At 67.6% G+C, this 57,671-nt stretch carries 43 protein-coding genes (2 of these 43 only partly in view); 11 read left to right on the forward strand and 32 right to left on the reverse strand.

Annotated elements, in window-relative coordinates; translation table 11 throughout:
* The 22 genes from M3M27_RS14990 to hflK form a co-directional block, all read right to left on the reverse strand.
* Positions 1-932: the 5' portion of a tryptophan halogenase family protein gene (locus M3M27_RS14990; RefSeq protein ID WP_434026144.1), read on the reverse strand. It extends 613 nt beyond the left edge of the window; only the first 932 of its 1,545 coding nucleotides appear in the window; it begins with the start codon at positions 930-932; its stop codon lies beyond the left edge, outside the window.
* 35 nt (positions 933-967) lie between these two features.
* Positions 968-1,990 (reverse strand): cupin-like domain-containing protein, encoded by a 1,023-nt coding sequence (locus M3M27_RS14995; RefSeq protein WP_434028026.1) that lies wholly within the window; start codon positions 1,988-1,990, stop codon positions 968-970.
* Positions 1,991-1,995: 5 nt separating this feature from the next.
* Positions 1,996-2,739 (reverse strand): SapC family protein, encoded by a 744-nt coding sequence (locus tag M3M27_RS15000; protein ID WP_434026145.1) that lies wholly within the window; start codon positions 2,737-2,739, stop codon positions 1,996-1,998.
* 109 nt (positions 2,740-2,848) lie between these two features.
* Entirely contained in the window at positions 2,849-5,992 is a 3,144-nt protein-coding gene (locus M3M27_RS15005) for a TonB-dependent receptor (protein ID WP_140723132.1), read from the reverse strand.
* 701 nt (positions 5,993-6,693) lie between these two features.
* A complete protein-coding gene (locus tag M3M27_RS15010) occupies positions 6,694-8,688 on the reverse strand; it encodes a protein-L-isoaspartate(D-aspartate) O-methyltransferase (protein ID WP_434026146.1) in 1,995 nt (664 codons plus the stop codon).
* Between the two features lie 606 nt (positions 8,689-9,294).
* Positions 9,295-9,504: a hypothetical protein gene (locus tag M3M27_RS15015; RefSeq protein ID WP_434026147.1), complete on the reverse strand. Its 210-nt coding sequence runs from the start codon at positions 9,502-9,504 to the stop codon at positions 9,295-9,297.
* A 141-nt stretch (positions 9,505-9,645) separates the two neighbouring features.
* Positions 9,646-10,353 (reverse strand): DUF429 domain-containing protein, encoded by a 708-nt coding sequence (locus tag M3M27_RS15020; protein WP_434026148.1) that lies wholly within the window; start codon positions 10,351-10,353, stop codon positions 9,646-9,648.
* Between the two features lie 83 nt (positions 10,354-10,436).
* Entirely contained in the window at positions 10,437-11,453 is a 1,017-nt protein-coding gene (locus tag M3M27_RS15025) for a glycoside hydrolase family 43 protein (protein ID WP_434026150.1), read from the reverse strand.
* Between the two features lie 396 nt (positions 11,454-11,849).
* Positions 11,850-12,146, reverse strand: a complete 297-nt coding sequence (locus M3M27_RS15030) for a type II toxin-antitoxin system RelE/ParE family toxin (RefSeq protein WP_434026152.1) — start codon at positions 12,144-12,146, stop codon at positions 11,850-11,852.
* Between the two features lies 1 nt (position 12,147).
* Complete coding sequence (locus M3M27_RS15035) at positions 12,148-12,432, reverse strand: CopG family transcriptional regulator (RefSeq protein ID WP_434026153.1); 285 nt, start codon at positions 12,430-12,432, stop codon at positions 12,148-12,150.
* 223 nt (positions 12,433-12,655) lie between these two features.
* Positions 12,656-13,354 carry an XAC0095 family protein gene (locus M3M27_RS15040; protein ID WP_434026154.1) on the reverse strand — a complete coding sequence of 233 codons (699 nt, stop codon included), beginning with the start codon at positions 13,352-13,354 and terminating at the stop codon, positions 12,656-12,658.
* 393 nt (positions 13,355-13,747) lie between these two features.
* Entirely contained in the window at positions 13,748-15,826 is a 2,079-nt protein-coding gene (locus tag M3M27_RS15045; protein WP_434026155.1) for a 3'-5' exonuclease, read from the reverse strand.
* Between the two features lie 17 nt (positions 15,827-15,843).
* Positions 15,844-16,443 (reverse strand): DUF4276 family protein, encoded by a 600-nt coding sequence (locus tag M3M27_RS15050; RefSeq protein WP_434026156.1) that lies wholly within the window; start codon positions 16,441-16,443, stop codon positions 15,844-15,846.
* Positions 16,440-17,645: an AAA family ATPase gene (locus M3M27_RS15055; RefSeq protein ID WP_434026157.1), complete on the reverse strand. Its 1,206-nt coding sequence runs from the start codon at positions 17,643-17,645 to the stop codon at positions 16,440-16,442. Before M3M27_RS15055 ends, M3M27_RS15050 begins: the two co-directional genes overlap by 4 nt.
* A gap of 42 nt (positions 17,646-17,687) precedes the next feature.
* On the reverse strand, positions 17,688-20,672 hold the full coding sequence (locus M3M27_RS15060) for a DNA methyltransferase (RefSeq protein ID WP_434026158.1): 2,985 nt from the start codon (positions 20,670-20,672) through the stop codon (positions 17,688-17,690).
* Position 20,673: 1 nt separating this feature from the next.
* On the reverse strand, positions 20,674-23,754 hold the full coding sequence (locus M3M27_RS15065; protein WP_434026159.1) for a BPTD_3080 family restriction endonuclease: 3,081 nt from the start codon (positions 23,752-23,754) through the stop codon (positions 20,674-20,676).
* Between the two features lie 85 nt (positions 23,755-23,839).
* Positions 23,840-24,148 (reverse strand): type II toxin-antitoxin system RelE/ParE family toxin, encoded by a 309-nt coding sequence (locus tag M3M27_RS15070; protein WP_434026160.1) that lies wholly within the window; start codon positions 24,146-24,148, stop codon positions 23,840-23,842.
* 5 nt (positions 24,149-24,153) lie between these two features.
* On the reverse strand, positions 24,154-24,417 hold the full coding sequence (locus M3M27_RS15075) for a YlcI/YnfO family protein (protein WP_434026161.1): 264 nt from the start codon (positions 24,415-24,417) through the stop codon (positions 24,154-24,156).
* 196 nt (positions 24,418-24,613) lie between these two features.
* Positions 24,614-25,906 (reverse strand): adenylosuccinate synthase, encoded by a 1,293-nt coding sequence (locus M3M27_RS15080; RefSeq protein ID WP_434026162.1) that lies wholly within the window; start codon positions 25,904-25,906, stop codon positions 24,614-24,616.
* Positions 25,907-26,124: 218 nt separating this feature from the next.
* Positions 26,125-26,310, reverse strand: coding sequence for a DUF2065 domain-containing protein (locus M3M27_RS15085; protein WP_140723187.1), 186 nt, complete (start codon positions 26,308-26,310; stop codon positions 26,125-26,127).
* A 334-nt stretch (positions 26,311-26,644) separates the two neighbouring features.
* Positions 26,645-27,508: a protease modulator HflC gene (hflC, locus tag M3M27_RS15090; RefSeq protein ID WP_140723190.1), complete on the reverse strand. Its 864-nt coding sequence runs from the start codon at positions 27,506-27,508 to the stop codon at positions 26,645-26,647.
* A 3-nt stretch (positions 27,509-27,511) separates the two neighbouring features.
* Positions 27,512-28,654, reverse strand: a complete 1,143-nt coding sequence (gene hflK, locus M3M27_RS15095) for an FtsH protease activity modulator HflK (protein ID WP_140723193.1) — start codon at positions 28,652-28,654, stop codon at positions 27,512-27,514.
* 142 nt (positions 28,655-28,796) lie between these two features.
* Between hflK and M3M27_RS15100 the strand changes: the two genes are divergently transcribed.
* Together M3M27_RS15100 and pilH are read left to right on the forward strand one after the other, a co-directional pair.
* The gene (locus M3M27_RS15100; protein ID WP_434026163.1) at positions 28,797-29,795 is read left to right on the forward strand and encodes a YhdH/YhfP family quinone oxidoreductase; all 999 of its coding nucleotides are present in this window, start codon (positions 28,797-28,799) and stop codon (positions 29,793-29,795) included.
* Positions 29,796-30,123: 328 nt separating this feature from the next.
* On the forward strand, positions 30,124-30,495 hold the full coding sequence (pilH, locus tag M3M27_RS15105) for a twitching motility response regulator PilH (RefSeq protein WP_140723200.1): 372 nt from the start codon (positions 30,124-30,126) through the stop codon (positions 30,493-30,495).
* 293 nt (positions 30,496-30,788) lie between these two features.
* Here the strand turns inward: pilH and M3M27_RS15110 are convergent, their stop codons facing one another.
* Together M3M27_RS15110 and M3M27_RS15115 are read right to left on the reverse strand one after the other, a co-directional pair.
* The gene (locus M3M27_RS15110) at positions 30,789-31,667 is read right to left on the reverse strand and encodes a DnaJ C-terminal domain-containing protein (protein WP_434026164.1); all 879 of its coding nucleotides are present in this window, start codon (positions 31,665-31,667) and stop codon (positions 30,789-30,791) included.
* 116 nt (positions 31,668-31,783) lie between these two features.
* Positions 31,784-32,251, reverse strand: coding sequence for an Hsp20/alpha crystallin family protein (locus M3M27_RS15115; RefSeq protein ID WP_434026165.1), 468 nt, complete (start codon positions 32,249-32,251; stop codon positions 31,784-31,786).
* 153 nt (positions 32,252-32,404) lie between these two features.
* Between M3M27_RS15115 and M3M27_RS15120 the strand changes: the two genes are divergently transcribed.
* Positions 32,405-32,911 carry a peroxiredoxin gene (locus M3M27_RS15120; protein ID WP_140723209.1) on the forward strand — a complete coding sequence of 169 codons (507 nt, stop codon included), beginning with the start codon at positions 32,405-32,407 and terminating at the stop codon, positions 32,909-32,911.
* 14 nt (positions 32,912-32,925) lie between these two features.
* Positions 32,926-33,507 (forward strand): ferritin-like domain-containing protein, encoded by a 582-nt coding sequence (locus tag M3M27_RS15125; RefSeq protein ID WP_140723212.1) that lies wholly within the window; start codon positions 32,926-32,928, stop codon positions 33,505-33,507.
* A 420-nt stretch (positions 33,508-33,927) separates the two neighbouring features.
* Here M3M27_RS15125 and pbpC read toward each other — a convergent pair whose 3' ends face one another.
* The 7 genes from pbpC to prpB all read right to left on the reverse strand — a co-directional run bounded on the left by pbpC (position 33,928) and on the right by prpB (position 50,655).
* Positions 33,928-36,315: a penicillin-binding protein 1C gene (gene pbpC, locus M3M27_RS15130; protein WP_434026166.1), complete on the reverse strand. Its 2,388-nt coding sequence runs from the start codon at positions 36,313-36,315 to the stop codon at positions 33,928-33,930.
* A 399-nt stretch (positions 36,316-36,714) separates the two neighbouring features.
* Entirely contained in the window at positions 36,715-41,640 is a 4,926-nt protein-coding gene (locus tag M3M27_RS15135) for an alpha-2-macroglobulin family protein (RefSeq protein WP_434026167.1), read from the reverse strand.
* Positions 41,641-41,767: 127 nt separating this feature from the next.
* Positions 41,768-44,014, reverse strand: a complete 2,247-nt coding sequence (locus M3M27_RS15140; RefSeq protein ID WP_140723221.1) for a TonB-dependent receptor — start codon at positions 44,012-44,014, stop codon at positions 41,768-41,770.
* 142 nt (positions 44,015-44,156) lie between these two features.
* Positions 44,157-45,353 (reverse strand): 2-methylaconitate cis-trans isomerase PrpF, encoded by a 1,197-nt coding sequence (gene prpF / locus M3M27_RS15145; RefSeq protein WP_434026168.1) that lies wholly within the window; start codon positions 45,351-45,353, stop codon positions 44,157-44,159.
* A 140-nt stretch (positions 45,354-45,493) separates the two neighbouring features.
* Positions 45,494-48,109, reverse strand: a complete 2,616-nt coding sequence (gene acnD / locus M3M27_RS15150; protein ID WP_434026169.1) for a Fe/S-dependent 2-methylisocitrate dehydratase AcnD — start codon at positions 48,107-48,109, stop codon at positions 45,494-45,496.
* Between the two features lie 237 nt (positions 48,110-48,346).
* On the reverse strand, positions 48,347-49,501 hold the full coding sequence (gene prpC / locus M3M27_RS15155; RefSeq protein WP_434026170.1) for a bifunctional 2-methylcitrate synthase/citrate synthase: 1,155 nt from the start codon (positions 49,499-49,501) through the stop codon (positions 48,347-48,349).
* A gap of 272 nt (positions 49,502-49,773) precedes the next feature.
* Positions 49,774-50,655, reverse strand: a complete 882-nt coding sequence (gene prpB, locus M3M27_RS15160; RefSeq protein WP_140723235.1) for a methylisocitrate lyase — start codon at positions 50,653-50,655, stop codon at positions 49,774-49,776.
* A gap of 117 nt (positions 50,656-50,772) precedes the next feature.
* Between prpB and M3M27_RS15165 the strand changes: the two genes are divergently transcribed.
* Positions 50,773-52,008, forward strand: a complete 1,236-nt coding sequence (locus tag M3M27_RS15165; RefSeq protein WP_434026171.1) for a citrate/2-methylcitrate synthase — start codon at positions 50,773-50,775, stop codon at positions 52,006-52,008.
* A 149-nt stretch (positions 52,009-52,157) separates the two neighbouring features.
* Here the strand turns inward: M3M27_RS15165 and M3M27_RS15170 are convergent, their stop codons facing one another.
* The gene (locus M3M27_RS15170) at positions 52,158-53,636 is read right to left on the reverse strand and encodes an FAD-dependent oxidoreductase (RefSeq protein ID WP_434026172.1); all 1,479 of its coding nucleotides are present in this window, start codon (positions 53,634-53,636) and stop codon (positions 52,158-52,160) included.
* Between the two features lie 75 nt (positions 53,637-53,711).
* Here M3M27_RS15170 and M3M27_RS15175 point away from each other — a divergent pair, with 75 nt between their 5' ends.
* The 6 genes from M3M27_RS15175 to M3M27_RS15200 all read left to right on the forward strand — a co-directional run.
* Entirely contained in the window at positions 53,712-54,176 is a 465-nt protein-coding gene (locus tag M3M27_RS15175) for a MarR family winged helix-turn-helix transcriptional regulator (protein WP_256661915.1), read from the forward strand.
* A 346-nt stretch (positions 54,177-54,522) separates the two neighbouring features.
* Complete coding sequence (locus M3M27_RS15180; RefSeq protein WP_434026174.1) at positions 54,523-55,689, forward strand: tyrosine-type recombinase/integrase; 1,167 nt, start codon at positions 54,523-54,525, stop codon at positions 55,687-55,689.
* A 64-nt stretch (positions 55,690-55,753) separates the two neighbouring features.
* Complete coding sequence (locus M3M27_RS15185; RefSeq protein ID WP_434026175.1) at positions 55,754-55,969, forward strand: hypothetical protein; 216 nt, start codon at positions 55,754-55,756, stop codon at positions 55,967-55,969.
* A 203-nt stretch (positions 55,970-56,172) separates the two neighbouring features.
* Positions 56,173-56,373, forward strand: coding sequence for a helix-turn-helix domain-containing protein (locus M3M27_RS15190; protein ID WP_434026176.1), 201 nt, complete (start codon positions 56,173-56,175; stop codon positions 56,371-56,373).
* Positions 56,373-56,933, forward strand: a complete 561-nt coding sequence (locus M3M27_RS15195) for a hypothetical protein (protein WP_434026177.1) — start codon at positions 56,373-56,375, stop codon at positions 56,931-56,933. Before M3M27_RS15190 ends, M3M27_RS15195 begins: the two co-directional genes overlap by 1 nt.
* Positions 56,930-57,671: the 5' portion of an AAA family ATPase gene (locus M3M27_RS15200; RefSeq protein ID WP_434026178.1), read on the forward strand. Its footprint extends 1,475 nt past the window's final position; 742 of the gene's 2,217 nt are visible here — the first part of the coding sequence; the start codon lies at positions 56,930-56,932; its stop codon lies beyond the right edge, outside the window. Before M3M27_RS15195 ends, M3M27_RS15200 begins: the two co-directional genes overlap by 4 nt.

The raw sequence follows: 57,671 nt of genomic DNA on the forward strand, positions 1-57,671 counted from the left end.
GGCACCAGCCACGGCTCCTTGATCGGAGGCGCGCCCACGTCGCGCAGCAGCTTGGCGCGCGCCTCGTCCTCGCTCATGTGGCGGCTGGAGAACACCAGCCCGGACCCGACCCGGTGCTGCAGCGGGATGTTCCAGCGCCAGCCGGCCTCGTGCGCGATGGCGCGCGTGTACGGCACCGGCGGACCGAGCGACTCGGTCTGCACCGCGACCGCGCGGTCGCTGGGCAGCCATTGGTTCCAGTCCTCGTAGCCGGTCTTGAGCGCCTGCTCGATCAGCAGGCCGCGGAAGCCCGTGCAATCGATGAACAGGTCGCCCTCCAGCACCTGCCCGCTCTCCAGCTCCAGCGCGGCGACGTCGCCGTCCGGATGCTGGCGCACGCTGCGGATCTTGCCCTCGATGCGCTTCAGGCCGTGCGACTCGGCGCGCTTGCGCAGGAAGCGCGCGTACAGCCCCGCGTCCAGGTGGTAGGCGTAGTTGACCGGCGGCTGCGCCGGCATGCCGAAGCGGTCCTCGCGCGAGGCCAGCGTCTCCAGGCAGTAGTCGCCCAGGTCCGAGCGCAGGCCGCGGCGCAGGCTGTCCAGCCAGAAATGGTGGAAGCCGCACACCAGCGTGCCCTGCCCGGTGGTGCCGAACGGGTGGAAGAAACGCTCCCCCGGCCGGCGCCAGTTCTCGAACGAGATCGACAGCTTGAAGGTGCCCGCCACCTCGCGCAGGAACTCCTGCTCGTCGATGCCGATGAACTTGTGGAAATTGCGGATCGGCGGCACCGTCGACTCGCCGACGCCGACCGTGCCGATCTGCTCGGACTCGACCAGCACGATGTCCAGCAGGTCGCGGAACTGGTGCGACAGCGCGGCCCCGGCCAGCCAGCCGGCGGTGCCGCCGCCGGCGATGACGACCTTGCGGATGCGGTTCGGTTGCGGTGTTTCCAAGGCGATCCCCTCCCTCTTCGATGTCGTGGCCGCGGTCAGCGGTTGAGCCTGGCGATCAGCATCGCGCGCAATTGCCGCGACAGCGTCTCGTCGATCGGGCCGAGCACGTGGCGCGCGGCCTCCGGCAGGTGTTCGCCGGCGCGCTGCGCATCGCCGAACACGTAGTAGTCGAACACCTCGCGCCAGGCGCGCTTCTCCTGCTCGGGCCGGTCGCGCAGCGCCCACAACGCGTGGTACAGCGCGCCCATCGGCGGCGGCAGGTACGCCGGCGCGCGCTGCCACCAGTAGTTGACCAGCACGTTGAACGCGTCCAGGCCCTGCACGTGGTGCCACCACAGCGGCGGGATGTAGATCGCGTCGCCCGGTTCCAGCACGGCGCTGCGCGCGTGCGCGAGCGCCTCGCCGAAGCGCGGGAAGCGCGCCAGGTCCGGCCGGTCGAGGTCGACCACGCTCACCGCCTGCCCGCCCGGCGTCGGTTCCAGCGGCCCCGGGTACAGGTTGGCGATCTGCCCGGGCGGGAACAGGGTGAAGCGGCGCCGCCCGACCGCGACGCAGGCGATGTTGTAGAGCGCGTCGTAGTGCGCCGAGGCGGTGGTGCGGTTGCCGATCCAGATGCTCGGCGGCGCGTCCACGCCCTGCGAGGCGAAATCCAGGTCGTTCTCCGCGCGCAGGCCCGGCAGGCGCGTGTCCACCAGCAGCGAGGCGACGTAGTAGGTCGGCGGCCGTTCGTCGCCGGCGTGCGCGGCGATCGCGTCCAGCACCTCGCCCAGCGGGCTGCGCCGCACCTCGACGTTGAGCGCGGTGAAATCCTCGTTGTAGAACGGCCGCCCGGCCACTTCCGGGCCGCCGTGGGAATACGTCACCGGCTGCCCGTTGTAGAAGCGCAGCAGGTAGTCCATCGCCGCGCGCGCCGACTGCCGGCCCTCACGCACCAGCGCCCAGTCGCGCGCCAGCCCGCGCAGCACCACCGGCTGCGCGCCGTCGAACAGCGCCTCCAGCGGCAGCGCGCCGGCGCGGACGTCGTCGCGTTCGGGGAGGCCGGCCGGGACGCCGTGCATGGCGCTCACGCCGCCGCGGCGCCGTCGCGCAGGCGGCGCTGCTTCTCCGCCATCAGCCGGCGCAGGTTGTGTTGCGAGGCCAGCAGCAGCCAGGCGCCTTCCAGCCAGCCGGCGCGGTGCAGGCCGTGCAGGGACTCGGCGTCCAGCGCGGCGAGCCGCTCGCGGTCGATGCCGTACAGGCCGGCCAGGCTGGCGCGGTGCTGCGCGTCGAACTGCAGGCCGATGTCCATCGGCTGGATCAGTTCCAGCGCATCCAGCGCGGCGTACATCGCCTTGCCCATGGCCACCCCGTCGTTGATGCCGCGCAGCACCGTGGCCACGTGCTCCAGGTAGGGGCTGTTGCCGCCCTGCGGCAGGAACACCGCCTCGCCCTCGGTGGCGGACACGCGCGGATGCTCCATGTCCACGTGGATCACCGGTTCGAGGCGGCGCTCGCCCTCGACCTGCTGCTCCTGGAAGCCGATCAGGAACGGCCCGCGCGCGATGAAGCCCGGCAGGTAGCCCGCGTTCCAGCGGCCGTCCTGCAGGAACAGGTTCTCCTTCGCCTCGAAGCCGAGCAGCGCCACCGCCTGCCAGTCGCCGTTGGCCTCCCGGCGCAGGAACAGCGGGTACTCGCGCTGCAGCTCGGCGAATTCGGTCGGGAACGCCGGCACCAGGCCGACCTCGTCGCCGAACTCGCTGCCGAAGCGTGCGGCGACCACGCGCAGGTCCTTGTGCGCGACGTTGTTCAACAGTTCGTGTCTTGCCATTCCGGTTCCAGCCCCTCCGCGGTCTGGCGCATCTTATGCGCAAGACCAGCGGGCGGGAAAAGGGGGGCCGCTGCATGCAGCGGCCCCCGTGTCGCCGTCCCGACGCCGGTCAGAACCGGTAGCGCACGCCGAGCATGAAGCGCGGGCTCTGGTCGATCAGCTTGACCATCTGCTTGTCGTTGCGGGCGTGCCAGCGCACGTCCTCGCCGGTCAGGTTGATCGCCTCGAACCCGAACGACCAATGGTCGTCGAGCGCGTAGCTCACGTTCAGGTCCAGCTGGTCGTAGGCCTCCACGTAGTACGGGTTGCGGCTGGCGCCCTGGTTGGCCAGGATCAGGTACTCGTCGCGCCAGTTCCAGGCCAAGCGCGCCGACCAACCGTACTTCTCGTACATCAGCACCACGTTGGCGGTGTCGCTCAGGCCGGTCAGGGCGAACTGGTCCACGTTCGGGTCGCCGGCGTTGTTGTAGCCCACGTCGCCATCGACGATGGTGTAGTTGGCGTAGATGCCGAAGCCGGTGTCGCCGAAGAAGTACTGCCCGCCCAGCTCCCAGCCGTGCAGCTTGGCCTTGTTCTGGTTGACCGGGCGGTTGACGTTGAACATGTACAGCGGGTCGTCGGCCTCGCCATGCAGGTCGTACTGGTTCTCCATCTGCAGGCTCTGCGCCGAGCTGCCGTTGTAGGCCGCCAGGCCGCCGGTGGCCTCGGCGTTGCGCAGCATCGCCAATGCGGCGAACAGCGAGGTGTCGTTGGCCGAGCACGCCGCCGGGTCGTTGCCGGCCGCGGTGACCTGGCTGATGCACTGCTGGCTCTGCAGGAACGCCAGCGCCTGCTGCGCATCCGGGCCGGAGGTCGGATCGCGCAGGCCGTACAGCGATTCCTGCGTCACCGTGTTGCCGATGAAGTTGTTGACCGTCTTGTTCCAGAAGGTCACCGACACGTAGCTGGCGTCGGCGAAGTACCACTCCAGCGCCAGGTCGAGGTTGTCGGACTCCAGCGGCTTCAGCGCCGGGTTCTGCGCGTTGCCGCTGGCGCGGCTGGACGGGTCGATCAGCACCGAGCCGAACGGCTGCTGCGCGCCGGGACCGGCGTACAGGTTGCCGTACGGCGCGCGCGCGATGCTCTTGCCGAACGAGGCGCGGCCCTTCAGCGTATCGGTCAGGTCGATGCTGAAGTCCAGGTTGGGCAGCACGTAGCTGTAGCTGGACTTCTCGGTGAACGGCTGCTGCTCCTGCGAGAGCAGGACGCGGAAGTCGTTGTTGGACTGCCACTCGATCGCGCTGGGGATGGCGATCATCGAGGTCGAGGTGACGTCGGTCTTCTCGTAGCGCACGCCGATGCGGGTGTTGGTCGGGCGCCCGGCCAGCTCGCCCTGCAGGTCCACCTGCATGTAGGCGGCCCGGGTCTTTTCCTCCACGTAGTTGTCGGCCGCCCGCTGCGGGCTGACGGTGATGTCGTAGCCGTAGTTCTGCGCGGCCCAGCGGGTCAGCGCGCCGGCATCGCCGACCCAGCCGCCGTTGGAGCTGCCCACGCTGTAGTCGTCGAACAGCCCGGCGACGTTGACCGGCCGGAGCAGGCCCATCAGGCCGTTGGCCACGTCCTGGTTGACGTTGGCCACGCTCCAGTCGCCCAGCGTGTACGCCGCCTCGGCCGCCTGGACGCGGTGCGTGCTGGCCTTTGAGCTGTCGATGCCGAACTGGAAGCGGCCGTCGTCGAAGGTGAATTCGCCGTCGATCCGCCCCTGCTTGATCTCGCTGATCTGCGACTGCGAGTTCACGCGCACCAGCTGCGTGCCGATCTCGCCGTCGGTGAAGCCCGGGTTGACCGCGCCGTTGGTGTTGGCGAGCGCGTCGGCCGTGGTCGGGAACCAGGTCTGCGCCATCTGCGGCAAGCCGCCGTTGAACCACATCTCCTGCACCCACGAGCCGCCGCAGTGCGGGCCGGCGGTGCAGTTGTTGGTGCCGGCCACGCTCATGAAGATCGAGCCGCCGCCGGTCAGCGGGTCGTTGGGCAGGCTCTGGGTCTTGGAGTTGTGCGCGTCGAAGCTCAGGCGGAAGTTGTCGGTGGCCTGCCAGTCGGCGTTGAAGCCCAGCGAGCCCAGCTTGTACTTCTGCATGCTGCGCTGCTGTTCCAGGCCGAAGTCCTTGGTCCCGGCGACCTCGCGCAGGTAGGTCGGCGTGGCCACCGCGCTGCTGTCGAAGGTGACGTCGGTGTACTGCTGGTTCTGCAGCCACATGCTCTGCTCGCCACGATTCTCGGTGATCTCGTTGGTCGAGTAGGTGTAGTCCAGGGTCAGCGTCAGGCTGTCCATCGGCGCGAACTGCAGCACCGCCTGGCCGTTGATGCGCTCGCGCTCGAAGTCGGCGAAGGCGTAGCGCAGGTCGTTCGGGCGCGCGTAGAGCTGGCCGATCGCCGGGGCGTTGGTGACGTTCGGGTTGCCCGGCATCGTGCCGGTCCACGGCTGGATGTTCCAGTAGTTCTCGGTGGCCTGCACCGAGCCGCCCTTGCGCTTCTGGTAGCTCGCGCTCAGGCCCACGCCCCAGGTCTTGTCCGCGTTGGCGTAGCTGAAGATGCCGGACACTTCCGGGGTGACGTCGTTGTCGAACGGCTGCGACTCGTCGTAGCCCATCTTCGCGCCGGCGCTGGCCGTGACCTCCCCACCGCGGTGGTTGAACGGCTTGTCGGTCTGGATGTTGATGGTGGCGCCGATGCCGCCGCTGGGCACGTCGGCGCGGCTGGTCTTGTAGACCTCGATGCCGCTGATGGCCTCCGCCGCGAGCTGGGCGAAGTTGAACGCGCGGGTGCCGCCGTCCACGCCGCCGATCGCCACCTGGCCGGCCGCGCCGAACGCGTCCGCGCCCGGGATCGTGCGCCCGTTGAGGGTGACCATGTTGAACTCGGGACCGAAGCCGCGCGCGGTGACCTGCGCGCCCTCGCCGTCGCGGCGCTCGATCGAGATGCCGGTGATGCGCTGCAGCGATTCGGCCAGGTTGGTATCCGGGAACTTGCCGATGTCCTCCGCGCTGATCGCGTCCACCACGCCGGCCGCATCGCGCTTGATGCCCATCGACTGGTTGAGGCTGTTGCGCAGGCCGGTGACCTGCACCGTGTCGAGCGTGGTCGCCTCGCTGGACGTGGCCTGCGGCGCCGGTGCCGGCGCGGCCTCCTGCGCGAAGGCAGGATTGACGATCAGGACGCCGCCCACGAAGGTGAACATCGCCCTGGACTTGAACTTCTTCAACCTACGGCTCATCAGCCTGCCCTCTGCTCGGGAGTGGAATGCCGGACGGCATCGTGCGCGGCGCGGAACACGGCCACCGCCGCGGCCGTCCCTGGTACTCGGTACGGAAACCAACTTCCTCTCATGAGGCTCCCCTATGTCTTTCGATCGATGGATGTACGCCTTCCACCCGGAAGGCCCCCGCGGGCCATGGCCCACGCCCAACCCTGGACACCGGCGCGCCTGGTACGGCGACGCCAGCGGCCCAAACTCCTGCAACGAATCGAATCGGCAAGCGGTCGCGCCCGGACCGACTCCTCCATCGGCGTCCATCGCGCACGCGCGGGACTGATAGCGCTACCACTCGCCGCGCAAACTAATGTCGTGCGCTGTCATTTGTCACCATGCAGTGCAACAAGAGGGCATGCTCGGGCACGCCCGGATGGTTTCCGGGGAAATCCAGCGTCGCATTTGCGCACCGTGTAATCGATTACGGTCCGTCCGGACACCGGTTACCCGATACGTATGGGCGCCCTGTAAACGGATTCACCGGCATATTCGCGCCGCTTAACGCCTTCAGGCCGGCGCGCGGAAAGATTCCGGATTTCTTCGCGCCCCGCGCGCACGGGGGCCCGCTCTTCGCCCCGAATGCGCAAGATCCGCCGCTCGCGCGTCGCGCATCGGCACCCTACCGCCCCATCGCGCGCATCGCCCCGTGCAACCCCGGGCACCGCTCACAATCCCGACGGCCAAGTCTCGGCCACCTCGTGCGCGGCATGCGGCTCGCGCCCGAGCGGCGTCACCGCACCGGTCCGGTCGAACCACGCATAGGCGTCGAACTGCCCGGGCAGGCTGGCCTCGGCATAGTGGCTCTGCAGCTCGGTCTCGGGCAGGTAGATCACGCCGATGAAGCGCTCCGGCCGCATCGGCATCAACGCCTCGCGCAGCGCCTCGTGGCGGCCCGGGCGCAGGTCGAGCAGGAAGCGCGCCACGCCGCTGTCGTGGCACAGCCGCTCCACGCTGCCCGGCCGCGACGGCCGCACCTGCTTGATCTCCAGTTCGCCGTCCCAGTCGCTCGCCGCCGCCACGCTGCCCTCGTGCGTGCCGAAGCCGATCGAGGCCGCCTCGTCGCCGTAGGCCTGCCGGCACAGCTGGCCGATGTTGAGCTCGCCCTGGCGCCGGCCCATCCCCGTGTGCCGCGCATCGCCGATATGCGAGTTGTGCGCCCACACTACCGCCTTGGCCGCCGCCCCCTTGGCGTCGAGCACCTGCCGCAGCGTGTCGAACATGTGCGTGTCGCGCAGGTTCCAGCTCTCGGCGCCGCCGTAGTACATGCTGCGGTAGTAGCGCTCGGCCGCCGCCACCAGGCGCGCGTTCTGTGCCGCATCGAGGTAACGCTCGCCGTCGGCCTGCGCGTACTCCAGCCGGCGCGCCAGCAGCTCGCGGCACTGGCGCACCACCTCGGCCTCGCACTTCGCGTAGCCGGCATCGAGCGCCGCGCGGCCGTACGTGGCCGGCGCGTGCTGCCACGGCGCCAGGCAGCCGTAGCGCTGCCGCGCGGTGGCCGCCGCCTGCGGGTCCACGCGGTCCAGGTAATCGAGCACCGCGCGCATCGACGCGCCCAGGCTGTACAGGTCCAGCCCGTAGAACCCGACCTGCCGCGCCGCATCGCGGCCGCGGTTGTGCTCGCGCATCCACGCCACCAGCGCGGCCACCTCGGCATTGCGCCACATCCAGGTGGGGAAACGTTCGAACGCCGGTGCCGCCCGCGCGTCCGCCGGCAGGTGGCGCACGTAGCGGTTGACCGTGGCCGCGTCCGGCCAGTCGGCCTCCACCGCGACCACGGTGAAGCCGTGCCGCTCCACCAGCCGCCGCGTGATCGCCATGCGCGCCCGGTAGAACTCCGACGTGCCGTGGCTGCATTCGCCCAGCAACACCACGCGGCATCCCGCAAAGCGTTCGAAGGCATCGGCGAATGCCGGCGCCTCGATGTCCGGCAACGGCTCGGCCGCGCGCGCCACCTGCGCGGCGACGTCCATCGTTTCCGGCCCTGGCGCCGACGCGCCCTGCCCGTCCTCGCGCCAGCCCTGCGCGCCCACCAGCGGTACGAACATCACCCCGCCCAGGTCCTGCGCCTCGTAGCGGCCGGGCGCAACGCGCACGATGCGGCGCAGGCGCTGCGGTTCGCCCTCGCCCGCCGCCACCGGGATCACCAACCGCCCGCCGATGGCCAACTGCTCGCGCAAGGCCGGCGGCGGCTCCGGCGCGCCGGCCGCGACCACGATCGCATCGAACGGCGCCCGCGACGGCCAGCCCTCGCTGCCGTCGCCCACATGCACGTGCACGTTGTCCTGGCCTATCGCCCGCAACCGTTCCCCGGCCTGCGCCGCCAGCGCGGCATGCCGCTCCACCGTGTCCACGCGCGCCGCCAGCCGCCCCAGCACCGCCGCCGCATAGCCCGAGCCGGTGCCGACCTCCAGCACCCTGTCGCCCGGCGCGATCGCCGCCGCCTGCGCCATCAGCGCCACGATGTACGGCTGCGAGATCGTCTGCCCCTCGCCGATCGACAACGGGCGGTCCTCGTAGGCGAGCGCCTCCATGCCCGGGTCCACGAAGCGCTCGCGCGGCACCGCGCCCATCGCTTCGAGCACGCGCGCATCGTCGATGTCGCGCGCCGCAAGATGCTCGCGGACCATGCGCGCGCGCAGGTGGGCGTAGTCGCCCCTCATGTCGGTCCTCCCGCGGCCCAGCCCGGAGGCATCGCTCGCATGCGCGGACAACCGCGCATGGCGCCCACGTGTAGCAGCGGCGCGGTAAACGGCCCGTGCATCGCAGCCAAGCCCGCCTCACCCACCGGTCACGCCGTGTTCCCCGACAGGCCCCCCATCGCACCGGCGCTTCTCGTGGGAGGGACTTCAGTCCCGACAACCAGCATCCCTTGCGAGCGCACCTCGACCCAACAACTGGCCACTCTCTTGGGGAAGAGAGAGCTTTGACGGCCCCTTGCAGAAGACAGCTTCACCTTCGACTGGCACACCTTGTGGGCAAGGACTTCAGCCCGACAGCCAACATCCCTGCGAAAGTGCCCTCAACAGCTGGCCACTCTCTACTTGTTGGAGAAAAAAGATCTCTGACGCTCCCTTGCGGAAGGCAGCTTCACTTTCGACAGGCACACCTTGTGGGAGGGGCTTCAGCCCCGACAGCCGGCCAGCAAAGCCCATCGGCGCCAAAATCTTTCCCACGCCAACCCACCTTCCGAAGCGAGCTTTCGCCCACCCACGGCCAGCACAATCGATTCTCGGACAACCGGAACCACCGCCAGGGCGCCAAACACCTCAAGCCCCCGCCAAGCCGCCTCCGGCACGCCCCGGCAACGCATCGCCGGCATCCTTCGATTCGGCGTCCTCGAGATCGCCGACCTCGCGGTCCAGCCCCGCCTTGGGATCCGGCCCCGGCACCGGCCGGCGCGGATCGATGGACGAAGCATCGCCCGCCTTGCCGGCCTCCGGATCGTTGCCGCGTCCGCTGTGCTCCCGCTTGCCCATGTCATGGCTCCGCTGCCTGGCCCGGGTCGAACCTACGGCGCCCACCGTGAAGAACACGCGGCACACGCGCCGCCCGCACGACCTCCATGTACGCCAGCAACACATTCCAAACCCGGCGGCGGTTCCGCCAAGCCAATGCGCTCAATACCAGATGGCCGCCGGCAACCCCACTGCATCCGGCACCACCGGCGTCGGCAACGTGCCCGCACATCCCCGCGAAATCCGCCCCGCGCTCCACAACGCCGCAAGCGCATCGAGCACGTCGTCCGTCGCCGCCTCCCGGCGCGGCACGGCCTGTACCAGCGCCATCACCTGCTCCCGCCCGAACACGGCCGCCAGCAACGCGATCCGCTGTTCCATCCCCGCCGGCGTGCGCTTGGACTCGACCAACCCATGGCCCGGCCCGCCGTTGAGCGCGGCAAAACACACCTCGGGATGGATCTCCCTCACCACCTGCCGCGCCTGCGCATCCGCCTGCAGCAGCTCGTCCCACTGCCGGATCTTGGGCAGGATCGCGAACGATTGCGCGCCAAAGCCGCGCCCATCGATCTCCTTGTGCCGGCGGGAAGCTTCCGCCCGCGACATCGCATCGAGGATGCCCCGCACCGGCGTGGAGAAGATGCTGCACGCGCGCCTACCGCCCACGAACCGGCGCGCCTGGCTATCGGCTTGCCGGCCCTCCCGGTCGGACAGGCCGATCGGGATATCCACCGCAATCACCCGCGCGCCCCGGTGCCGGTCGAGCAACGCATGGGCGCTGCCGTACACATGCCAGGAGAAACCCTCCCCCTCGGGCCAGACTGCAATCCACCCGCTCTTGGCTCCATCCACGCCCACGCAGCCTTCCATTCGTCCCTCTCCTTCTGCGCCCCTGCGGCCGCGGCAATGGCCCGCCCTCGTTCGGCCGGGTCATACCCCACGGCCTGCACCGCCTACCGTGGCGGCGGAACCGATATGCCGGCCTCCGTCTGCACCACCGGCTTGAGGCTGCCGTCCGCGTTGTACTGCAAATACTCGACCGTAACCGCACGCCTGCCGATCGCACCGTTCAGGTCGCCGATGGCGAGCGCGGCGTTGTGCAGGAACAGGTACCAGTTGCCCTTGAACTCGGCGATGCCGGGATGGATGGTGAAGCTGTACTTGCCCGAGCCGGTCAGTTCGCCGCGGTAGGTCCACGGCCCCTGGATCGAGGGCGCGGTGGCGTAGGACACCTTCTCGTCGCGGTGGGTGGCGCGGTCGAGCGAGGCGTAGGTCAGGTAGTACAGCGCCCCGCGCTTGTGCAGCCAGGGCCCCTCCTCGAAGTGCGGTGGCGTGATCTCCGTGATCGGCCCGTCGATCTCGATCATGTTGGGCTTGAGCTTGGCGATGTAGCACTGCCGGTTGCCCCAGGCGATCCAGGTCGTGCCGTCATCGTCGGTGAACACCGTCGGGTCGATATCCTCCCAGCTGTGCGTGCCCTTGGGCGTCATCTCGTTGGTGATGAGCGCCGATCCTTTCGCATCGACGAACGGCCCGGTCGGGCTGTCCGCGACCGCGACCGCGATGGCCTTGCCCGGATGGGTGTCGTCGTGCTCCACCGCGGCATAGAACCAGAACTTGCCGTTCTTCTCGATCGCCTGCGAAGCCCAGGCGTCGGCCTTCGCCCACTTGAAGTCGGTCACCTTCATGATCGGGCCATGGTCGGTCCAGGTCTTCATGTCGTCGGTGGAATAGACCAGCCATTCGCGCATGTTGAACATCTCGTCGCGCTGGGCCTCGTCGTGGCCGACATACAGGTACAGCCGGTCCCCCACCACGAGCGGCGCGGGATCGGCGGTGAACTTGTCGCGGAAGAGCGGGTTTCCCTTGGATATGAAGCTGGGCTTGGCGCCGGACTGGGCAGGATTGGCGGCCGTCGCACCGCTCTGCGCGTTCACCGGTACGGCAGTTACCCATGCAAGTACCCCCATCAACGCGATGCAACCAAGCGCGGGGAGCGGACGGAATACAGGCGGTGATGCAGTTCTCATGCGGCACACCTCATGCGTTGTAATCGCGACGCACGATGGCAGGTCGGGGGCGGCTGTTCAACATCGTCATTTAGAGCGGCTAACAAAACTCGTCATCCCCGCGTAGGCGGGGATCCAGTGCCTTGCCTTCGCCAGATTGAAGTCGCTGGGTCTTCGCCCCCCGGCCATCGGGCATAGCCCGACGGCGTTCAGCGCCACGCGAGCCAGTGGCTCGCAAGCAGTGGCGCTTCACCCCCGCCTGCGCGGGGACGACGGCCGGGGTTCTGTTAGCGGCTCTTAAGAGGAAGGCTCACTGCCTGTCCCCGCATCAGTTCCCGGCAGCCACAAGAATGCAGATCATCGATCCGTAAAACCGGCCTCGCGCTGCGAACGCACCGCAAGCACGAATACCGTATCGACCTGCGCCACATACCGGTACAGCGCGAGATAACCGTATGCACCGCGACCGATCACCAACTCACGCTTGTCGCGGCTAGCCGGCCGCCCGATCAGCGGATTGGTTTCCAGCACGCTGATCGCCTCGATGATCTCACGCAACCGATCCGATATATGCATAGCTTCATGGCGTTGGAGATGATCAAGTATCCGCTCCAGGTCGTCCACGATCTCGGGCGCCAGTTCGATGCGCGACACGTTATTTGGCCAACTTCCTGGCCGCTGGACGTTTGGCCGGCTTCCCCGCCATGCGCTTTTCCAGATAGCCACGCATGTCGTCCCACGCGATGGCCTTCCCGGATGCGACGATGCCGGCGTACCGCTGCTCTGCCACGGCGTCGAAGTCGGCGCGACGCTCGGCCAGGTCGGCCTTCTCGGCAATCGCTTCCAGGATGAAATTGTGCGGCGTGGTACCGCCCCGCTTCGCCGCGGCGGCAACGCGTGCCTTGAGTTCGTCGGGCAGACGGATGGTAGTAGTGCTCATGGAATCCTCTAGGCGCGCTGGGCTCTGCGCGAATGTAGCACTTTTGTACCACACAGGACATAGCTGCGCCGGCAGGATAGCGTGAGATCGATTGGCCGCCGCAGGATCCGGCGCAGACGGCGCCGCACGTACGCCCGAGCGTTGCGATAGCCGGCATGGGAAGGCCGTGCAGGCGACGATACCCAAACGGCAGCGCGCCTGCACAAGCCTGGCCGGCACGACCTCAGTGCAGGAGCTCCCCGTACGACGGTTCGGCACGGGGCGCAGCGTAGACCGCCCGCCCCTCGCTCACGCCGAAGCGCGGGCGATCGCCGTACCAAAGCCGCTGGTCATTCACGTCCTCCAGTATCTCGCGCACCTCGGCCGCCGCCTCGAAGATCGTATCCCCCACCGCGGACAAGGTGTTCTCGGCGAAATCGGCCATGCTGCTGGCCACCACCACGTCGGCATGGGCCGAGATCGCCGAGAGCAGGAGATTGAGCCTGTCGATCTGCTCCAGCTTGAGCCCATAGGTGAAGTCGCGCAGGTCCACTTCCGGCGCGCCGGGCGCATTTGGCGCCTCGGGCGCTTCCTGCACCTCCGACGCTTCCGACACCCCGCCACCGCCTTCCTCTCCTGCATCGTCTTCCTGGGCCGCGGCATCGCGCTCCGCGGCGTCATCGTCCTCTGCCCGCAGTGCCGGCCAGGACACCTCATCCAGTACCAGGTCCACCTGGTCGGCCAGCAGTTCCAGGCAGAACGCCAGCTGGCCCATGCGCACCTCCGGCGCCCACTCCTTCTCCTCGTCCGCGATGCGCGGCTGCGCCAACCGCGACAAGAACTTGATGTGCTCGCTCAGGCTCACCAACCGGTGCCGGCTCTCCTCGGGCAGGAAATAGCCCGGCATGCCCATCTCGAAATCGTCCAACGCGTGCTTCGACATCGTCGCCTCCTCATTCCCTAGAGTGGCCCGCCCGTCGCGAAGGACGGACGGGAAGTCGGGAGGCTAGAAACCGCACACAGACGGCGGGCTTATTCCCCTTTCGGGTCTTGTATTCGCCGCCCTCCCGACGCAGGCATCGCGTCGGTTGCGCCTGCGAAAAAAAAAGCGCGCAGGCACAAAAAACCCACCGGCTTTGTCGGAGGTGGGTACCGCTGTGTGAGGAGTTTCTAGGCTCCGCGGAACGAGAGTGCACTCAAAATTATGGCGAGTCAAGGCACTCAACGATTAATCCTAGATCTACTACTATCCATGGCGCCGACAGTACATCCGCGTATCGTCCGCTCCTTGGTCTCATGCCGCGAGATGGCTTCCAGTAGTTCTGCACCCCAAAAACTAACTTTGCATCAAATCCTGCAGAAACTCCGACTCAGGCCTCACCGCCGAAACATATAGTTGGTCTCGCGCACGGGTGCAGGCCACATATAGCAGCTGACGCTCAGTGTTGTAGATTTCCGTCAGGTCAGCCTCACCAGCAGCAGTTTCGATGCGCGCCTGCAAAGGGATGATTTCATCATCGCAGGCCATCACGGCAACCACGCGAAACTCCATGCCTTTAGCTAAGTGCATGGTAGTCATGCTGACAAAACTTTCTTCGGTTGCCATGTCCTTGCCTAGTATGCGCCCCTGCAAGCCAGCGGCCTTGGTCGCCGCCTGTGCACGGGGCAGCTCCCTTTCGGAGCGAACGAACACGCCGACCTCCTGCGGCTTCACGCCGTTTGCAACACATTGCGCAAGCCATGCGCCGACGGCCAGGCATTCCGCCGTGGAATCGGCAAAGCTACGGATGATCGGCTCCGGTCCGTTAAACACGGAAATCGTCCCCTTGCGGCTTTCGACGTTGCCATCCACATCGGACACCTCCGTGCCGAGCAAGCGGTCAGCCTGGGAACGAATCTGGTGCGAGGTGCGATAGTTGATGTTCAGCGTGCGAGAGCGGCCACGCACTTCCACGCCCAGGGAATTCCAAGAGAACGGGGTCTGGAAGACGCGCTGGCCGAGGTCGCCGGCGAAGAACAGCGCGTTAGCGCGATTACCGGCCATCGCTGCGAAAAAGCGTAATTGCTGCACGCCGATGTCCTGCGCCTCATCCACCACGATGTAATCGAATACCGGATGCTTGCGCTTCGACATCGCCTCCGCCAGCTTGGCGAACATCTCGGCCGCAGTGATCTTACCGGTCTGCTTCAATTGCGCCTTCACCTTGGCGAACACCTGCCAATACAAGGCGCGCTGCGCCTCCGGCAAGCGCGTCTTGCGACCCAGTCGCTTGGCATCGCGGTAAGCCTCCCAGCTTTCCACTTGCCAGGTGTCCACCACATCTTCCCATTCGGATAGCAAAAACGCGGCGTTGGCTTTCATGCCATCGACCTGCGCGGTAGCCGCCTTCAGCAGCGTGAAAATCTCATCACGGCTGGCGAATATCGGCTTGCCGAATTCCGTCGCATACAAGCGGATGCCAAGCGCCTCCATGGCAGCCACGTCGATGCGTTCGCCGAGCTTGGGTGCGTTCCAGATCAACCGATACAGATTGCCGCGCAAGGCATTGGCCAACGTGTCCGAAAACGTGGAAAGCAGAACGCGTGCATCTTCGTCCTGATGCGCCAGATGCACAGCCCGGTGCAAGGCAACCACGGTCTTGCCCGTGCCCGCCGAGCCAGACACACGTGCCGCACCGTTGTAATGGCGCTCGACCAATTGACGCTGCGCCGGATGGAGGAACACCGTCCACTTGTCCCATGGGTATTCCAGGGCGCGGGCCAACTCTTCCATATCGGACATGACGCGGAAGCGGCGTTGCGCGTCCGGGTGCAGGAATGGGTCCGCCCCCTTGCCTGCCACTTCGGGCAACGCCGGCGTGCCGCCAGTCGCCAGTTCGAGCAAGGCTTCGGCCGCCTCACCGGGCAGGTGGTCGACCAGTTCCAGCAGCGAGTCCTCGACGGCAGCCTTCACGTCGGCCAGCCAATCCTGCGGCACGCCATAGGCTAGCAGTTGGGCATCGGAATATTTTGCGAACAGTTTCGGCTTCTGTTGCGTCGCCGGCCTGCTGTCCTCGACATACTTCGGAACGAGGATCTCCTCGACACGCTCGCGAACCTCGACAAGCTGAGCTGCGCCGGTGGTCGGGTGCACTTCCAGCTTGCGCCGCTCGGCCCATTGATAAGCCTTGTCGTGGTGACCGACATAGCAGAGCAGCAGACTGCCCGCGGTCTTGTGGACGATCAGGCGAATGTCGCGGCTGACGCGCACCGACCAGAAGTTCGGGTCTTTGGCTCTGTCGAGCTTGTGGAAGCTCATACCGTTGCCGGCAGGATCCATCTGCAAATCGAAGGCAGTGGTCTTTGCGGCCTTTTGCTCATCGCCGGTCAGGCGGGCCAGGCTGGTGGTAAAGGTGTCGGCGATGCGGAATTCCATCAATCTCCCCGAATGTTTCAAGTGCCAGCCAGTTGCTGAACATTGACCTCCCATTCCTTGCACAGCTTGCGGAACGAGCGGCTGTTGTCATGCGCAAGCTGCAAATCGAACCTGTCGGCAAAGGCGGGCTGGTCGAGTGTTTCCCTGTATGTGCCACCCGCAATGTGGCGACCCATCCACCCTTTCGCATCACGCGGAACCTCCGGGTCAATGCGTTCATTCTGCTCCAACGAGAATCCACGGTAGTCCTGAAGGGAACTTGCTGCCGCCAGAAACCAAGCCTCGAACTCTCGGTTGGCGAAAACCACGGAAACTTTCCGGTGCGGCACGATTTGGCGCGCACGATCAAGGGTATTTCTTCCGATTTCAGCAGGGCAATCGTCATCCGCGTCAAGCACGATGACAATCCACCCGCCATCACCACACTTGGCCGCAGCCAGGAGCAACTGCCTGCGGAACTCCTCCTCTCTGTTGAGAAACCGGTCGCGTTTGACGCGAATTGGCTGAAGAACATTGGGAAAATCCGTCGCAGGCTTCCATTGCGCCAACCTGCGCAGCAGCACTGGAAGTGCGGAAACCTCGCCATCGCCTTCAACAATCGAGGCGATACTGGTCATTGACGCACCTCTTCAAACAAGTCGGACTGCCGCACGTTCTGCTGCGCGATGACTTGCCGATCCGGCTCCAATTGATTCGATCGCAGGAGTTCGCCTGCGGTGAAAAGATGATCTTTCAAAACCGAGCGTGACGCCTCGTCGAGCGGCGCGATCTTGGTATCTCCACCTTCCGAAACCACCGAGAAAATCGCGTCGGTGTCGATGTCAGAATTATCCAGAAGATCGGGACTGTGACTGGTGACCAACACCTGTACATCACGCGAAGCCAGCACGAGGACTTCGCGCAAGGTTGCGCTAGCTGCTGGGTGCAATGCGGTTTCCGGCTCTTCGATGCCAATCAAAGTCGGCGAATAGTCAATATTGTTTTGCAGCAAAGCCGTCAAAACGCCCAATGCTCGCAGCGTGCCATCGGACATGTTCTGGGCGAAGAAACGCCAGGGATATTTGGCGCCCGCAACATCTTGACGGAATTCTAGTGTTTCCATCGGGCCAACCGCCTTGCGCTCCATGCCATGCACCATTGGCGCGACCTTCTGCAGGTACTCCTGGATCAGCTTGACCTGATCCGGTGCGATCTTCTCCAGATGACCGATGACGCTGGCGATGTTTTCTCCGACTGGCTTCAACAGCCTGCCATCCTGTGGTTTCTGCAACTCGCGCATCAGCTTTGGATTGAGGTTGTAAAAGCCCATCGCGGTCAGCGCATCGAAGATTGGACGAAACGTCGGCGAGCCGGACACAGCCACCATAGCCAGTCGATCCGAAACTACGGCAGGGAACGTTTGCTCGCTACTGCCTTTCAATACACCTTTTTCAACATGGAAGAACGGACCCTTTCCTTTTTCGCCAAGCACGCATTTTTCCGATAGCACCTCGAAGGCACCACTTGGCGTCGCGCCGACATTGAACGCATACCAGCCTTGTCGGCCATCCTTGAGATTGAATTCGATGCGAATGGCGAAATTGGTGGGATGGCCGCTGGAGCGGCGACGCACCTCGCTCAATCCGCCACGTTCGCGAATCGCATTCTCCAGCGAACTGTTCAATGAGTCCCGCACAAAATGCAGCGCATCAAGAAAGTTGCTCTTGCCGGCGCCGTTCTGGCCCACCAGATAGGTCAATGGCTTCAAGGAAACATCGCAATAGCCGATGCTCTTGAAGTTCTTCAGCACGACACGCCGGATGAAAGTGGAGTCTTGCACGTGATCGATTCCGAAAGTGGCGGCAGTTCCAACTGCCGTATGTTATGACACCCTGAAAACCTTCATCACCTCGTCCCCGAGGTGATTGATGACCTTCACCGCAAACCGCCCGGTGCTGGGCATGGGGAACGGGCGCGAGGTATCGCTGTTGAGCGTTGCCCAGGCGTCGGGGTCGATTTCGGCCTTCAGTGTAGTCTTCAGCGCCTTGTACGGGTCGTTCGCGCCGAGGAAGTAGGCATGGCGGACGAAGAAGGATTCCTCGTTGTAGTCGGTGTCCAGGAACCAGCAGGCGATGCCGTCTGCGCCGTCACTGCGGACTTCACCGGTGCTGGGGTGGAACACGTCCACGCCGTTGATGCGCACCACCAGTTGCCCGTCGGCGGGCACCTCGATGACGTCGCGCTTGCCGTCGTATTTGCGGATGCTGCGGCCTTGGGTGTCCAACACGTCCACATCCGGCTCGCCGAAGATGACGAACAGGTTGCCCTTGCCGGTGTTCTTCAGGTCTTCGGCCATGTGCAGGTCGGCGTTCATGCGCGCCTTGAGCACGTGTATGCGCCCCAGCTTGCTGAACTCACTGGCCGGTGCATCGTAGTTGAAGGCGCAGGCGATCAGCACGTCGAAGTTGGCATCGCCGGCTTCACGGGCGGCATCGACCAGGTCGGCGCGGGTGACAGTACCGAACTCGGGGCCGACCAGGATGCCCGCGCGCCTGACCTGCCCGTTTTCCAGATAGCGGCCTTCTGCGCAGATCAAGTCACCGGGCCACGGCTCCAGTGAGGTGAATTCGATCTTGTCGGCCTTGTTTGCTTGCTGCACGCCAGCGGTGCGCAAGTTGGCCAGGATCAGGCTGGCGAAGTCCTGGCCGTATTCGGCCTGGGTTTCGGCCACGTGGTCGATCAGCTCGTCTTCTTCGTCCACACCCAGCACGCGGTGCGGGCTGAGCGATTCAACGGTGAAGGGGCCGGCCACGCGCATCTTCTTCTTGTCCTCGTAGGGTTTGTCATAGAGGTACTCGAACTTGGCCTTGGCGGCGATGGAGGCGTCGATTTCCTTTTGCCGGGCAATGCGGAGCTCCCAGAAACGCGCGTGCAGCGACTGCGCCGCCTGCGGCCAGTCGGGCGGGCATTCGCGCGGCACTTCCCACTCCTGAACCTCGTTCGGCACTGGCGCGGTGTATTTCTGCCGTTTGCGGTGGTCGCCCAGCCAAGTCTTGGGCAGTTGCGCGGTCAACTGCGCCCGCAGCGGTTGCAGTTCGGCCTCAAACCTGTCCCAGATGACTTCGATTTCGGCGTTGCTGGCGATGGTTTCCAACATAATGTGCGGTACGCGTTCGTAGACGAAACCTTGCCGAATGTCGCCGTAAGTGGTCTGGCTGGACGGCGCGCTGCGGGTGATCTCGGCTTCCTTCAACTGGCCTTCACGGGAATCGACCAGCAGGTAGTACGGATAACGCGCGCCCATGATCCGGGCACGGGCCAGAGCGAGCGATACACGCGAGGTGTCAATCGTGATCCAGCGGCGGCCCCATTGCTCGGCGACATAGGCGGTGGTGCCAGAGCCACAAGTGGGGTCGAGAACAAGATCGCCTGGATCAGTTGCCATCAATAGACAACGCTCGATTACTTTGGTGTTTGTTTGGACTACATAGACCTTGTCGTCAGTAAAGCTCCCAGAGCCAGTGTCAGTCCAAACGTTTCCGTGAACGCCGACCGCAAAGTCCGTATGAAGCCGGACATACTGAATGGAGTTTTCAGCCACATGGATGCGACCTGCCTTTGCAAGGCGATCCATGCCGGTTGGATACGAGGCTTTCCAATGCGAGTTCTTGCTCCACGAATCGTAGGTCTTGCCGCGAAACGTGAAGGGCTGAGGTTCTTTCGCCCGGCCCTGCGAAATGATGTTGTCTGGTTTGTATGGCAGCGCATTTTTCGGAACAGTGGCTTCGCCACGCTTCTCTGCCGCAGATACACCGCGATAGGTAAAGTCTTCAAACAAAAGCCACCTGGCGTTGCCTTCACCAAGCTCGAATGCTTTCGGGAACATCGGTGGGCGTGCCTTACCCCTCGACTTGTCCTTTGCGAACCAGAGAACGTAGTCCGCAATATTACCGATGTAGTTGGTCTTGAAGCCGGTTGTGGTCTGAACCGAGATCTGGCTAATGAAGTTCGTCGCGCCAAAAACCTCCTCCATCACCGCCCGCACGCGATGCACATTCTCATCCCCAATCTGCACAAAGATCGACCCGGATTCCGTCAACAAATCCCGCGCCACCATCAACCGGTCGCGCAGATAGGTCAGGTAGGAATGAATGCCGTCGCGCCAGGTATCGCGGAAGGCCTTGACCTGCTCCGGCTCGCGGGTGATGTGGTCGGCGTTGCCATCCTTCACGTCACGGCTGGTGGTTGACCACTGGAAGTTGCTGTTGAATTTGATGCCATACGGCGGATCGAAATAGATGCACTGCACCTTGCCGCGCAGCCCCTCGCGCTCGGCAAGACTCGCCATCACCTGCAGGGAATCGCCCAGGATGAAGCGGTTCTGCCAGTGGCCTTCATGCTGGTAGAACTCGGTGCGGTCCGCGCCCTCGGGCAGGCCGTTGAAGTCGCCAAACAGGTCCAACGTATCCTGCTGCGGCGCGGCGGCTTCGCGGCGGGCTTCGGTCTGGCGGCGCAGGTCGTCGATCAGCGCCTTGGGCTTGACCTTTTCCTGGATGTAGAGCGGCGGCGCATTAACCACCAGATCGCTCCAATCCTGCTGGTCCTTGCCGCGCCAGATCAGTTGCGGATCCAGGTCGCGGTTGAGCCGTTGCTGGAACTCCGGGAACGCCTTGCCGGCGTCGTGCAGGGCGCACAGCTCTTCCAGCCATTGCCGGTTGGCGCGCGGGTAGGCCACTTTCACTGGCGCCTGCTCATGCTGCTGCATCACCGACTGGTGTTCCACTGTCGGGATGTTCTTGCGTTTGGCTTCGGTATGCGTGATTTGCTCGATGCTCTTGCCGGGCTTCTGGGTTTTCTTGGTTGCCATCTCAGTGTTCCTTGTTTCCCGGCGCAGCCGCTTCAATCATTTGGTTGAACTTCGCCTCGACCTCTTTGGCAAAGTCGTCCTGCATTTCGTACACGTCGCCAAACTCGGCGAAGGCCCAACGACCGTGTGTGCCGAGGTGGTTCACGCCGGGAATCCAGTAGGTGTCCATGGTGGACTTCTTTTCCTTCGCGTCCTCGCGCCGGTAGCCCTTGATCTCGACGATCAGGTTCAGCGGGTCGTTTTTGCCGTGGCCGTCATCCACTTGCACGATGAAGTCCGGGATGTAGATGCGGTTGGCCGAGCCGAAGCGGTAAGGCACTTCCAGCCCGAGGTTGTGGTTCTTGGTGTAGGCCAGCACCTTTGGGTGGGACTCGGCGACACGGCAGAACTCACTCTCCCAACCACTGTCCAGGATGACCCAGTTGACGTGGTTCTTCGGCTGGTTTTCCACCCCGAGGGTTTCCCAGCGTTCGCTGCCCGGGCGGGAGGTGTTGAAACGCACATGCGCGGTGCTGCCGGTCGGGTTGAATGGGTCAAGAATGGCCTTGACCTGCCGGCCCTTTTCCAGTTCCTTCGCGGTAATACCCTTGGTGATGCGCTGGCAGGCCATGTCCGCCAGTTCGCGGTACATCAACTGCGCCGGGTAGGTGCCTCCCTTGCATTCCAGGCATTCGTCCAGCCACTGGCGCACGATGCGCTTGAGCTGACCGAACAAGGCAATCGGTGCATCCTGGCCTTGATCACGCCAATGCTGGAACAGCAGATGCTTGCTCAACTCCATCAGCAGGGTGGACTGGCGCACGTCTCCCAGATGCTTGATATCCAGCTCCACCGCTTCGCCGATAATGCCGGCGTTGTGGGTCTTGGTCGCGCCGACCATATCAGGCGTCAGGCTGAGATGGTGATCGTCGTTGAACTCGGCTTCGAGTTGTTCTTCTGGCAGCTCGACACGATAGCCCTGCACGCGAGGGAACCGGATTTCCAGATGGTCGCGTTCCGGGCGCAGTGCCTTGACCGTGATGGTTTCGCGGGGCTTGGGCGGCGTGACGACGACCGGCTTGGCGGTGAAATCGAAGGGAATGCCGAAGACATCGGCGTACTCCACGTCGAACAGGCCCTGCTCGTTCAACTCATAGGATTGGCGGCGCAGGGCCCGACCAATCACCTGTTCGCACAGCAGTTGGGTGCCGAACGCACGCACGCCGAGGATGTGAGTGACGGTATTGGCATCCCAGCCTTCGGTGAGCATGGACACCGACACGACGCAACGGATTTGCTCACCCAGGCGACCCTGCTTGCCAACGGTGTTCATCACTTCGCGCAGAAGTTCGCTGTCACTCAGGTTCTCAGCCTGGCGGCGGTCGCGGGTGCGCTCGATGATCTCGCGCTTGAAGCGTTCGATCTCATCGGCAGCCATGCCTCGGAAGTTGTCGTCCAGCGCCTCGCCGGATTCGAGCTGCTCGCTATCGATCAACAAAGTGTTCGGGCGCGCCAGGGGCTCGCCATGCTCATCGAAGTTGCGGAACAGTTCCAGCCGCCCCGGCACGCGCGTGATGGAGCCGTCGTCGTTGGTGCGCTCGAAACCGGAGATGTAATCGAACACCAGTTTGGAAGTGGCGGTGTTGTTGCACACTACGATGAAACACGGTGGCACGTTGATGCCGGCCTGCTTCCAGGCATCAAAGGTTTTGAGATAATGCCCGTACAGGGCTTCCAGCGCGGTCTGCAATTCCACCGGGATAGCCAGCGGATCGAGCTGGGCGTTCTTGCCGCGCCCTTTCTTCGGCATTTTTTTGCCGATGTGCTTCCAGAGCTCGCGGTAGATGGGCATTTCCGCGCCAGGGATGTTGTCGGCCACCGGCACGCGCGGCAATTTGACGATGCCGCATTCGATGGCGTCCATCAGCGAGAAGTCGCTCATCGTCCAGGGGAACAGCGTACCTTCCACGTAGCCAGAACCGGCCAGGAAGAACGGCGTGGCCGACAGGTCGATCACCTGTTGCAAGCCCAGTTTGCGGTTGACTGCCTCCAGGCCGGAGATCCACAGCCGTGCGGCTTCGTTGTTCTCCTCGGCTTCGGCTTTCTGATCTTTGTCTAGATCCTCGTCGTCCTCCGCAGCGTGCGGCTTTTCTCGATAGCAGTGGTGCGCCTCGTCATTGATGGCCAGGATGTTCTTTAGCCCCATCAATTCCGGCATGACCCGCTGGAGCATCTGGCCCTCGGTTTCCAGCGTGTCCAGCTCGCTGCCGGTGCGACCTTGCAGCAGGCGGCGGCCACCTTTGGACAACTCCATGCGCTCGCGCAGCTTGAAGGCGTGGTAGTTGGTGATGACGATCTTGGCCTTTTCCAGATCGGGCAGCATGTCGCGCGGCGCGATCTCGCGGCTGGCGTAGTAGCTGTCCGCGTCGTTGGGCAGCAGCACGCGCAGGCGATCCTTGATGGTCAGGCCGGGCGCCACGATCAGGAAGCCGCGGGTGAACTTCTTGCTCTGGGGATGGCGGATGGCATTGATCGTCTGCCAGGCAATGAGCATGGCCATGACCGTGGTCTTACCGGCGCCAGTGGCCAGCTTCAGGGCCAAGCGCAGCAGGCCGGGGTTGGCGTCGTCGCTGACACTCTTCAGGTGATCGAGGAAACGTTCACCGCTCTTGCCGAGTTGCGGGGCTACTTCGGTTAGCCAGATAGCGGTTTCTGCCGCTTCGACCTGGCAGAAGAACGGGCGCACGCCAGCGAACTTGTGGCTGCGCCAGTGCTCAAGCAGACGAGCGGTTTCTGGAGTGACGCGCCACTGGGACGGCGGCAGGCGACGCCAGGCGTCGACCTCGCGCCGCACGGCATTGATCAGTTCCGAGTGACGATAGCGCTGCCCGTCGTCGGCCGGATTCTCGACTTCATCCAGCGCCAGGGTCGCCTGTTCGCCACGATGGCGGCGGGGCTTGGGGATGGGGCTGATAAAGCTGGATGCCCGGCGCGATTCGACGATTTGCTGTGTAGGTTGTCCCCTGTCGTCGAGTTCCCAGTGCCGCGACGGATAGTCGTAAGGCGAATTGAGGATTGGCTGGTTGAAGAACTGATCACTCACTTCATGTGTCCCCTGATTCTTAGTCCGTTCGGAGCAATCGCCCCCTCACTTATCCCTTGTCACTTTAACGATGCCAACCTCGCCCTCACTGATAGTCGTCTTCGCGCTGATGCCTTATTGCCAAAACCACGACAGCGTGATCACTTTCAACCTCGAGCAACAGCACGTAGCCGCTAATCCCAAAGCCAATCACCAACTCCCGCAGAAATGGATCTTCCAGGTTCGTCTTGCGACAGCTCAACGGGGCCAGCTCAAGCACGGTGATTCCGTCACGAATGGTCTGCAAGGCATGCTCTGCCACAGCGAAGTCATCTTCAGCGCGCTGCAGCAGCGCATCGTAGAGGCACTCAAGTTCCTCACACGCTTCCTGCGTGAAGCGGACAGCGAACCTCATGTGTTTCAGGCCTTGCGAGCTTCGTTCAAACGGGCCTGAAGCCCGGCCAGCACGTCTTGTGCAGCAACGTAGCGACCGGACCTGCGAGCGCTGTCGCGCGCGGCGAGTCCGCGCGCAATGAAAGCTTCCTGCTGCTGGCGCAACTGCACCTGGGCGCGCACGGATTGCTCGACGAAGCTGGAAAGGGTTTCGCCCTCTTGCAGCACGGATTCGGCCGCTTGGCGAAGCGCGGGATCGACCCGCAACGGCGGTAGGGTGGCCGTCTTCATGAGCACCTCATGCATTGCAATTGCGATGCATGGTGACAGAACCGAAATGGCAATTCAATCAGCGCGCTGATGTGTCCATGCCGCCATTCGCTGCCCATGGCCGGCAGCGGTCGACCAATGAAAAGGCCCCGCTTGCGCGGGGCCTTTTGCCCTCACCCCAACCCTTTCCCGCAGGCGGGAGAGGGAGCGGAACCCATTACGCCCACGGATCCTGCAGCACCATCGTGTGCTCGCGGTCCGGGCCGGTGCTGACGATGCTGATCGGGCAGCCGGCCAGTTCCTCCAGCGCGCGCAGATAGGCGCGGGCGGCGGGCGGCAGTTCGTTCCAGTTGGTGATGCCGTGGGTGTTCTCGCTCCAGCCGGGGAACTCCAGGTACACCGGGGTGCACTCTTCCCAGCCCTGGGCGTCGAGCGGGGCGTACTCGGTGCGCTTGCCGCGGTACTCGTAGGCGATGCAGACCTTGAGCTTTTCCATGCCGTCGAGCACGTCGAGCTTGGTGATGCACAGGCCGGAGATGCCGTTGATGGCCACAGCGCGCTTGAGCGCGACGATGTCCATCCAGCCGCAGCGGCGCGGGCGGCCGGTGGAGGCGCCGTACTCGGCGCCGCGGTCGCGGATGCCCTGGCCGATCTCGTCGTCCAGCTCGGTCGGGAACGGGCCGCCGCCCACGCGGGTAGCGTAGGCCTTCGCTATACCCAGCACGTAGTCGATGTCCTGCGCGCCCACGCCGGTGCCGGCCAGCGCGCCGCCGACGGTGGTGTTGGAGCTGGTCACGTACGGGTAGGTGCCGTGGTCGATGTCCAGCAGCGCGCCCTGCGCGCCCTCGAACAGCACGCGCTTACCCTGCTTGCGCAGGTCGTGCAGGATGCCGGCCACGTCGGACTTCATCGGCTGCACGTACTCGCCGAAGGCCAGCGCCTCGTCCAGGGTCTTCTGGAAGTCCACCGCTTCCACGCCCAGGTACTTGGTCAGCACGAAGTTGTGGTAGTCCAGCGCGGTGCGCAGCAGCTCGGCCAGCTGGTCGGGGTAATGCAGGTCGGCGACGCGGATGCCGCGGCGCGCCACCTTGTCCTCGTAGGCCGGGCCGATGCCGCGGCCGGTGGTGCCGATGGCCTTGCCGCCGGCGGCCTTCTCGCGCGCCTGGTCCAGCGCGATGTGGTACGGCATGATCAGCGGCGCGGCCGGGGAGATCTTCAGGCGCGAGCGCACTTCCACGCCGGCGCTCTCCAGCTCCTCGATCTCCTTGCGCAGCGCGGCCGGGGAGATCACCACGCCGTTGCCGATCAGGCACAGCGCGCCTTCGCGCAGGATGCCGGAGGGAATCAGGTGCAGGACGGTCTTCTTGCCGTTGATGACGAGGGTGTGGCCGGCGTTGTGGCCGCCCTGGAAGCGCACGACGGCACCGATTTCCTCGGTGAGCAGATCGACGATCTTGCCTTTGCCTTCATCGCCCCACTGGGCACCGAGAACGACTACTGACTGACCCATGACGGGTGACTCCTGAGTTTTGAGCGGCCATCGGGGCCGCGGGATGGGCCGTGCGCGGGGCGGCGCCGGGTGCCGGCTCCATCGGGGAGGACGGCGGCGGGAGCCCTTACACGGAAAAAGCCGATCGGGACGTGCCCGGCCGGCTTTTGTGCATTATCCGGGTTTCCGGTGGCGGGTACCACCCTGCCCCGTTCAGCGTGGCCCGGCGCCCGGCCGGGTCAGTGGCGTACCCACCACAGCGCCACCAGGCCGATGGACAGGGTGATGGCGCCGAAGATGCGCAGCTGGAAGGTGTGCAGGCCGAGCAGTTGTTCGGCCAGGCGCTTCCAGGCCAGCGGGGCGGCGAACAGGAACAGGCCTTCGAGGACGGCCACCAGGCAGAGGGCGGAGAAGAAGTCGTGCATGGGATCCGGCGCTGGGGGGCGTGTTGTTGGGGGGCGTGTTCGTAGCCTCTCTCCTGGAGGAGAGGGGCTTTGTGGCTTGGTGGTTTGGGCTTGGTCGGGGCTTCGCCTTCTTGCCCTCACCCCAACCCCTCTCCCCCGAGGGGGAGAGGGGCTTTGTGGCTTGGTGGTTTGGGCTGGTCGGGCTTCGCCCCTTGCCCTCACCCCAACCCCTCTCCCCCGGGGGGGAGAGGGGCTTTGTGGCTTGGGGGTTTGGGCTGGTCGGGGCTTTGCCCCCTGCCCTCACCTCAACCCCTCTTCCCCTCGGGGAGAGGGGCTTTTAGGGCGCTGGGCCGGGTTAGCGGTCGTTCTTGAGGTACTGCAGGAACGGGTCGTTCTTGTCGAGCACGATCACGCCATTGCCGTCGGTCATGGAGTTCCGGTAGGCCTCCAGGCTGCGGTAGAAGGCGTAGAACGACGGGTCGGCGCTGCCGGCCTTGCCGTAGATGCGGGCGGCCTCGGCGTCGCCTTCGCCGCGCAGCTTCTGCGCATCGCGCTCGGCGTCGGCCACCAGCACGGTGGACTCGCGGTCGGCCTGGGCGCGGATGCTCAGCGACTGCTCCTCGCCCTCGGCGCGCAGCTTGGCGGCCTCCTGCTTGCGCTGGGCGCGCATGCGCTCGTACACGTCGGTGATCACCTGGCTGTCAGTCGGCAGGTCGATCTGCTTGATGCGCAGGTCGGTGATCTGCATGCCCAGGCCTTCGATCGCCTTGTTGATGCCGGCCAGCTGGTTGGCGATCAGTTCGCTGCGGTCGCCGGACACCAGTTGCTGCAGCGTGCGCGAGTTGATCTGGTTGCGCAGCGAGTCGGTGATGATCGGCGCCAGGCGGGAGTTGGCGATCGATTCCTCGCCGCCGGTGGCGCGGTAGAAGGCACGCACGTCGGAGATGTAGCCGATGGCGAAGAAGTCGACGCTGACGTCCTTCTGCTCGGCGGTGAAGTAGCGCGCCGGGGCGGTGTCGAGCACCTGGAAGCGGCGGTCGAACACGCGCACCGATTCCACCAGCGGGATCTTGAAGTGCAGGCCGGGCTTGAGGTCGGCGCGCACCACGCGACCGAGGTTGAGGACCATGGCGGTCTGGTCCTCGCGCACCACGAACACCGAGCCGAACAGGCCCAGCAGCACGACGATCGCCAGTGCGATCCAAGCGGAATTCTTCATCGGTCAGTTCCCCTCACGGCCGGTCGGTCGCGGGCCGCGATCCGGGTTGCGGATGCCGCCTTCGGTGGAGCCGGCGCTCTGCAGCGGCGGCATCGCGGCCTCCTGCGAGATCAGCGGCAGGCTCGACGCCGGGATGCCGGTGCCGGTCGCGGCGGCGGTCTTGGCCGGGTCGGCCGGCATCGGCACGTAGATCAGCTGGCGGCCGTCGCCGCCGATGACCTTGCGGTTCTCCGACAGCACCTTCTGCACGGTCTCCAGCCACAGCCGCTTGCGAGTGACCTCCGGCGCGTCCTTGTACTGCTGCTGCAGCAGGGTGAAGCGGTCGGCGTCGCCCTCGGCCTTGGAGATCACCGCGTCCTTGTAGCCCTCGGCCACGGTGCGGATGCGGGCGGCCTGGCCGCGCGCTTCCGGCACCACCTTGGCGGCGTAGGCCTGGGCCTCGTTGATCAGGCGCTCGCGCACCTGCTGGGCGCCGTTGACCTCGTCGAAGGCCGGCTTCACCTCTTCCGGCGGGCGCGCGTCGGGCAGGGTCAGGCCGGTCACCACCAGGCCGGTGTTGTAGGCGCCCAGCGAGGCCTGCAGGCGCTCCTTGGCGGCGGTCGCCAGCGGGCCGCGGTTGTTGAGCACCGCGTTGAGGTCGGAGCGGCCGACCTGCTCGCGCACCGCGCTCTGCGCGGCCTGCTCCAGCACCAGGTCGGCGTTGCGCGAGCCGAACAGGTACTGGCGCGGGTCGTCGATGCGGTACTGCACGTTGAGCGCGACGTTGACGATGTTCTCGTCGCGGGTCAGCACCGGCACCTGGTTGGAGAAGGTCTTGATCTCGGTCGCGTTGACCTTGCGCACCGACTCGATCGGCCAGGGCAGCTTGAAGTTCGGGCCGGGCTGCAGGATCCGCGAGAACTGGCCGAAGCGCAGCACCACGCCGCGCTGCTGTTCGCCGATCAGCTGGAAGCTGGACAACAGCACCAGCACCGCCACCGCGGCCAGCACCCAGCGCCAGACACCCCCGTCGAACAGGTCCTTCAGCGGACCGGGGATCTCCCAGCCTCCGCCTCCATTGCCGCCACCGCCGCGCGGGTTCCAGCCGCCGCGCCGGTTGTCGTCAGGGCCACCAGTGCCCTTGCTGCCGGGTGTATTCCAGGCCATGCACGCTCCATCCAGGTGGCGGCTGCGCGGGCCCTTCCCGCTGTGCCGCCCAATGTTGTCCGATCGATTCTAGCAATATGGGGCAGACCGGCCATTTCGAAAGGTCTATCTTGGTCCTTTCCCGTTTAATCGCGAGGCCACGATGGCGATCCCCGCACGCTTCCCCGCCTTCCGCATCCGCAACGACGACGCCGGCTACCGCGGCGGCATCGAGGAACTGGGCCTGGACGCGCTGGACCCGGGCGAACTGGTGGTGGAGGCGGCCTGGTCGTCGGTCAACTACAAGGACGCGCTGGCCGGCACCGGCAAGGGCAAGATCCTGCGGCGCTTCCCGCTGGTCGGCGGCATCGACGTGGCCGGGCGCGTGGTCGCTTCCAGCGACCCGGCCTGGCGCGAGGGCGATGCGGTGATCGCCACCGGCTGCGGCCTGAGCGAGACTCGCGACGGCGGCTACAGCCGCTACGTGCGGCTGCAGTCGGCGGCGGCGATCGCGCTGCCGTCGTCGCTGGACCTGCGCGAGGCGATGGTGATCGGCACGGCCGGTTTCACCGCCGCGCTGGCGCTGCTGCGCCTGACCGAGAACCGGCAGGTGCCGGCGCTGGGGCCGCTGGCGGTGACCGGCGCGACCGGCGGGGTCGGCATGCTGGCGCTGGACATCTTCAGCAAGGCCGGGTTCGAGGTGCACGCGATCAGCGGCAAGGCCGACAAGGCCGCGTTCCTGGAATCGATCGGCGCCAGCCGGGTGCTGGGCCGCGAGGCGCTGCAGACCACCCGGCCGCTGGAATCGGCGCGCTTCGGCGGTGGCCTGGACAACGTCGGCGGGCCGATGCTGGTCAGCCTGCTGGCGCAGACCGCGCCCTACGGCAACGTCGCCTCGGCCGGGCTGGCGGCCTCGCCGGAGCTGGACATGACGGTGATGCCGTTCATCCTGCGCGGGGTCGGGCTGCTGGGCATCGGCTCGTCCGGCACTGCGCGCGACATCCGCGAGCGGGTCTGGGAGAAGCTGGCCGGCGACTGGCGGCCGCGGCACCTGGCGCGCATCTGCACGCGCGAGGTCGCGCTGGCGGAGCTGCCGCAGGTGTTCGAGGCAATGCTGGCCGGGCAGTCGTTCGGCCGGACCGTGGTGCGGCTGGGCGACTGAGCGCGCCTCGTCCGGCCTTCGGGCATCTCGCTTCGCGCCCGGCCCGGCAGCGCGCCAGGCGTTCGGACGCCAGCCGGTAGCCCGCAAGCCGCACGTCTTCGCCCCGCACGCGGGAGAATGGACAGGCAAGAGCGCTGCTTTCGGCGCGTGAACGCAGGCATTCGCGCACGCCGGCTTTGCTTTCCCTTCCCCCGCGTGCGGGAGAAGGTGGCGCGCAGCGCCGGATGAGGGCAAGCCCGCTCCTGTTCGCCCCCATGGCGGGCCCCCGCGTCATCTTTCCCACGCGGAGGGCCTGGCTCTACACTCGCCGCACCACCTGGGGAACGATATGGCACGCATCCTGATCGTCGACGACTCGCCGTCGCAGCTGCTCGGCATCCAGCGCATCGTCGAAAAGCTGGGCCACCAGACCCTCACCGCCACCGACGGCGCAGCCGGGGTCGAGGTAGCCCGGGCCGAGCTGCCGGACCTGATCCTGATGGACGTGGTGATGCCCAACCTCAACGGCTTCCAGGCCACCCGCACGCTGTCGCGCGACGAGGCCACCCGGCACATCCCGGTGATCCTGGTCACCACCAAGGACCAGGACACCGACCGCATGTGGGGCATGCGCCAGGGCGCCAAGGCCTACATCACCAAGCCGTTCTCCGAGGACGAGCTGGCCGAGGTGATCGAGCGGGTCTTTACGCCCGGGGGCTGAGGGCCCCGCGGCTCCTCTGCTCCTGCTCATGCATGCCCGCGCGCCCTGGAACGTCGTCCCCGCGAAGGCAGGGTGAAGCGCCACTGTTTGCGAGCCATTGGCTCGCGTGGCGCCGAACGCCTTCGGGCCATGCCCGATGGCCGGGAGGCGAAGCCCCAGCGACCTTCTGGCCGCGCGCGATAAGCCGCCGGGCTCCCGCCTGCGCGGAAGCGACGACTAAGGTTTCCGCTCGGGATTGCGCGAAAGCAGGATCGACGGCCTTGTTTCCGCGGAGCGCCCCCTGCCCTCACCCCTCAGACGCTCTCGCCGAACGCCTTGGCGAGATTGCGATAGGCCTTCTTCTGCGCCTCGTCGGCCGGCACCGGCGCGGTGATCTCCAGCTCGACGATCTGGTCGCCCTGCGGGTTGCCCGGCAGGCCGCGGCCGCGCAGGCGCAGCTTGCGGCCGGCCTCGGACTCGGCCGGCACCTTCAGTTCGACGGCGCCGCCCAGCGTGGGCACGCTGATCGTGGTGCCCAGCGCGGCCTGCCACGGCGCGACCTGCAGCGTGTACAGGATGTTCTGCCCGTCCACCTCGAACTGCGGGTGCGCGGCGTACTCGATCTCCAGCAGCAGGTGGCCGCCACCGTTGCCCTGCCCGCTCAGGCGGATCGCCTGGCCCGGCTTGATGCCCTTGGGCACGCGCACGTCCAGCTGCTTGCCGTTGACGGTGATGCGCACGCTGTCGCCGTTGTAGACGGCCTCCAGCGGCACCGCTAGCTTGGCGCGGGTGTCGCCGCGCGGCTGCGGGCCGGCGCCCGGGCCGCGGGCACGGCCGCCGCGCGCACCGGCGAACAGGCTCTCGAAGAAGTCGCTGAAGCCGCCGCCGGCGCCGCCGTTGCCGAAGATCTCCTCGAAATCGAACCCCTGCGCGCCGCCGAAGTTGGGCGCCCCGTGGAACTCGTCGCCCGGCCGGTAGCCCTGCGCGCGCAGCTGGTCGTAGGCGGCGCGCTTTTGCGGGTCGCGCAGCGCCTCGTAGGCCTCGTTGACGGCCTTGAACTTCTCCTCCGCCCCTGCCTCCTTGCTGACGTCCGGATGGTATTTGCGCGCCAGCCGGCGGTAGGCGGTCTTGATCTCGGCCTCGCCCGCGCTGGGTTCGACGCCGAGCGTCGCGTAGTAATCCTTGAATTCCATCCATCACCTCTGAAACAGGAAACGGCCCGCAGCCGCCAGGGCCGCGGGCCGGTCAACCGGCGGCCGGTCCGGCCCCATTCTAGGGCGAACCGGCGGTGGACCACGATGCCCGGCGCTTACTGCACCGTGTCGCCGTTGCCCACCTGGATGCGCCGCGGCGTCGCCGCCGGCCGCTTGGGGATGCGGATCTCCAGCACGCCATTGCGCCCGGACGCGGTGATGCCGTCGGGGTCGGCGCTGTCGGGCAGCGCGAAGCGGCGATGGAAGCTGCCGTAGCGGCGCTCGATGCGCGAGAAGCGGTCGGTCTCGGCCTTGCTCTCTTCCTTGCGCTCGCCCTTGATCGACAGGATGCCCTTGTCCATCTGCACCTCGATCTCGGCCGGGTCGATGCCCGGCAGGTCGGCGTAGATGACGAACTGGTTGGCCTCTTCCTTGATGTCCACGCGCGGCACCCACTGCGCGGTGACGACGGCGGACTCGTCGGTGTCGCCGGCCTGCTCGAAGAAGCGGTCGAACACCTGCTTGATCTCGTTCTGCAGTGCGGCCTGGCCCGGCCACGGGTGGTGATAACGGACGATGCTCATGAATGCCTCCACTGTCTGGGTCGGATGACGGGCTCGACGGCCGCGAGGGCCCTGCCCACGCGCACCGAAATAAGCGCGCCGCAGGGTTTTTCAAGCGTTTTGACGCATCCTTTCCATGCCTGTTTGTAGTGTCCATTCATCCCAGGAGCCGCCATGTCCATCCAGATCGGCCAACGCATTCCCGAAGTCGTGCTCAAGCGCCTGCGCGAGGGCATGGAGAGCGTGGACACGCGCACGCTTTTCAGCGGACGCAAGGTTGTGCTGTTCGCCATCCCCGGCGCGTTCACGCCCACCTGTTCAGACAAGCACTTCCCCGGCTACGTGGAGCATTTCGAGGAGTTCCGCCGCCGCGGCATCGAGGTGTACTGCGTGGCGGTCAACGATCCGTTCGTGATGCGCGCCTGGGGCCGCAGCCAGTCGGCGCCGGCGGGCCTGTTGTTGCTGCCGGACGGCAACGGCGATTTCACCCGCGCCCTCGGCATGGAGATGGACGCCAGCAGCTCGGGCATGGGCCTGCGCTCGCGGCGCTACGCCCTGTACGCCGACGACGGCACGGTGCGCGCCCTGTTCGTCGAGGAACCGGGCGAATTCAAGGTGTCGGCTGCCGACTACGTGCTGCAGCGCATACCGGAGTCGACCACTCCCACACCCCACACCTAGAGGAACGGCCAGCCATGACCCAGCCAGCCAAGCAGACCCGACCGAACGCCAGCACGTCCTCCATCCCCGGCATCGACGACAGGGCCACCCTGCGCGCCAATGCGCGCAAGAGCATCGAGGATGGCGCGATCACCGACACCTACACGGCCGACCGCGAGGCGGTGATCAAGATGCTCAACGACGCGCTCGCCACCGAATACGTCTGCGTGCTGCGCTACTACCGCCACTACTTCATGGCCAAGGGCATGCTGGCCGACGCGGTCAAGGGCGAGTTCCTCGAACACGCGCAACAGGAGCAGGCGCACGCCGGCAAGCTGGCCGAGCGCATCGTCCAGCTCGGCGGCGAGCCCGACCTCAACCCGGACACGCTGAGCGCGCGCTCGCACGCCGAGTACAAGGAAGGCACCGACCTGCGCGACATGGTGCGCGAGAACCTGGTCGCCGAGCGCATCGCCATCGACAGCTACCGGCAGATGATCAACTTCGTCGGCGACAAGGACACCACGACCAAGCGCATCCTCGAGGAGATCCTGGCGCAGGAAGAAGAACACGCCGACGAATTCGCCGACCTGCTGGACGGTTGGATCGGCGAGTAGTTCGCGCTGGATCAGCCGGAGCCGTCCTGCATTAAGGTGTCTCGAACCCCATTGTGGGAGCGGCTTCAGCCGCGATGGGCCTTGCCGGTAAAGCCCGTCGCGGCTGAAGCCGCTCCCACAGGTAAAGCGAAAGCCCGCTAGCTGCTTGGGGCATGCGAGCCATGCGGAAACGCTGGATTACGGCCCACGGCGCTCAACGCAGCACCCGGAACTGCACGCTCCCTCACGCCTCGTCCTCCCTGCGCCACTGTCCTGCATTGCGGCGTCTCGAACCCCCACTGTGGGAGCGGCTTCAGCCGCGATGGGCCTTGCCGGCAAAGCCCGTCGCGGCTGAAGCCGCTCCCACAGGTAAAGCGAAAGCTCGCTAGCTGCTTCGGGCATGCGAGCCATGCGGAAACGCTGGATCGCGGCCCACGGCGCTCAACGCAGCACGCGGAACCGCACGCTCCCCCATGCACCGTCCTCCCCCAGCGCCGTCAGCACATGCTCGCCGGCCTCGCCGAAATCGCGCTGGAATACCCGCGCGCCTTCGGTGCGCGCGATCCAGCGCCCGTCCAGCAACCAGTCGATGCGCGCCTCGCTGCCGAGCGCGCGTACCTGCAACCGCACCGGATGCGTGCTGCCCGGCGCACGCGCCAGCGTGGCCCGGTCCGTGATGCCATCGATGCGCAGCAGGCCGCCCGCGTCGCGCCCGTCCGGCGCGCAGTCGGGCGCCAGCGGCGGCAGCTGCGCCGCGCGCCGGTCGCCTTCGCCCAGCCACGGCGACAGCAAGGCCGGCCAGCGCGCGATCTCGCGCGCCTCGCGCCGGTGCGGCAGGCGGCAGTCGGCCGAAAGGCGCAGGCCGCTGCCGGCATCCACCTCGAACCGCTCGATCCCGCCGCGCCACAGCCGCGCATCGCGCTCGGCGAACGTCGGCGGCACCGCGCCATCGAGCGCGTAGGCGCTCATGCGTCGTCGGCACGACGGGGCCGCGGTCACCTCGGCGGCGAGCCCCAGCGGCCAGCAGATGTCGAGCTGCCGCACGTTGCCCGGCATCGGCGATGGCGCGGCGTCGGACTGCTGCCGCGGCAACGCGTCGATCACCTCGAACATCAGCGGCAACGCGGTGACCGCGCCGTACTGGCCGGGCAGCGGCGTGCCGTCCGGGCGACCGACCCACACGCCGACCGTGTAGCGGCGCGTGGAGCCGATCGCCCAGGCGTCGCGGAAGCCGTAGCTGGTGCCGGTCTTCCAGGCCACGCGCGGCCGCGTGGCGGTATCGAACGTGCCCAGGCCGTAGCCCGGGCGCGGATTGGCCTCGAGGATCTCGCGCACGATCCAGGCCGCGCCGGGCGACATCACCCGCCGCTCGATGCGCGGGGCGTCCGGCGTGTAGCGCACGCGCCCGGCGATGCCGCCGCGGTTGAACGCGGCGTAGGCGCCGACCAGTTCCTGCAGCTGCGCGCCGGTGCCGCCCAGGATCAGCGCCAGGTTCGGCGTGCTGCCGCGCGGGAAGCGCAGCTTGATGCCGGCGTTGTCCAGGCGCGCGGCGAAGCGCGCCGGGCCGACCCGGTCGAGCAGGTCCACCGCCGGCACGTTCAGCGAGAGCCGCAGCGCCTCGGCGGCGCCGACGGGGCCGTTGAACGCGGCGTCGAAGTTGCCCGGACGGTAGTCGCCGAAGCTCTGCGGCGCGTCCACCAGCAGGCTCTCGGAGTGGATCAGCCCGTCGTCCAGCGCCATGCCGTACAGGAACGGCTTGAGCGTGGAACCGGGCGAGCGCCAGGCCTGCACCATGTCGACGTGGCCGAGCCGCCTGGCATCGCCGAAGGCGACCGAGCCGACGTAGGCGCGCGCTTCCAGCGAGGCGTTGTCCACCACCAGCAGCGCCGCCGAGGTGCGCTCGGGCAACTGCGAGAAGTACGCGGCCACGCGTTCTTCCAGGGTGCGCTGCAGCTCGATGTCGATGGTGGTGGCGATGCGCGCGGCCTTCGGCTGCCGGCCGCGCAGGTGCTGGGCCAGCAGCGCCGCGTGCAACGGCGGCTGCAGCGAGCGCGCCACCACCGGCTCGATGCGGGCATCGTCCACGTCCGCCCGCGTCCACGTGCCGAGCGCGGCCATGCGGTCGAGCACCTTGTCGCGCGCCGCGCGCGCGGCCTCCGGATGGCGGTCCGGGCGCAGCCGGCTCGGCGATTGCGGCAGCACCGCCAGCAGCGCCGCCTCGGCATGCGACAGGCGCGCGGCCGGCTTGCCGAGATAGGCCCAGCTGGCGGCCTCCACGCCCTCGATGGTGCCGCCGTAGGGCGCGCGTTCGAGGTAGAGCTGCAGGATCCGGCGCTTGTCCAGGTGCGCTTCCAGCTGCAGCGCGCGCAACAGTTGCTTGAGCTTGCCCCAGGGCGTGCGCGTGTGCGGATCGAGGATGCGCGCCACCTGCATGGTCAGGGTCGAGCCGCCCGAGACGATGCGGCCGTTGCCCAGCCATTGCGCGCCGGCGCGCAGCAGCGCCCAGGGATTGATGCCGGGGTGGTGCCAGAACGCGCGGTCCTCGTAGTTCAGCAGCGCCTGCAGGTACAGCGGCGAGACGCTTTCGGGCGTGGCGGGATAGCGCCAGACGCCCTCGGCATCGGCGAACGCGCGCAGCGGCGTGCCGTCGCGCGCGACCACCAGCGTGGAGGTATCGCGCGATTTCGGCAGCGGTGGGGGGAAGGCGGCATCGAGCAGCAGCAGCGTCGCCAGCAGCAGCGCTGCACCCAGGCGCAACACCTTCCAGGCGCGGCGGCGATGGGCCCGCCTCCGCGCACGCGCTGCCTCCGCGTGTCGTCCTTCATCCATCTGCGTACTCAATGGGTGCGATGCCAAGCGTCGGTTGCCGGCTCGAAGCGACCCGGGCCGCGTGAGCGAGGACACGGTGCCGTGGTTTGTTGCTTTCGCAAGCACGAGAAGCCGGAGCGCCCTCATCCGCCCTACGGGCACCTTCTCCCGTGAACGGGAGAAGGGACGAGCAAGAGCGCCTGCTTTCAGTGCGCGAACGCAGGCATCCACACACGCCGGCTTTGCCTTCCCTTCTCCCGCTTGCGGGAGAAGGTGCCCGTAGGGCGGATGAGGGCACACTCAATGCACGTTCGCGAATTCGCGGCTCAGGCACTTTATGACGGACCAACGGAATCTTCCCGGCCATGATGCGCCATGAGGGGGCGCGCACGCCCCCCCCGGACGCCGTGCGCCATGGCGCTACGGCTGCACCACCGTGATCGTGGTCGGGTTGCTGCGGCCGACGCCGCGCAGTTCCGGCCGGTACATGTCCTCCACCAGCGACGGCGGCACGGTGTAGGTACCCGGCGTCACCGCGCGCACCAGGTAGAACACCTGCGCCTTGCTGCCGGAGCCGAGGCTCAGCGCGGCGACGTAGCGGTCGTCGCGGAACTCCTCGTGCTTGACGTCGGCGGCGTTGGCGCGGTCGCTGATCTCGATCCCGTCCACCGCCACGTCGGCCCATTGCTTGGCGTCGCCGAGGTTGAAGTTCTCGATCTCCAGCCCCGCCGGCAGCAGGTCGGTGAGCAACGCGTCGGGCATCGAGGTGTTGGCGGTGATCGAAACGCGCACGATCAGCGCCTCGCCTTCCTTGAGCGGGCGCGGCGTCCACGGCTTGCCGTCGGTGGTGTACCAGCTGCGCTCCACGCCGATCTCGCGCGCGTCCGGCTCGGGCGGGTTGCGCGGGATGCCGGCCACTTCCAGGCTGGCGAACAGCGGCGCCTCGCCTTCGGGCACGAAGCGCACGCCGCGCGCGAGCTGGGCGCTGTCGAAGGCGCGCCCGAACAGCTTGGCCGGCTCGATCCGCTCGGACTGGTCGCCGACCTGCAGCTGCCCGCCCACCAGCTTCTTCTGGTCCACCAGCAGCGCCTTGCCCAGCCGCGCCAGCGCCACCTGCTCCTGCGTGCTCAGCCACAGCCAGCCGCTGTTGCGGCGCGCATCCAGGGCGCGGCCGAGGTCGACCGCGCGGGCGTCGTACTCGGGCTTGGACAGGCCGCGCTCGTGCAGCAGCGCGATCATCAGCGCATCGTCGCGCACGGGGCTGCCGTAGTCGCCGAAGTAGTACGGGCGCTCGGCGCTGTCCTTGTCGAAGCCGGCCTTGATCGCGGCCTGGCCGCGCTTGGCGTCGCCCTGCAGTGCCAGCGCGATGCCAAGCTGCACCAGCGACAGCCCGCCGACCGCCTTGCCGCGCTCGTTGTCGTACAGCGCGCGCAGCGTGCCCAGCGGCGCGCGGTTGACCCGCGCCAGCACGTAGCCGGACCAGGCCTGGTTGGCGAACTTCAGCTCGTCGCGGCGCTCCTGGCCGTAGAACGGCAGGCCGCCGGCGAGCAGGTCCTCGCTGAGCCGGTTGAGCGCCTTCTGCAGCACGTTCTCCGGCACCGCGAAGCCGGCCTCCTTGGCATCGAGCAGGAATTCGGCGATGTACGGGGTCAGCGCCGGATTGACGTAGCCGTCGTCGCCCCACATCGAGAAGTGGCCGCTGGAAACCTGCATCGAGGCCAGCCGGCCGAACGCGCCTTCCATGCGCTCGCGGCGCTTGTCGGTCTCCAGCCCCTTGCTGCCGAGCAGGCGGGCGGTGGCGTCGTCGAGCAGCAGCGCGGCGTAGCCCTTGCTGGTGGTCTGCTCGGCGCAGCCGTACGGGTAGTCCAGCGCGCCCTTCAGCGCGCTGGCGAACGGGATCGGCGGCAGCGCGCTGACCACCATGCGCGCGTTGACCGAACCGGACATCAGGCCGTCGGCCAGTCCGGCATCGAAGGCCACCGGCGCGATCGGATCGACCACCCGCGTCTGCGCGCGCAGCACCGACGGCCAGGCCGCGCGCACCGGCAGGTCGTAGCTGCGGTCGGCCTTGAAGCCGTTGCCTTCCATGCGCACGCGCACCTTGGCGACGGTATAGCCCTCCTGCGCGGCGAGCGGGAAGTTCAACGTGGTCTTGCCGTCCACGCCGAGCTTGACGCTGCGGCTGCCCTCGCCGATCGCGAGCGGGCCTACGCCCTCGACGCGCACGGCGAACTCGCCGGGCTTGCCGGTGAAGTTCTGCACGTCGAGCGTGACCGTGCTGCGGTCGCCCGGCGCCATCACCCGCGGCATGCTCGCTTCGGCCAGGATCGGCGCGCGCACCACGGTTTCCGCATCGCGGTTGCCGTAGCGCTCGTCGGCGTAGACCAGCGCCGACACGCGCAGCGTGCCGTTGAAGTCCGGTACCGGCAGCTGCACGCGCGCGTTGCCCTTGTCGTCGAGCTTGACCGAGCCGGAGAACAGGTCGACGGTCTGCACCCGCGCGGTCGGGCGCTTGGCCTGCGGCAGCGCCTCCAGCGCCATGTCGCCGCCGAACTTCAGCTTGCCGGTGCCGCCCTCGAAGCTCTCGATCACGCGCCCGTAGATGTCGTAGGCGTCCACGCCCAGGCGGCGCTGGGCGAAGAAGTGCGCCGGCGCGTCCGGCACCGGGAAGCGGGTGATGTTGAGGATGCCCACGTCGACCGCCGAGACCGTCACGTGCGCGGTCCGGCCGGCCAGCTCGGGCACGCTCACGGTGACCGGCAGCGGCTGTTCGGGCCGCATCTGTTTGGGCGCGACCAGGCCGACCGCGACGCGGCGCGCCTTGCGGTCCATCGGCACGTGCGCCACGCCGACCGCGCGTGCCGGGGTGATCTTGCTCGGCGCGCTGCCGCCGCGGAACACCAGCGCGGTGACGTAGACGTCGTGGCGCTCCCAGTCCTTGGTCACCGGGATCTCGAAGGTGCTGCCGGCCTTGGCGTCGATGTCCTGCACGTACAGCGGCTTGTCGCTCTCCACCAGCAGGATGCCCCTGCCGGCGTGCGGCGGGGTCAGGGTGACCTTGAGGGTGTCGCCGGCGCGGTAGGCGGTCTTGTCCAGCGCCAGCTTGACCTTGTCGGGACGCGCGTCGAGGCCGCGGTTCTCGTCGTTCCAGCTCCAGCCGGCATGGAACGGGTAGCGCATGGTCAGCCCGGTGGCCGGGTCGAACACGTCGACGCGGTACTCGCCCCACTCCACCGGGAAGTCGAACTTGGCGGTCTCGGTGCCGACGTCGAGGGTGCGGGTCTGCTTGTTCTCGAAGCGGCGGGTGAAATCGTAGTCCCAGCGGTCGTCGGCGTAGGTCCAGTGGTAGTCGCGCAGTTCGCGCACCAGGGTGACCTTCAGGCCCTTGGCCGGCTGCGGCTTGCCGTCGGCATCGACGCGGGTCAGTTCGAAGCGGGCGTTGCCGTTGGCGTCGGCGCCGTCGGCATCGTCGAACAGCGGGCGCACCGCCACCAGCGCCGGCGCGGGCCACAGCACGCGCTTGAGCGTGCGGCTGACGGTGCGGCCGCCGGTCTCGTAGACGCTGCCGGACACGATCGCGCCGACCGGCGTGGCCGGCCTGGCCGGCACCGGCAGATCGATGTCCTCGGCCAGCTTGCCGTCCTTGCCGAATTCGGTGTCGATCACGTCCTTGGCTTCGCGCGGCAGCTCCTGGGTGGGATCGCCGAAGAACCACCCGGGCATGTTCTCCAGCGGGTGCTGCTCCACCGCCACCGCGAGCTTGGCGGTGAAGCGGTTGCCGTCCGCCGGCGCGCCGTACAGGTAGGCGGCGTCGGCGGTGAGCTTGAACGGCTCGCCGGGCCCGATCGTCTTCTGCGGGCTGCCCAGGTCGAGCTTCATGCGCTCGGGCAGGAACTCCTCCACCCGCACGGTCATGCCCTGCACCGCCTCCTTGCTGGCCGGGTCGGTGCGGAACTCCACCTGCCAGCGCCCGGTCGGCGCATCGGCGGGGATCGTCTGGGAGAACTCGAAATAGCCCTGCTCGCCCGGCTGCAGGCGGGTTTCGCGGAAGGTCTTGCCGTCGGGCTGCTTCAGGCGCAGGAACACCGGCTGGGCCTTGACCGGCTTGCCGTCGTTGTCGCGCAGGATCGCCGACACGCGCAGCGTCTCGCCCGGCCGGTACAGGTCGCGGCCGGACCAGGCGAACACGTCGAACCAGGCGTTCTCGCGCCCGGCCACCGCGAACTCGCTCAGGTCCAGCGCCGGCTGGTTGAACGGCAGCAGGGTCACGTCGCTGCCGCTGCGCGCCACCAGCACCTGGCCGGCGTCGAGCTTGTAGTTCAGCAGCGCGTTGCCGTTGCCGTCGGTGGCGCCCTTCAGGAACAGTTCGCCCTTGGCGTCGAGGACGCGCAGCTCGACGTTCTTCAGCGGCAGCCCCTCCTTGAGCGAGGCGGTGTGGACGAACAGCTGGTCCTTGTAGGCGCGCGCGTGCAGGCCGATGTCGCTGACGGTGAAGAACGCGGTGTCGTACTCGTTGTCGAAGCGCCCGGTGCGCTTCATCACCGCGAAGTACAGCCCGGGCTGCTGCAGCTCCTTGATGTCCTGGATCGGCAGGTAGGTCAGCGCGCGCTCGTTCTGCTTGCCGCCGAGCACGAAGCGGTTGACGTAGACCGGCTCGGCCAGTTGCGAGATCGGCGACTTCTCGTCGTAGTCGCTGTCCAGCTCCCAGCTGCTGCGGCGGCCGCCGCGCTGGTACTGGCTGAAGAACGCCGGCAGCGCGTTCTCGCGCACGCGCAGGAACTCCACGTCCACTTCCGGCACGTTGACCGACACCACCGGCAGGCCGCGGCTCTCGCGCGCCGGCAGCACGCTGCCCTGCGAGGCGAAGCCGGCGGCCGGTTCCAGCTCGCCGGTGTAGACCTTCTCGCGCACTTCCTTGCCGAGCCGGCTGCCGTCGGCGGCCAGCAGGTCGGCGGAGAGGATCAGGGTGTAGTCCTTGGCGGCCTCGACGAACGGATAGCGCAGGGTCTTGCCGTCGTCGGACAGCGTCCAGCTGCTGTCGCCGTCGCCGACCTTCTCCTCGAAGCGCACCAGCTTGTCGAAGTCCTGGGTGCCGACCAGGGGGCGCGAGAACTCCAGCGCCAGCGACAGCCCGTCGCTCTTCTGGTCGGGGTAGGCGCGGACCAGGGCGAAGCCCTTGATCGCCTCCTTTTGGGCCTGGACGGCCTCGCCGCTGGGCTGCGGCAGTTGCCCGCTCTCGTTGCGCTTGCAGCCGGCCGCCAGCGTGGCCAGCAGCACCAGTGCGGCGATCCCCAGGACGCCACGGACGCGCGTTCCCGATCCCCTGCCCGCCTCATGCCGGTTCATGCATCGCTCCTTCGAATCCAGCGGCGAGTATAGCGCCGGCCCCTGGCGTCCTCGGCCACGGCCTGGCCCCAAAAAAGGACCGCCGGCGCAGGGCCGGCGGTCGGGGCATGGACGGACGGGCGGCCGGTCAGAACGCGGCGCGGAACTGCACGCCGACGATGCGCGGGTCGTTGATGAAACCGGTCAGGTTGTTGAAGTCGATCGCGCCGGTCGCGCGGATCTGGTCGGTGCAGTTGCGGCAGAACACCGAGGCCTCGTAGGCGCCGTTGGCCCAGGTATAGCCGATCTTGGCGCCGCCCTCGAGCAGCGGCTGGCCGACGAACTCGCGCGACTCGTACAGGAAGAAGTTGACCTCGCTGCGGTAGGACCAGTCGGTGTAGAAGAACACCTCGCCGTCGTCGCCCACCGGGATGCCGTAGCGCAGCGTGGCGTTGCCGATCCACTTGGCCGCCTGCGGCAGCGGGTTGCCGTACAGCAGGGCATAGCCGTCGGCGTTGACCGGGTCGGTCGGCGTGCACATGCCCGAGCCGCAGCTCGCCGTGGCCAGGTCCCTGTCCTTGATCTCGGTGTGGTTGTAGCTGCCGCCCAGGGTGACGCGCAGGTTCTCGGTCAGCAGCGCCTCGAAGTTGAACTCGGCGCCGTAGGCCTCGGTCTTGTCGGCGTTGATCAGCTGGATGCTGTTGGTGGAACCGCCGACCGCGGTCAGCTGCTGGTCCTTGATGCTCATCCAGTACACGTCGAAATCCACGCGGGCGCGGCGGTCCCACAGGTCGGCCTTGACGCCCACCTCGTAGGAATCCACCTTCTCAGGATCCACCGCGGTCAGCGTGGCCGAGAACTGGCCCGGCGCGGAGAAGCTGCCGGCGCGGAAGCCGCGCGCGTAGCGCGCGTACAGGTTCACCTCGTCGTTGAGCGCATAGGTCGCGCTCAGGTCGCCGCTGACGTTGGAATCGCTGATCTTGCGCCCGTCCGGGAACGTCGGGTACGCGGTCGGGACCGAGAACGGATAGTCCCAGGCGAGCACGTCGAAGGTCTTCTTGTCGTAGGTGTAGCGCAGGCCGGCGCGCACGTTGAGCCGCTCGGAGGCCTGCCAGTTGATCGAGCCGAAGCCCGCCCAGGAGGTGTTCTTCTGGCGGGTCAGGTTGTAGCCGTCCCAACTGTCGTCGCTGCGGCCGGCCGGCGTGGTGTAGGCGAATTCCTCGCCCTCGACCTTGTCGTTGAAGTAGAAGACGCCGGCCTGCCAGTTGAGCGGGCCGTCGTACTGCGATTCCACGCGCAGCTCCTGGGTCCACTGGCTCAGGTCCTTGAGCCCGCTGGCGGTCTCGGAGGCGAAGGGGATGGTGCCCGGCCCGTAGGGCGGCACCGTGGTGTTGCCGCCGTCCACGTCGCCGCGGCTGTAGTACTTCGGGATCGCCTCGTAGCCGGTGATCGCGTGCAGCGCGATGTCGCCCAGGTCCCAGGTCAGGTTGAGGTTGCCGCCATAGGTGGTCAGCTGCTGGGTGTTGAATCCGTCGATGTAGACCTTGTCCGGGTCGAAGCCGTCGACCAGCTGGTTGGTGCCCGTCCGGAAGACGTTGGCGCGGAACAGGCGCGCGGTGCCGTTGAGCTTGCGCACGTGGGCGTTGAACAGCGCCTCGAAGTCCTCGCTCGGCTTGAACAGCACCTGCACGCGCGCGGCGGTGTCGTCGTAGCCTTCCAGCTTCTGCCCGCTGACCTGGCTGGTGATCCAGTCGTTGCGATGCTGCTGCAGCACCGACACGCGCGCGGCCCAGGCGTCGTTGATCGGGATGTTCACCGCGCCTTCCAGCGAGGTCGTGGCGTGGGTGCCGTAGGAGGCGTTGACGTAGCCGTCGCTGCTGCCGATCGCCGGCTTGACCGAGTTGAACTTGACCACGCCGGCCGGCGTGTTGCGGCCGAACTGCGTGCCCTGCGGGCCGCGCAGCACTTCCACGCCGGCCAGGTCGAACATCGGGAAGCCCTTCAGGAACGCGTTCTCGAGCACCACGTCGTCGTAGACCAGCGAGACCGGCTGCGAGGCGTAGGTGGTGAAGTCGGTGTTGCCGTAGCCGCGGATGTAGAAGCGCGGGAACACGCGGCCGTTGGAGGATTCCACGTTGAGGCTGGGCACCTTGCCGGCCAGCACGCGCACGTCCGAGGCGCTGGTGGAGATCGCGTCCAGGTATTCCGGCCGCAGCACCGTGGCCGAGACCGGCACGTCCTTGGAATCCTCCGCGCGCCGCTCCGCGGTCACCTGGATCGAATCGAGCTGGGCGACGCCGGTTCCCGAGGCCTGCTGGGCCGAGGCGGCGAACGGGGCGGTGGAAAGGACGGCTAGGGCAAGTGCGCTGATGCGCAGCGAGCGGTTGGCGGACATGGGTGCTCCGGGGCTGGAGAGGGCGACGGCGGTGGAAGAGATGGCGGCACGTGCCGCACCGCAACACAATTAACACAAATTACACATGGGCGACACCGCCCAGTCATCTTCGCCGCCGTCGCCCGGCCCGCCCCGGGACCGGTCAGACCCCTTGCAGGACCTCGCCCGGGACCCGCACCCAACCCTCCATCAGCACCCGCGCGCTGCGGCTCATGATCGCCTTGGTCACCCTCCACTGCCCGTCCACCTGGCGGGCCTCGGCCCCGACCCGCAAGGTGCCGGAGGGGTGGCCGAAACGCACCGCGCCGCGCTCGCCGCCGCCGGCGGCCAGGTTGACCAGGGTGCCCGGGATCGCCGCGGCGGTGCCGATCGCCACCGCCGCGGTGCCCATCATCGCGTGGTGCAGCTTGCCCATCGACATCGCCCGCACCCGCAGGTCGATGTCGCCGGCTTCCACCTTCTTGCCGCTGGAAGCCACGTAGCCCTCCGGCGGCGCCACGAAGGCCACCTTCGGCGTGTGCTGGCGGGCGGCGGCCTCGGCGACGTCTCGGATCAGCCCCATCCGCACCGCGCCGTGGGCGCGGATCGTCTCGAACATCGCCAGCGCGCGCGCGTCCGTGTTGATCGCTTCCTGCAGCTCGCTGCCGCCGTAGCCGAGGTCGGCCGCGTCGACGAAGATGGTCGGGATGCCCGCGTTGATCAGGGTCGCGCGCAGCCTGCCCACGCCCGGCACGTCGAGCTCGTCCACCACGTTGCCGGTCGGGAACATCGCCCCGCCCTCCTCGCCTTCCTCGGCCGGGTCGAGGAATTCCAGCGGGACTTCCGCCGCCGGGAAGGTCACCCCGTCCAGTTCGAAGTCGCCGGTCTCCTGCACCTGCCCATCCCTGACCGGCACGTGCGCGACGATGGTCTTGCCGATGTTGGCCTGCCAGATGCGCACGGTGCAGGTCCCCTCGCGCGGCACCCGCGCCGGGTCGAGCAGGCCATTGGCGATCGCGAACGGCCCCACCGCCGCCGACAGGTTGCCGCAGTTGCCGGACCAGTCGACGAAGGCGCTGTCGATCGACACCTGCCCGAACAGGTAGTCCACGTCGTGCCCGGGCCGCTCGCTCCTCGACACGATCACGGTCTTGCTGGTGCTGGACGTGGCCCCGCCCATGCCGTCGATCTGCTTGCCGTAGGGATCGGGGCTGCCGATCACCCGCAGCAGCAGCGCGTCGCGCGCGGCGCCCGGCACGCGCGCGGCCTCGGGCAGGTCCTGCAGGCGGAAGAACACGCCCTTGGAGGTGCCGCCGCGCATGTAGGTGGCGGGGATGCGGAGTTGCGGGAGGTGGGACATGGGATTCTCCGATAAGGCCTATCTACTCGTCATTCCCGCGAAAGCGGGAATCCAGTGACGTCGTTCTTAAATTTCGTGCAAAGGCCCGGAAGCAAAAAGTCGCTGGATTCCCGCCTTCGCGGGAATGACGAGCGAGGGATTCAAGCCGCCTGTGCGGACTCCAGGAAATCCTGGGCGAACCGCTGCAACACGCCGCCCGCCTCGTAGATCGAGACCTCTTCGTCCGAATCCAGCCGGCAGGTCACCGGCACCTGCACGGTGCCGCCGTCGGCGCGGTGCACCACCAGCGTCAGGTCGGCGCGCGGCCTGCGCTCGCCGACCACGTCGAAGGTCTCGGTGCCGTCCAGCGCCAGGGTCTTGCGGTCCGTGCCCGGCTTGAACTCCAGCGGCAGCACGCCCATGCCGATCAGGTTGGTGCGGTGGATGCGCTCGAAGCCCTCGGCCACGATCGCCTCCACGCCGGCCAGGCGCACGCCCTTGGCCGCCCAGTCGCGCGAGCTGCCCTGGCCGTAGTCGGCGCCGGCGACGATGATCAGCGGCTGCTTGCGCTGCATGTAGGTCTCGATCGCCTCCCACATGCGCATCACCTTGCCGTCCGGCTCCACGCGCGCCAGCGAGCCCTGCCTCACGCTGCCGTCCGGGTTGCGCACCATCTCGTTGAACAGCTTGGGGTTGGCGAAGGTGGCGCGCTGCGCGGTGAGGTGGTCGCCGCGGTGGGTGGCGTAGGAATTGAAGTCTTCCTCCGGCAGGCCCATCTTCGCCAGGTATTCGCCGGCGGCGCTGTCGGGCAGGATCGCGTTGGACGGCGAGAGGTGGTCGGTGGTGATGTTGTCGCCGAGCAGCGCCAGCGGCCGCATGCCGCGCAGCGTGCGCTCGCCGGCCAGCGCGCCTTCCCAGTACGGCGGGCGGCGGATGTAGGTGCTTTGCGGCCGCCAGGCGTACAGCGGGTCGACCTTGCCGCCATGCTCGACGCGCACGTCGAACATCGGCCCGTAGACGCGGCGGAACTGCTCCGGCTTGACCGAGGCCTTCACCACCGCCTCGATCTCCTCGTCGCTCGGCCACAGGTCCTTGAGCCGGACTTCATTGCCGTCCACGACCGCGAGCACGTCCTTCTCGATGTCGAAGCGGATCGTGCCGGCGATCGCGTAGGCCACCACCAGCGGCGGCGAGGCCAGGAACGCCTGCTTGGCATAGGGATGGATGCGGCCGTCGAAGTTGCGGTTGCCCGACAGCACCGCCACCGCGTACAGGTCGCGCTCGACGATCTCCTGCTGGATCGCCGGGTCGAGCGCGCCGCTCATGCCGTTGCAGGTCGTGCAGGCGAAGGCGACCACGCCGAAGCCGAGCTTCTCCAGTTCCTTCTCCAGGCCGGCCTCCTGCAGGTACAGCTGCACCGCGCGCGAACCCGGCGCCAGCGAGGTCTTCACCCAGGGCTTGCGCGCCAGGCCGAGCCGGTTGGCGTTGCGCGCCAGCAGGCCCGCGGCGATCACGTTGCGCGGATTGGAGGTGTTGGTGCAGCTGGTGATCGCGGCGATGATCACCGCGCCGTCCGGCATCAGGCCCTGCGCCTCCTGCGCGTGCGCCTGCTCCAGCCCGCTCGCGCTGGCGATGCCGCGCTCGGCGAGATCGCGCGTGGACACGCGCGCATGCGGGTTGGACGGGCCGGCCATGTTGCGGGTGACGCCGGACAGGTCGAAGCGCAGCACGCGCTCGTACTGCGCGGTCCGCAGCGCATCGGCCCACAGCCCGGCGGTCTTCGCGTAGGTCTCCACCAGCGCGACCTGCCTTTCCTCGCGCCCGGTCAGGCGCAGGTAGTCCAGCGTCTGTTCGTCGATGTAGAACATCGCCGCGGTCGCGCCGTACTCCGGGCACATGTTGGAGATCGTCGCGCGGTCGCCGATGGTCAGCGCCGCCGCGCCTTCGCCGAAGAATTCCAGGTACGCCCCGACCACCTTCTGCTTGCGCAGGAACTCGGTCAGCGCCAGCACGATGTCGGTGCAGGTGATGCCCGGGCCGGGCCTGCCGGCCAGCTCGACGCCGACGATGTCGGGCAGGCGCATCCACGAGGCGCGCCCGAGCATCACGTTCTCCGCCTCCAGCCCGCCGACGCCGATGGCGATCACGCCGAGCGCATCGACGTGCGGGGTATGGCTGTCGGTGCCGACGCAGGTGTCCGGGAACGCCACCCCGTCCTGCACGTAGACCACCGGGGACATCTTCTCCAGGTTGATCTGGTGCATGATCCCGTTGCCCGGCGGGATCACGTCCACGTTGCGGAACGCGTGGCGCGTCCACTCGATGAAATGGAACCGGTCCTCGTTGCGGCGGTCCTCGATCGCGCGGTTCTTGGCGAACGCGTCCGGGTCGTAGCCGCCGCACTCCACCGCCAGCGAGTGGTCGACGATCAGTTGCACCGGCACCACCGGATTCACCTGGGCGGGATCGCCGCCCTTGTCGGCGATCGCGTCGCGCAGGCCGGCCAGGTCCACCAGCGCGGTCTGGCCGAGGATGTCGTGGCAGACCACGCGCGCCGGGAACCACGGGAAATCCAGGTCGCGGCGGCGCTCGACCAGTTGCCCGAGCGCGTCGTCCAGCGTCGCCGGGTCGCAGCGGCGCACCAGGTTCTCGGCGAGCACGCGCGAGGTATAGGGCAGGCCGTCCCAGGCGCCGGGCCGGAGCGCATCGACGGCGGCGCGGGCATCGAAGTAGTCGAGCGAGGTGCCGGGGAGAGGTTTGCGGTAATCGGTGTTCATGGCTGGCCTGTGAGGGTCTGGGCTTGCTGGGCGGGCTTTCGCTCCTGAAAGCCGGCTGTGCGGCGCTGAAGCATGCAACCGGCTCGCAGCACTGCATGAAATCTGGCGACTCCCTTCCCCCGCCTGCTGGGGAAGGTGCCCGAAGGGCGGATGGGGGAGCTTTCCCTCACCCCAACCCCTCTCCCGCAGGCGGGAGAGGGGCTTTGTCTTCCGCGGACAGGAGACTGGCTGCGGGCCTCAGGCCCGCTTGTCGATCGGCACGAACTCGCGATCCTCCGGACCGGTGTAGTTCGCGCTCGGGCGGATGATCTTGCCGTCGATGCGCTGCTCGATGACGTGCGCGCTCCAGCCGGCGGTGCGCGCGATCACGAACAGCGGCGTGAACATCGCGGTCGGCACGCCCATCATGTGGTAGCTGACCGCGCTGAACCAGTCCAGGTTCGGGAACATCTTCTTGATGTCCCACATCACCGTCTCCAGGCGCTCGGCGATGTCGTACATCCGCATGTTCTTCTCTTCGGCCGAGAGCTGGCGCGCGACTTCCTTGATCACCTTGTTGCGCGGGTCGGACACCGTGTAGACCGGATGGCCGAAGCCGATGATGACTTCCTTGCGCTCCACCCGTGCCTTGATGTCGGCCTCGGCCTCGTCCGGCGTGTCGTAGCGCTTCTGCACCTCGAACGCGACCTCGTTGGCGCCGCCGTGCTTGGGCCCGCGCAGCGCGCCGATGCCGCCGGCGATGCAGCTGTACATGTCGCTGCCGGTGCCGGCGATCACGCGGCAGGCGAAGGTGGAGGCGTTGAACTCGTGCTCGGCGTACAGGATCAGCGAGGTGTGCATCGCGCGCACCCACGACTGGCGCGGCGGCTCGCCGTGCAGCAGGTGCAGGAAGTGCCCGCCGATCGAGTCGTCGTCGGTCTCCACGTCGATGGCGCGGCCGTTGTGGCTCCAGTGGTACCAGTACAGCAGCATCGAGCCGAGGCAGGCCATCAGCTTGTCGGCGATGTCGCGCGCACCCGGATGGTTGTGGTCGTCCTTCTCCGGCGACACGCAGCCGAGCACGGACACGCCGGTGCGCATCACGTCCATCGGGTGCGCCGACGGCGGCAGCTCCTCCAGCGCGGCCTTGACCGCGGCGGGGATGCCGCGCAGCGACTTCAGCTTGGCCTTGTAGCCGCGCAGCTCGGCTGCGTTGGGCAGCTTGCCGTGCACCAGCAGGTAGGCGATCTCCTCGAACTCGCTGGTGGTGGCCAGGTCGAGGATGTCGTAGCCGCGGTAGTGCAGGTCGTTGCCGCTGCGGCCGACCGTGCACAGCGCGGTGTTGCCGGCGGCGGTGCCCGACAGGGCGACGGATTTCTTCGGCTTGAAAGCGGTGGTGGTGGTCTCGCTCATTTCTGGTGTCCTCCCGTTGTGCTTTGGGCCCCTCTCCGGTCGGGAAAGGGGTTGGGGTGAGGGTGCGGCGGGGCCGAGTCGCGCCTCCGGATCCATCGGCAACGACGTGGCTGAACGCGTCGCCACGCGCCCGGATGGCGAACGATCCGAACATGTGCTCTACGATGGTTCATCTGGGCTGGCGCGTGGCGACGCGTTCTCCAATGCGATGGCTGGGGGTTCCCTGCGGCGCGGCGCTTCGCGCCACCTTCTCCCGGTGGAGAAGGAAGAACTCACTTGCCCGCGAACAATGCATCCAGCCGTTGTTCGAACGCGTGATAGCCGATGCGCTCGTACAGCTCCTCGCGGGTCTGCATCGCATCCACCACGTTCTTCTGGTGGCCGTCGCGCCGGATCGCGGCGTAGACGTTCTCGGCGGCCTTGTTGGCGGCGCGGAACGCCGACAGCGGGAACAGCTGGATCGCCACCCCGGCCGAGGCCAGTTCGTCGCGGCCGAACAGCGGGGTCTTGCCGAATTCGGTGATGTTGGCCAGCACCGGCACCTTCACCGCATCGACGAAGCGGCGGTAGGTGTCCAGGTCGTAGGCGGCCTCGGCGAAGATGCCGTCGGCACCGGCCTCGACGCAGGCGATGGCGCGCTCGATCGCCGCGTCCACGCCTTCCATCTGGATCGCATCGGTGCGCGCGATCAGGAAGAAGTCCGGATCGGTCTTGGCGTCGGCCGCGGCCTTGACCCGGTCGACCATCTCGCCCTTGGACACGATCTCCTTGCCTGGCCGGTGGCCGCAGCGCTTGGCGCCGACCTGGTCCTCGATATGGCAGGCGGCGGCGCCGGCCTTGATCAGGCTCTTGATGGTGCGCTCGATGTTGAACGCGCTCGGGCCGAAGCCGGTGTCGATGTCCACCAGCAGCGGCAAATCGCACACGTCGGTGATGCGGCGCACGTCGATCAGCACGTCTTCCAGCGTATTGATGCCCAGGTCGGGCAGGCCGAGCGAACCGGCCGCGACGCCGCCGCCGGACAGGTAGATCGCCCTGTAGCCGGCGCGCTGCGCCAGCAGGGCATGGTTGGCGTTGATCGCGCCGATCACCTGCAGCGGCGATTCGGCGGCGAGGGCGGCGCGGAAGCGGGCGCCGGCGGACGACGGGGTCATGGAAGGCTCCTGGCTGGGCGGGCAGGCCCCCACGGGCCGTTCCGCGATGGGAGCCAATGTGGCACCATCGGATCCGTTGATCAATCTTGATTCAATCAATCAACCTATCAACTGCCCATGCCTGCCCCGTCCGAGCGCGAACTGATCTCCGCCGCCGAAGCCTGCGACCTGCTGGGCATCAGCACCGCCACGCTGTACGCCTACGTCAGCCGCGGCCTGCTGACCTCGCGGCCCGGCCCGGACCACCGCAGCCGGGTCTACCTGCGCGCGGAGGTGGACCGGCTGGCCCAGCGCAAGCGGATCGGGCGCGGCGCCGCGCGCGGGGCGGCCCAGAGCCTGGATCGCGGCCTGCCGGTGCTGGAAACCCGCATCTCGCTGATCCGCCCGGACTCGCCCTACTACCGCGGCCGCCCGGCGGTGGCCGCGGTGCGCGAGGGCGCCACGCTGGAGGACATCGCCCGCCTGCTCTGGGAGTGCGAGGAGCAGGACCCGTTCGCCCTGCAGGCGCCGGCCCCCTGGCCGGCGCGGGTCGCCGCGCTGGCGCTGGACTCCGCGCTGCCGCCGCTGGAGCGCACGATGGCCTGCATCCCGCTGCTGGCGCTGGAACTGCGCCAGTCGCTCAACGCCGCCGCCCCGGTCAGGCGCGAGATCGCCGCGATGCTGTTGCGGCAGAACGCCGCCCTGCTGGTCGGGGTCGAGCCGGACACGCGCCCGGTCCACCGCCTGCTCGCCGACACCTGGCGTCCCGGCGACCGGGATTTCGCCGAACTGGTGCGCGCCGCGCTGGTGCTGTGCGCCGACCACGAACTCAACGTGTCGGCATTCGCCGCACGCGTGGTCGCCTCCACCGGCGCGCACCTGCACGCCACGGTGAGCGCCGGCCTGGCCGCGCTGTCGGGCCCGCGCCACGGCGGCGCCACTGCGCGCGCCTACGCCTTGTTGCGCGACGCGCAGGACGCCGACTTGCCGGCCGCCTTCATCGCCGAACGCTGGCAGCGCGGCGACGACCTGCCCGGCTTCAACCACCTGCTCTATCCCGACGGCGACCCGCGCGGCGCCGAAGTGCTGCGGCTGCTGCGCGAACTGCGCGGCGACACGCCGGCGATGCGGCACGTCGAAGCCGTGCTCGCCGCGGCGAAGGAAAGCAGCGGCCAGCACCCCAACATCGACTGCATGCTCGCGGCGATCTGCTTCGTCCACGACCTGCCCGCCGCGCATGCGCTGGTCATGTTCGCCACCGCCCGCCTCACCGGCTGGCTCGCGCACGCGCTCGAACAACAGGCGCTCGGCACCCTGATCCGCCCGCGGGCGCGCTATACCGGACTGGCGCCGGGCGGTGTCGATGGCACTTGAAGGCCTACGCGGCGTATAGCCACGGGCCCGGCCGTTTTCCGCGCCGCGGACTGAGCCTCGAAGACAACGTCGGCTTGCGTCCAGCCCGGATGCCTTGCGCAGGCGATATCGCAACCGCCGATCCGGGCCTCTCGCATCCGTTGCATCGCTCACGCCGCGATCCCCACGCGCCGGAACAAACCCTCCAGCGCCCCCATCCGATCGGATGCCACGATCGCGCCCACGTAGCCGTCGGGACGCACCAGCACCCAGTCGCCCGGCGCGACCGCGTAGGCCTCGGCGAAACGGCCGCTCTCGTCGAAGAGGTCGCCGTCCGGGCCGATCGCATGGACCCGCACGCCCGCGCGCGCCGGCACGGACGCGCGGTCCGCGCGATGGCCCAGCAGCGTCCAGTGCGGGCCGGCGAACAGGTCGAACAGGCGCCGCGGCTGCCCCGCCGCGCCGCGCAGCAGGGCATCGGGCGCACGGTCGCCCGCCTTCAATCCATGCCCGCGCCCGGGCGCTTCCACCGCCAGCGACGTCCCTGCGTAGCCGATGTCGAGCTGCTTCACTTCCCGGCCGCGCTGGTGGCCGCCGCGCTTGGCGTCTTCCAGCAACCGGGTGGACAGGCCGAGCATGTCGCTCGCGATCGGCCTGCGCTCTTCCTCGTAGCTGTCGAGCAGGCCGTCAGGCGCGCCGCCCAGCACGGCGGCGAGCTTCCAGCCCAGGTTGTAGGCGTCCTGGATGCTGGTGTTGAGCCCCTGCCCGCCGGTCGGCGGGTGGGTGTGGGCGGCATCGCCGGCAAGGAATACCCGGCCCTGGCGATAGCGATCGGCCAGGCGCGCGTTCATGGCATAGGCCGATGCCCAGGACACCGATTCGATCCGGATATCGGCGCGGCCGGTACGCTCGGCGATCATCGCGTTCAGGCCCGCCGCGGAAAGATCGGCCTCGCCTTCGGGCGGGATCGGCGCCTGCAACTGGAACATGTCGGTTCCCGCCAGCGGGCATAGCGAGAGCATCCTGTCCATCGACTCCGCGCCGAACTGATGCCACGCGTCGCGGTCGAGCCCGACCAGGTGCATGTCCGCCACGATCGCGCGAACGCCGAGCGTCTTGCCGGGAAAGGCGATCCCCAATGCATTCCGCACGAAACTGCGGCCGCCATCGCTGCCGACGAGGTAGCGGGCGCGGATGCGGTGCTCCTTGCCCTCGCCCGCGACCGTTGCGGTCACTCCGCCTGCGTCCTGCTGCAGGCCGACCAGTTCCAGGCCATAGCCCGGGCGATGGCCGAGTTCGGCGAGCCGTTCGGCCATCACGGTCTCGGTGAGGAACTGCGGCACCATCAACGGCATCTGGTACGGCTCTTCCGGCGTCGCGGGCGCCCAGGCCGCGACATCCGAATCGACATGGCCGCCTTGCGCCAGATAGGTCCGGTGCGGCGGGTATGCGCCGCCGACCGCGACGAGGCGATCGATGATCCCCATGTCCTCGAAGATCTCCTGCGTCCTCGGCTGGATGCCCTTGCCCCGCGACCCCGGAAACGGGCCCTCCCTCTTCTCGATCAGCCGGAACGACACGCCGCGCCTTGCCAGTTCGATGGCGAGGGCCAGGCCGGCCGCGCCGGCACCACAGACCAGAACATCCACGCTCGATTCCACGACATCCTCCAATATGTGTAATATGCACATTCAAAGGAGCATGCTATGGCGCACCCAAAGAAAGTGCAAGATACACATATTTCGGCCGCCCGCCTCAAGCAGCTGCACGGCGCGATGCTCAGCATCGTCAGCGTGATGAACCGGCCGCGCAACGACGAGCGGCTGATCGAGAAGGCCGGCATCAAGCTCGACCAGGCGCTGTTCCGGCTGCTGGTGGTCATCGAGCGGCTGGGGCCGATCGGCGTGGTCGAACTGGCCGACCGCCTCGGGCGCGACTACACGACGATCAGCCGGCAAGTGACCAAGCTGGAAGGCATGGGCCTGGTGCTGCGCTCGGAGAACGCGCGCGACCGCCGCATGCGCGAGGCGGTGGTATCGCCCGCCGGCAAGGCGATGACCGACCAGATCGATGCGGCGCGCGAGCAGATGGGCCGCGAGATATTCAAGACCTGGGAACCGGAGGACCTGGACGACCTGGTCCGGCTGATGCGCAGATTCGCGGACGCACTCGAAGCGCTCGAGCGCTGAAGCGGTCCACGCGTCGATCGAACGACAAGGGCGCCGGCGCATACGGCGGCGCCCCGCCGGCACAAAAAAGATCCGCGCACATGGATGCGCTGCCCTTGTGAGGGGCCCACAAAAAAGCCGGCTGCGGAGCCGGCTTTCCTTGCTGCGAACCACCTTGGAACCCAGGTGTCGTATTGGTGGGCGGTGCAGGGATCGAACCTGCGACCCTTGCCGTGTGAAGGCGAAAGGGCAATGAAATAGCTGTTCCGCATGTTGTCTAACCTATTGGTAGACAAGGAAAAATGGCTTGACTTCTGCAATGGCTGTCATTTAGTGTTTTCCGTACCGCGTCCGTACGGAAGCCACCATGCCGAAGATCAACACCCTCGCTGCCCGCAAGAAACTGGCGCCCCGCCGCGAGCCCTACTGGGGCGAGCCGATCGCCAAGGGGCTGTTCCTGGGCTTCCGCGCACTCGACGCGAACGGCAACGGCACTTGGGTCGCGCGCTACCGCGTAGACGGCGCGCAGCGTTACCGCGCGCTGGGCTCGACGGAGCTAGTCGAGTTCGAGGCCGCGCTCGACGAAGCGCGCGCCTTCAAGAAGGCCGAGGATGCGGGAGTGCGCGGGCAGGGCATCGACACCGTTGCCGACGCCTGCCGCGACTACGTGGCCGCGCTACGGAAGGAAGGCCGCGAATCCGCGGCGCTCGACGCCGAGCGGCGCTTCGAGCGGACCATCTATCACGACCGGATCGGCACGGTCGCCCTTTCGAAGTTGCGCGAGCGCGACGTGGAGTCGTGGTTCGAGCGCGTGCAGCAGGGCAAGCTGGGCAAGCTCCCGCCGACCAAGGGGCGGCCGCCCGAGCACAAGCCCCTGGCCAAGGCCACGGCGAACCGCATGCGGACGCCGCTTGTGGCGGCCCTGAATCGCGCGGTGACGCGTCGGTATGTTGCCCCCGAGCGGGCCATCGAGTGGGAGAGCGTGAAGCCGCACAAGGACGCCGGGGCGCGGCGCGAGCTGTACCTCGACCTCGACCAGCGCCGCGCCCTCCTGGAGCACGCGGGGGCGGACGTGCGCGACCTGATGGAGTGCATCATTCTGACGGGATGCCGCCCCGGCGATCCCGCCGCCGTGCTGCGGAAGGATTACGACGCGCGGCACGGTACGGTGACCTTCCGCACCAAGGGGCACACCCGCACGGTCCCGCTCTCACCGCCGGCCAAGGCGCTGTTCGACCGGCTGGCCAAGGGCAAGCTGCCCCGGGCGCCGATGTTCACGAATGCAGGCGCGCCGTGGCAACCCCACGACTGGCGCCAACCGGTGAAGGATGCGGCCGCGGCGGCCGGGCTGCCTGATTCGGTTGTCCTGTACACCCTGCGGCACGGCTGGATCACTGACGCGATCGTGGGCGGGATGGATTTGCTCACGGTGGCCAAGCTCGCCGGCACGTCGCTGGCGATGATCGAAAAGCACTACGGGCACCTGGTGCACGGAGCCGCGCGCGAGAAGCTGGCCGCGGTGCAAATGCTCTAGTTCAAGCGCCGCCCGGTGGGCCAACACCGGGCGACTTCCACCACCGTTCCACAGGAGAACGATCATGGCAACGAAGAACGATACCACCGCCCACGCTGATGCCCTGGCCGAGGTCGGCTGCAAACTGGACGACGCGCGCGTCGTGCTCGACTTCATGACCGACATGCAGGAAGTCGACATCGCGGACGATCCGAAGAAGATCCTGTCTGCCGCGATGACGGCCTTCCGCCTGGTCTGTGATGCGGCGGACGGGCTGCGCGCTGTAGAGTCGGGGACGTGAGCGCCTCTCCATGTGAATCAATGGCTTGCGGATGCTCGTCGGGGGTGTAGTTGACAACCACTGCCGCGTCGGCTACGGTTTTCCACGATCCGGAGCAACGCCCGGAGAAAACGAACCCGGCCTAGCGCCGGGTTTTTTTGTGCCCACCGAAAGCCTCGCGCCGCTCACCCGGCCGGGGCTTTCTGCGTTTCAGGAGCTTGAACATGGGAAAGCCCGTTGACGCCTTGGCCTACTCGCCGAGGCAGGCCGCCGAGGTTCTCGGCTGCAGCCGCCCCTTCATCTACACGCTGATCGACGAGGGCGAGATTCGCCCGTTCAAGATCAAGGCCCGGACCTTCATCGCCCGGTCGGAGCTCGAGGCGTTCGTCGAGCGCAACCTGGCCAAGCAGCAGGAGGCCGCGTGATGGTCGCCGCCTTCCGTCCCATGTCGCCCATGGAGCCGCAGCTGACGGCCGCACAGGAAGCACGCGGCTGGGCCGTCCTGGACGCGCTGGACGCGGCCAAGGCCGCCGGCGACGACCGGGCGAAGATCGACGCCATCGGCGCCTTCATGGACTGGCAATTTGCCGTTGGCCTCCTGACGCGCGAGCGGTGGCGCAAGCTGGCCGCCCCGCACCTGTTGGACGCGATCGGTGTGGCCGACACCACCGTCGAGGGCCGAGTCCGCCTGCAGAAGATGCGCGACGCGGCCGTCGAGGCGCTCAACGGCGACGACTACGAGGAGCGCACGTCGGCGGCGCTGTTCATCCTGTGTGTCGACGGTGTGCAGAATCCGCGCCGGCGTGAGGAACGGCGCCAGCGCCAGCTGGCCGCACGCAACGGCGTGGCTTTCGTGGCCGAGAACATGTGGCCGTGCCTGGAATCGGGCCATTGGGCGCCCGAGGACGTGGAAGGCCAGCTGATCGACGCCGTGGAAATGCTCGACGCCCTCATCGATGCACACGAGGGGGACGCAGACCGATGACCAACCCCCAGATGCGCGAACGCCCGGCGGGCACCGGGCGGACGCAAGACAGTGAAGCGGGCGGCTTCGGGATCCAGCCTAGCGCGGGGGCAGGCGCCATGCAAGTCGCCTACAGCCGCGGCTCCCGCGCCACCGACAACACGCCAGAGCAGCGCACCGCGGACACGTTCGCGCAGTTCCTGGACGCCATCGCAGGCGACCGGGGCACCGGCAAGGGGCAGCAATACATCTGCGCCCCTGTCGGCATCGCGCCGGATGATGAGCTGCACCGGGGGCGTGAATCGTTCGCCCGCGCCATCGGCCAGCCGCACCGCTGCAAGGAGTGCGTGCTGCCGGTGGATTGGCTGGGCCTGGACGCAGATGACGGCAAGGACGGCTGCGCCGACCTGACGCCCGAATCGTTCGCGGCCCTGGTGGGCATCGTCGGCAAGTATTCCGGCATCGTGTACACCACGGCATCGCACGCGCCCGACAAGCCGCGGTGCCGCATCGTGCTCGAGCTTGACCAGGCGGCGCCGCGTGCCGAGCGCATCCGCGCATCGCAGGCCATCCGCGCGCGCATCGACGCGGACATGGAGGCGGCGGGCTACGGCAAGGTGCCGTGGGATGAAGCGTGCGACCGGCCGGAACAGATGCTGTACCTGCCCGTCACCAAGTCGGACGTGTACCGCCTGGAGGGCTCCGCCCTATGCCTTGCCGAGCTGCTGGCCGAGGTGCCGCCGGAAGCTACCCAGGAGC

The organism is Xanthomonas boreopolis, from assembly GCF_046529185.1.
Lineage (GTDB): Bacteria > Pseudomonadota > Gammaproteobacteria > Xanthomonadales > Xanthomonadaceae > Pseudomonas_S > Pseudomonas_S boreopolis.

Coding starts and splice junctions, on each gene's coding strand:
- M3M27_RS14995 (WP_434028026.1), bottom strand. CDS start 1,990: ATGCACGGCGTCCCGGCCGGCCTCCCCGAACGCGACGACGTCCGCGCC.
- M3M27_RS15000 (WP_434026145.1), bottom strand. CDS start 2,739: ATGGCAAGACACGAACTGTTGAACAACGTCGCGCACAAGGACCTGCGC.
- M3M27_RS15005 (WP_140723132.1), bottom strand. CDS start 5,992: ATGAGCCGTAGGTTGAAGAAGTTCAAGTCCAGGGCGATGTTCACCTTC.
- M3M27_RS15010 (WP_434026146.1), bottom strand. CDS start 8,688: ATGAGGGGCGACTACGCCCACCTGCGCGCGCGCATGGTCCGCGAGCAT.
- M3M27_RS15015 (WP_434026147.1), bottom strand. CDS start 9,504: ATGGGCAAGCGGGAGCACAGCGGACGCGGCAACGATCCGGAGGCCGGC.
- M3M27_RS15020 (WP_434026148.1), bottom strand. CDS start 10,353: ATGGAAGGCTGCGTGGGCGTGGATGGAGCCAAGAGCGGGTGGATTGCA.
- M3M27_RS15025 (WP_434026150.1), bottom strand. CDS start 11,453: ATGGGGGTACTTGCATGGGTAACTGCCGTACCGGTGAACGCGCAGAGC.
- M3M27_RS15035 (WP_434026153.1), bottom strand. CDS start 12,432: ATGAGCACTACTACCATCCGTCTGCCCGACGAACTCAAGGCACGCGTT.
- M3M27_RS15040 (WP_434026154.1), bottom strand. CDS start 13,354: ATGTCGAAGCACGCGTTGGACGATTTCGAGATGGGCATGCCGGGCTAT.
- M3M27_RS15045 (WP_434026155.1), bottom strand. CDS start 15,826: ATGGAATTCCGCATCGCCGACACCTTTACCACCAGCCTGGCCCGCCTG.
- M3M27_RS15050 (WP_434026156.1), bottom strand. CDS start 16,443: ATGACCAGTATCGCCTCGATTGTTGAAGGCGATGGCGAGGTTTCCGCA.
- M3M27_RS15060 (WP_434026158.1), bottom strand. CDS start 20,672: ATGGCAACCAAGAAAACCCAGAAGCCCGGCAAGAGCATCGAGCAAATC.
- M3M27_RS15070 (WP_434026160.1), bottom strand. CDS start 24,148: ATGAGGTTCGCTGTCCGCTTCACGCAGGAAGCGTGTGAGGAACTTGAG.
- M3M27_RS15075 (WP_434026161.1), bottom strand. CDS start 24,417: ATGAAGACGGCCACCCTACCGCCGTTGCGGGTCGATCCCGCGCTTCGC.
- M3M27_RS15080 (WP_434026162.1), bottom strand. CDS start 25,906: ATGGGTCAGTCAGTAGTCGTTCTCGGTGCCCAGTGGGGCGATGAAGGC.
- M3M27_RS15085 (WP_140723187.1), bottom strand. CDS start 26,310: ATGCACGACTTCTTCTCCGCCCTCTGCCTGGTGGCCGTCCTCGAAGGC.
- hflC (WP_140723190.1), bottom strand. CDS start 27,508: ATGAAGAATTCCGCTTGGATCGCACTGGCGATCGTCGTGCTGCTGGGC.
- hflK (WP_140723193.1), bottom strand. CDS start 28,654: ATGGCCTGGAATACACCCGGCAGCAAGGGCACTGGTGGCCCTGACGAC.
- M3M27_RS15100 (WP_434026163.1), top strand. CDS start 28,797: ATGGCGATCCCCGCACGCTTCCCCGCCTTCCGCATCCGCAACGACGAC.
- pilH (WP_140723200.1), top strand. CDS start 30,124: ATGGCACGCATCCTGATCGTCGACGACTCGCCGTCGCAGCTGCTCGGC.
- M3M27_RS15110 (WP_434026164.1), bottom strand. CDS start 31,667: ATGGAATTCAAGGATTACTACGCGACGCTCGGCGTCGAACCCAGCGCG.
- M3M27_RS15115 (WP_434026165.1), bottom strand. CDS start 32,251: ATGAGCATCGTCCGTTATCACCACCCGTGGCCGGGCCAGGCCGCACTG.
- M3M27_RS15120 (WP_140723209.1), top strand. CDS start 32,405: ATGTCCATCCAGATCGGCCAACGCATTCCCGAAGTCGTGCTCAAGCGC.
- M3M27_RS15125 (WP_140723212.1), top strand. CDS start 32,926: ATGACCCAGCCAGCCAAGCAGACCCGACCGAACGCCAGCACGTCCTCC.
- pbpC (WP_434026166.1), bottom strand. CDS start 36,315: ATGGATGAAGGACGACACGCGGAGGCAGCGCGTGCGCGGAGGCGGGCC.
- M3M27_RS15135 (WP_434026167.1), bottom strand. CDS start 41,640: ATGAACCGGCATGAGGCGGGCAGGGGATCGGGAACGCGCGTCCGTGGC.
- M3M27_RS15140 (WP_140723221.1), bottom strand. CDS start 44,014: ATGTCCGCCAACCGCTCGCTGCGCATCAGCGCACTTGCCCTAGCCGTC.
- prpF (WP_434026168.1), bottom strand. CDS start 45,353: ATGTCCCACCTCCCGCAACTCCGCATCCCCGCCACCTACATGCGCGGC.
- acnD (WP_434026169.1), bottom strand. CDS start 48,109: ATGAACACCGATTACCGCAAACCTCTCCCCGGCACCTCGCTCGACTAC.
- prpC (WP_434026170.1), bottom strand. CDS start 49,501: ATGAGCGAGACCACCACCACCGCTTTCAAGCCGAAGAAATCCGTCGCC.
- prpB (WP_140723235.1), bottom strand. CDS start 50,655: ATGACCCCGTCGTCCGCCGGCGCCCGCTTCCGCGCCGCCCTCGCCGCC.
- M3M27_RS15165 (WP_434026171.1), top strand. CDS start 50,773: ATGCCTGCCCCGTCCGAGCGCGAACTGATCTCCGCCGCCGAAGCCTGC.
- M3M27_RS15180 (WP_434026174.1), top strand. CDS start 54,523: ATGCCGAAGATCAACACCCTCGCTGCCCGCAAGAAACTGGCGCCCCGC.
- M3M27_RS15185 (WP_434026175.1), top strand. CDS start 55,754: ATGGCAACGAAGAACGATACCACCGCCCACGCTGATGCCCTGGCCGAG.
- M3M27_RS15190 (WP_434026176.1), top strand. CDS start 56,173: ATGGGAAAGCCCGTTGACGCCTTGGCCTACTCGCCGAGGCAGGCCGCC.
- M3M27_RS15195 (WP_434026177.1), top strand. CDS start 56,373: ATGGTCGCCGCCTTCCGTCCCATGTCGCCCATGGAGCCGCAGCTGACG.